Source organism: Pseudomonas sp. NY15356, assembly GCF_048068175.1.
In the GTDB taxonomy this organism is placed as follows: Bacteria; Pseudomonadota; Gammaproteobacteria; order Pseudomonadales; family Pseudomonadaceae; genus Aquipseudomonas; species Aquipseudomonas putida_K.
Genome location: NZ_JBLUPW010000006.1, coordinates 112,997 through 170,667 on the forward strand (window position 1 = coordinate 112,997; position 57,671 = coordinate 170,667).

General features: G+C 55.7%; 51 protein-coding genes and 4 pseudogenes (2 of these 55 running past the window's edge). 19 read left to right on the forward strand and 36 right to left on the reverse strand.

Annotation, left to right across the window (positions count from 1 at the left end):
• Together ACNFCI_RS07385 and ACNFCI_RS07390 are read left to right on the forward strand one after the other, a co-directional pair.
• Window positions 1-659, forward strand: partial view of an MFS transporter gene (locus ACNFCI_RS07385; protein WP_416767732.1) — the 3' portion only. 511 nt of this gene lie to the left of the window's left edge; the window shows 659 of its 1,170 coding nt (coding positions 512-1,170); the start codon falls outside the window, past its left edge; its stop codon occupies window positions 657-659.
• Window positions 660-920: 261 nt separating this feature from the next.
• Window positions 921-1,766: a lipopolysaccharide kinase InaA family protein gene (locus ACNFCI_RS07390; RefSeq protein ID WP_416767734.1), complete on the forward strand. Its 846-nt coding sequence runs from the start codon at window positions 921-923 to the stop codon at window positions 1,764-1,766.
• Window positions 1,767-1,769: 3 nt separating this feature from the next.
• On the opposite strand, the gene ACNFCI_RS07395 is transcribed toward ACNFCI_RS07390, so the two are convergent.
• A complete protein-coding gene (locus ACNFCI_RS07395; RefSeq protein ID WP_368830202.1) occupies window positions 1,770-2,531 on the reverse strand; it encodes an SDR family oxidoreductase in 762 nt (253 codons plus the stop codon).
• Window positions 2,532-2,765: 234 nt separating this feature from the next.
• On the opposite strand from ACNFCI_RS07395, the gene ACNFCI_RS07400 reads away from it, so the two are divergent.
• Complete coding sequence (locus ACNFCI_RS07400) at window positions 2,766-3,767, forward strand: NADP-dependent oxidoreductase (RefSeq protein ID WP_368830201.1); 1,002 nt, start codon at window positions 2,766-2,768, stop codon at window positions 3,765-3,767.
• Window positions 3,768-3,954: 187 nt separating this feature from the next.
• Here the strand turns inward: ACNFCI_RS07400 and pyrF are convergent, their stop codons facing one another.
• Window positions 3,955-4,656 carry an orotidine-5'-phosphate decarboxylase gene (pyrF, locus tag ACNFCI_RS07405; RefSeq protein ID WP_084854940.1) on the reverse strand — a complete coding sequence of 234 codons (702 nt, stop codon included), beginning with the start codon at window positions 4,654-4,656 and terminating at the stop codon, window positions 3,955-3,957.
• Window positions 4,657-4,838: 182 nt separating this feature from the next.
• Here pyrF and ACNFCI_RS07410 point away from each other — a divergent pair, with 182 nt between their 5' ends.
• Window positions 4,839-5,006 carry a DUF2897 family protein gene (locus ACNFCI_RS07410; protein WP_084854939.1) on the forward strand — a complete coding sequence of 56 codons (168 nt, stop codon included), beginning with the start codon at window positions 4,839-4,841 and terminating at the stop codon, window positions 5,004-5,006.
• Window positions 5,007-5,052: 46 nt separating this feature from the next.
• On the opposite strand, the gene ACNFCI_RS07415 is transcribed toward ACNFCI_RS07410, so the two are convergent.
• From ACNFCI_RS07415 to rfbC, 5 genes are all read right to left on the reverse strand, one after another.
• The gene (locus ACNFCI_RS07415) at window positions 5,053-5,400 is read right to left on the reverse strand and encodes a ComEA family DNA-binding protein (protein WP_368830200.1); all 348 of its coding nucleotides are present in this window, start codon (window positions 5,398-5,400) and stop codon (window positions 5,053-5,055) included.
• Window positions 5,401-5,587: 187 nt separating this feature from the next.
• The gene (gene rfbA, locus ACNFCI_RS07420; protein WP_368830210.1) at window positions 5,588-6,469 is read right to left on the reverse strand and encodes a glucose-1-phosphate thymidylyltransferase RfbA; all 882 of its coding nucleotides are present in this window, start codon (window positions 6,467-6,469) and stop codon (window positions 5,588-5,590) included.
• Between the two features lie 5 nt (window positions 6,470-6,474).
• Entirely contained in the window at window positions 6,475-7,371 is an 897-nt protein-coding gene (rfbD, locus tag ACNFCI_RS07425; RefSeq protein WP_368830199.1) for a dTDP-4-dehydrorhamnose reductase, read from the reverse strand.
• The gene (rfbB, locus tag ACNFCI_RS07430; RefSeq protein ID WP_368830198.1) at window positions 7,368-8,438 is read right to left on the reverse strand and encodes a dTDP-glucose 4,6-dehydratase; all 1,071 of its coding nucleotides are present in this window, start codon (window positions 8,436-8,438) and stop codon (window positions 7,368-7,370) included. Before rfbB ends, rfbD begins: the two co-directional genes overlap by 4 nt.
• A 292-nt stretch (window positions 8,439-8,730) precedes the next feature.
• Entirely contained in the window at window positions 8,731-9,276 is a 546-nt protein-coding gene (gene rfbC, locus ACNFCI_RS07435) for a dTDP-4-dehydrorhamnose 3,5-epimerase (protein ID WP_368830197.1), read from the reverse strand.
• A 134-nt stretch (window positions 9,277-9,410) separates the two neighbouring features.
• On the opposite strand from rfbC, the gene ACNFCI_RS07440 reads away from it, so the two are divergent.
• The 7 genes and pseudogenes from ACNFCI_RS07440 (at window position 9,411) to tnpB (ending at window position 15,055) form a co-directional block, all read left to right on the forward strand.
• Window positions 9,411-10,337 carry an IS5 family transposase gene (locus ACNFCI_RS07440; RefSeq protein WP_416767738.1) on the forward strand — a complete coding sequence of 309 codons (927 nt, stop codon included), beginning with the start codon at window positions 9,411-9,413 and terminating at the stop codon, window positions 10,335-10,337.
• Window positions 10,338-10,561: 224 nt separating this feature from the next.
• Window positions 10,562-11,212, forward strand: coding sequence for an acetyltransferase (locus ACNFCI_RS07445; RefSeq protein WP_368830245.1), 651 nt, complete (start codon window positions 10,562-10,564; stop codon window positions 11,210-11,212).
• A 21-nt stretch (window positions 11,213-11,233) separates the two neighbouring features.
• Window positions 11,234-12,079, forward strand: a complete 846-nt coding sequence (locus ACNFCI_RS07450; RefSeq protein WP_368830244.1) for a 3-hydroxyacyl-CoA dehydrogenase family protein — start codon at window positions 11,234-11,236, stop codon at window positions 12,077-12,079.
• 17 nt (window positions 12,080-12,096) lie between these two features.
• Window positions 12,097-13,098, forward strand: a complete 1,002-nt coding sequence (gene neuB / locus ACNFCI_RS07455) for an N-acetylneuraminate synthase (protein WP_368830243.1) — start codon at window positions 12,097-12,099, stop codon at window positions 13,096-13,098.
• On the forward strand, window positions 13,095-14,252 hold the full coding sequence (gene neuC / locus ACNFCI_RS07460) for a UDP-N-acetylglucosamine 2-epimerase (RefSeq protein WP_368830242.1): 1,158 nt from the start codon (window positions 13,095-13,097) through the stop codon (window positions 14,250-14,252). Before neuB ends, neuC begins: the two co-directional genes overlap by 4 nt.
• A gap of 354 nt (window positions 14,253-14,606) precedes the next feature.
• A pseudogene (locus ACNFCI_RS07465) lies at window positions 14,607-14,811 on the forward strand (transposase); the annotation flags it as partial.
• Window positions 14,812-14,905: 94 nt separating this feature from the next.
• Window positions 14,906-15,055 carry an IS66 family insertion sequence element accessory protein TnpB gene (tnpB, locus tag ACNFCI_RS07470; RefSeq protein ID WP_368830241.1) on the forward strand — a complete coding sequence of 50 codons (150 nt, stop codon included), beginning with the start codon at window positions 14,906-14,908 and terminating at the stop codon, window positions 15,053-15,055.
• 17 nt (window positions 15,056-15,072) lie between these two features.
• Here tnpB and ACNFCI_RS07475 read toward each other — a convergent pair.
• Window positions 15,073-15,922 (reverse strand): annotated as a pseudogene (locus tag ACNFCI_RS07475) (IS5 family transposase).
• Window positions 15,923-16,004: 82 nt separating this feature from the next.
• A pseudogene (locus ACNFCI_RS07480) lies at window positions 16,005-16,163 on the reverse strand (structural protein P5); the annotation flags it as partial.
• Between the two features lie 210 nt (window positions 16,164-16,373).
• Here ACNFCI_RS07480 and ACNFCI_RS07485 point away from each other — a divergent pair.
• Window positions 16,374-17,414 carry an acyltransferase family protein gene (locus tag ACNFCI_RS07485; RefSeq protein ID WP_368830240.1) on the forward strand — a complete coding sequence of 347 codons (1,041 nt, stop codon included), beginning with the start codon at window positions 16,374-16,376 and terminating at the stop codon, window positions 17,412-17,414.
• Between the two features lie 81 nt (window positions 17,415-17,495).
• On the opposite strand, the gene ACNFCI_RS07490 is transcribed toward ACNFCI_RS07485, so the two are convergent.
• Both ACNFCI_RS07490 and ACNFCI_RS07495 read right to left on the reverse strand, forming a co-directional pair.
• Window positions 17,496-18,002 (reverse strand): hypothetical protein, encoded by a 507-nt coding sequence (locus tag ACNFCI_RS07490; RefSeq protein WP_368830239.1) that lies wholly within the window; start codon window positions 18,000-18,002, stop codon window positions 17,496-17,498.
• 1,054 nt (window positions 18,003-19,056) lie between these two features.
• Window positions 19,057-20,163: an acyltransferase family protein gene (locus tag ACNFCI_RS07495; RefSeq protein WP_368830238.1), complete on the reverse strand. Its 1,107-nt coding sequence runs from the start codon at window positions 20,161-20,163 to the stop codon at window positions 19,057-19,059.
• 93 nt (window positions 20,164-20,256) lie between these two features.
• Between ACNFCI_RS07495 and ACNFCI_RS07500 the strand changes: the two are divergent.
• Window positions 20,257-20,508 (forward strand): annotated as a pseudogene (locus tag ACNFCI_RS07500) (transposase domain-containing protein); the annotation flags it as partial.
• A 164-nt stretch (window positions 20,509-20,672) separates the two neighbouring features.
• On the opposite strand, the gene ACNFCI_RS07505 reads toward ACNFCI_RS07500, so the two are convergent.
• The 15 genes from ACNFCI_RS07505 to ihfB form a co-directional block, all read right to left on the reverse strand.
• A complete protein-coding gene (locus ACNFCI_RS07505; RefSeq protein WP_368830237.1) occupies window positions 20,673-21,905 on the reverse strand; it encodes an O-antigen ligase family protein in 1,233 nt (410 codons plus the stop codon).
• A 1-nt stretch (window position 21,906) separates the two neighbouring features.
• Window positions 21,907-23,283 (reverse strand): undecaprenyl-phosphate glucose phosphotransferase, encoded by a 1,377-nt coding sequence (locus ACNFCI_RS07510; RefSeq protein ID WP_368830236.1) that lies wholly within the window; start codon window positions 23,281-23,283, stop codon window positions 21,907-21,909.
• A gap of 71 nt (window positions 23,284-23,354) precedes the next feature.
• Window positions 23,355-24,293 (reverse strand): glycosyltransferase family 2 protein, encoded by a 939-nt coding sequence (locus ACNFCI_RS07515; RefSeq protein ID WP_368830235.1) that lies wholly within the window; start codon window positions 24,291-24,293, stop codon window positions 23,355-23,357.
• A 35-nt stretch (window positions 24,294-24,328) separates the two neighbouring features.
• A complete protein-coding gene (locus ACNFCI_RS07520) occupies window positions 24,329-25,495 on the reverse strand; it encodes an O-antigen ligase family protein (RefSeq protein WP_368830234.1) in 1,167 nt (388 codons plus the stop codon).
• Between the two features lie 42 nt (window positions 25,496-25,537).
• On the reverse strand, window positions 25,538-26,548 hold the full coding sequence (locus ACNFCI_RS07525) for a polysialyltransferase family glycosyltransferase (RefSeq protein WP_368830233.1): 1,011 nt from the start codon (window positions 26,546-26,548) through the stop codon (window positions 25,538-25,540).
• Between the two features lie 34 nt (window positions 26,549-26,582).
• Window positions 26,583-27,284, reverse strand: a complete 702-nt coding sequence (locus tag ACNFCI_RS07530; protein ID WP_368830232.1) for a cytidylyltransferase domain-containing protein — start codon at window positions 27,282-27,284, stop codon at window positions 26,583-26,585.
• On the reverse strand, window positions 27,277-28,332 hold the full coding sequence (locus ACNFCI_RS07535) for a nucleotidyltransferase family protein (RefSeq protein ID WP_368830231.1): 1,056 nt from the start codon (window positions 28,330-28,332) through the stop codon (window positions 27,277-27,279). The genes ACNFCI_RS07530 and ACNFCI_RS07535 overlap by 8 nt, the downstream gene beginning before the upstream one ends.
• Before the next feature lie 141 nt (window positions 28,333-28,473).
• Window positions 28,474-29,625, reverse strand: coding sequence for a LegC family aminotransferase (locus tag ACNFCI_RS07540; protein ID WP_368830230.1), 1,152 nt, complete (start codon window positions 29,623-29,625; stop codon window positions 28,474-28,476).
• 11 nt (window positions 29,626-29,636) lie between these two features.
• Entirely contained in the window at window positions 29,637-30,617 is a 981-nt protein-coding gene (locus ACNFCI_RS07545; RefSeq protein ID WP_416767742.1) for an NAD-dependent 4,6-dehydratase LegB, read from the reverse strand.
• Complete coding sequence (locus ACNFCI_RS07550; RefSeq protein WP_416767743.1) at window positions 30,614-31,933, reverse strand: hypothetical protein; 1,320 nt, start codon at window positions 31,931-31,933, stop codon at window positions 30,614-30,616. The genes ACNFCI_RS07545 and ACNFCI_RS07550 overlap by 4 nt, the downstream gene beginning before the upstream one ends.
• Before the next feature lie 311 nt (window positions 31,934-32,244).
• A complete protein-coding gene (locus tag ACNFCI_RS07555; protein WP_368830227.1) occupies window positions 32,245-33,591 on the reverse strand; it encodes a Wzz/FepE/Etk N-terminal domain-containing protein in 1,347 nt (448 codons plus the stop codon).
• A 182-nt stretch (window positions 33,592-33,773) separates the two neighbouring features.
• Window positions 33,774-34,838 carry an LPS O-antigen chain length determinant protein WzzB gene (locus ACNFCI_RS07560; RefSeq protein ID WP_368830226.1) on the reverse strand — a complete coding sequence of 355 codons (1,065 nt, stop codon included), beginning with the start codon at window positions 34,836-34,838 and terminating at the stop codon, window positions 33,774-33,776.
• 224 nt (window positions 34,839-35,062) lie between these two features.
• Window positions 35,063-36,496, reverse strand: a complete 1,434-nt coding sequence (locus ACNFCI_RS07565; RefSeq protein ID WP_368830225.1) for an MBL fold metallo-hydrolase RNA specificity domain-containing protein — start codon at window positions 36,494-36,496, stop codon at window positions 35,063-35,065.
• Between the two features lie 220 nt (window positions 36,497-36,716).
• Window positions 36,717-36,980 carry a LapA family protein gene (locus tag ACNFCI_RS07570; RefSeq protein ID WP_084854920.1) on the reverse strand — a complete coding sequence of 88 codons (264 nt, stop codon included), beginning with the start codon at window positions 36,978-36,980 and terminating at the stop codon, window positions 36,717-36,719.
• Between the two features lie 20 nt (window positions 36,981-37,000).
• Window positions 37,001-37,297 (reverse strand): integration host factor subunit beta, encoded by a 297-nt coding sequence (gene ihfB, locus ACNFCI_RS07575; protein ID WP_084854919.1) that lies wholly within the window; start codon window positions 37,295-37,297, stop codon window positions 37,001-37,003.
• A gap of 536 nt (window positions 37,298-37,833) precedes the next feature.
• Between ihfB and ACNFCI_RS07580 the strand changes: the two genes are divergently transcribed.
• Entirely contained in the window at window positions 37,834-38,289 is a 456-nt protein-coding gene (locus ACNFCI_RS07580) for an REP-associated tyrosine transposase (protein ID WP_368830224.1), read from the forward strand.
• Between the two features lie 370 nt (window positions 38,290-38,659).
• Here ACNFCI_RS07580 and rpsA read toward each other — a convergent pair whose 3' ends face one another.
• The 6 genes from rpsA to gyrA all read right to left on the reverse strand — a co-directional run bounded on the left by rpsA (window position 38,660) and on the right by gyrA (window position 48,819).
• The gene (gene rpsA, locus ACNFCI_RS07585; protein WP_084854918.1) at window positions 38,660-40,336 is read right to left on the reverse strand and encodes a 30S ribosomal protein S1; all 1,677 of its coding nucleotides are present in this window, start codon (window positions 40,334-40,336) and stop codon (window positions 38,660-38,662) included.
• 124 nt (window positions 40,337-40,460) lie between these two features.
• Entirely contained in the window at window positions 40,461-41,147 is a 687-nt protein-coding gene (gene cmk / locus ACNFCI_RS07590; RefSeq protein ID WP_084854917.1) for a (d)CMP kinase, read from the reverse strand.
• On the reverse strand, window positions 41,144-43,351 hold the full coding sequence (locus tag ACNFCI_RS07595; protein WP_368830246.1) for a bifunctional prephenate dehydrogenase/3-phosphoshikimate 1-carboxyvinyltransferase: 2,208 nt from the start codon (window positions 43,349-43,351) through the stop codon (window positions 41,144-41,146). Before ACNFCI_RS07595 ends, cmk begins: the two co-directional genes overlap by 4 nt.
• A 262-nt stretch (window positions 43,352-43,613) precedes the next feature.
• Window positions 43,614-44,708, reverse strand: coding sequence for a prephenate dehydratase (gene pheA / locus ACNFCI_RS07600; protein WP_084854915.1), 1,095 nt, complete (start codon window positions 44,706-44,708; stop codon window positions 43,614-43,616).
• Window positions 44,708-45,793, reverse strand: a complete 1,086-nt coding sequence (gene serC, locus ACNFCI_RS07605; RefSeq protein WP_324819145.1) for a 3-phosphoserine/phosphohydroxythreonine transaminase — start codon at window positions 45,791-45,793, stop codon at window positions 44,708-44,710. The genes pheA and serC overlap by 1 nt, the downstream gene beginning before the upstream one ends.
• Before the next feature lie 257 nt (window positions 45,794-46,050).
• A complete protein-coding gene (gene gyrA, locus ACNFCI_RS07610) occupies window positions 46,051-48,819 on the reverse strand; it encodes a DNA gyrase subunit A (RefSeq protein WP_084854914.1) in 2,769 nt (922 codons plus the stop codon).
• 117 nt (window positions 48,820-48,936) lie between these two features.
• On the opposite strand from gyrA, the gene ACNFCI_RS07615 reads away from it, so the two are divergent.
• Complete coding sequence (locus ACNFCI_RS07615; protein WP_172402952.1) at window positions 48,937-49,074, forward strand: hypothetical protein; 138 nt, start codon at window positions 48,937-48,939, stop codon at window positions 49,072-49,074.
• A 23-nt stretch (window positions 49,075-49,097) separates the two neighbouring features.
• Here the strand turns inward: ACNFCI_RS07615 and mtnA are convergent, their stop codons facing one another.
• Complete coding sequence (mtnA, locus tag ACNFCI_RS07620; protein ID WP_084854913.1) at window positions 49,098-50,174, reverse strand: S-methyl-5-thioribose-1-phosphate isomerase; 1,077 nt, start codon at window positions 50,172-50,174, stop codon at window positions 49,098-49,100.
• Between the two features lie 109 nt (window positions 50,175-50,283).
• Between mtnA and ACNFCI_RS07625 the strand changes: the two genes are divergently transcribed.
• From ACNFCI_RS07625 to ACNFCI_RS07640, 4 genes are all read left to right on the forward strand, one after another.
• The gene (locus tag ACNFCI_RS07625) at window positions 50,284-51,606 is read left to right on the forward strand and encodes a TRZ/ATZ family hydrolase (RefSeq protein WP_084854912.1); all 1,323 of its coding nucleotides are present in this window, start codon (window positions 50,284-50,286) and stop codon (window positions 51,604-51,606) included.
• A 61-nt stretch (window positions 51,607-51,667) separates the two neighbouring features.
• Entirely contained in the window at window positions 51,668-52,366 is a 699-nt protein-coding gene (gene ubiG / locus ACNFCI_RS07630; protein ID WP_416767747.1) for a bifunctional 2-polyprenyl-6-hydroxyphenol methylase/3-demethylubiquinol 3-O-methyltransferase UbiG, read from the forward strand.
• A 2-nt stretch (window positions 52,367-52,368) separates the two neighbouring features.
• A complete protein-coding gene (mupP, locus tag ACNFCI_RS07635; protein ID WP_084854910.1) occupies window positions 52,369-53,040 on the forward strand; it encodes an N-acetylmuramic acid 6-phosphate phosphatase MupP in 672 nt (223 codons plus the stop codon).
• A gap of 81 nt (window positions 53,041-53,121) precedes the next feature.
• Window positions 53,122-53,862 carry a YciK family oxidoreductase gene (locus tag ACNFCI_RS07640; RefSeq protein ID WP_084854909.1) on the forward strand — a complete coding sequence of 247 codons (741 nt, stop codon included), beginning with the start codon at window positions 53,122-53,124 and terminating at the stop codon, window positions 53,860-53,862.
• A 110-nt stretch (window positions 53,863-53,972) separates the two neighbouring features.
• Here ACNFCI_RS07640 and ACNFCI_RS07645 read toward each other — a convergent pair whose 3' ends face one another.
• The 3 genes from ACNFCI_RS07645 to ACNFCI_RS07655 form a co-directional block, all read right to left on the reverse strand.
• Window positions 53,973-54,758 carry a TenA family transcriptional regulator gene (locus tag ACNFCI_RS07645; RefSeq protein WP_324816950.1) on the reverse strand — a complete coding sequence of 262 codons (786 nt, stop codon included), beginning with the start codon at window positions 54,756-54,758 and terminating at the stop codon, window positions 53,973-53,975.
• 44 nt (window positions 54,759-54,802) lie between these two features.
• Complete coding sequence (locus tag ACNFCI_RS07650) at window positions 54,803-57,259, reverse strand: EAL domain-containing protein (protein ID WP_324816952.1); 2,457 nt, start codon at window positions 57,257-57,259, stop codon at window positions 54,803-54,805.
• 148 nt (window positions 57,260-57,407) lie between these two features.
• Window positions 57,408-57,671: the 3' end of an ABC transporter ATP-binding protein gene (locus ACNFCI_RS07655; RefSeq protein ID WP_324816955.1), read on the reverse strand. It continues 1,569 nt past the right edge of the window; the window shows 264 of its 1,833 coding nt (coding positions 1,570-1,833); the start codon falls outside the window, past its right edge; the stop codon is at window positions 57,408-57,410.

A 57,671-nucleotide genomic window follows, 5' to 3' on the forward strand; every position in this document is an offset into this window, starting at 1 on the left:
CCGCCCTCGCCCTCGCGCTCGTCTGGCGCCTGCCCGACCCACGGCCCGCACAACGCAGCGCCATGCTGCGCCTGCCCTGCTACCCCGCCGGCAGCCTGGCCTACGGGCTGGCCATCCTGCTCGCATGGGCCTGTGTCGGGCTGGTGATCGCCCTGCTGCCCGGCATCCTGCGACAACACGGCCTGAGTGCCTGGTCGGGGTTCTCTACGTTTTGCGTGATCAGTTGCGGCTTGCTGTTCCAACCCATGGCCCGCCGCCTGCCCAGCGCCCGCGCCACCCTGCTGGGGCTGGTGATCCTGCCGTGCAGCTATGCCCTGCTGGCCTGGGGCGCCGACAGCGGGCATCTGCTGGCCGTGCTGGCCGGCGCAGTGGCGGCCAGCAGCGCCTGCTACGGGTTCATCTACCTGGGTGGGCTAGCGGCGGTGAACCAATTGGCTGGCACCGAGAAGACCCGCGCCAGCGCGGGGTTCTTCCTGCTGGCCTACCTGGGGTTCAGTTTGCCGGTGATCTTTACCGGCGTGCTCAGTGACCGGCTCGGTTCGCGGACGGCGTTGGTGGTGTTTGGGGCGGCGTTGTTGCTGGGGTGCGTGGCGGTTGGCCTGGCATTGATGATGTCGATGCGCGCTAGCGCTGTTCGTAAGGCAGCGCAGCCCTTGTAGACCCAGGGCAACGGTAATCCAATGGGCAGCAGGGCCCCTGTGGGAGCGGGCTTGCCCGCGATCACGGGCGAAGCCCGTGCCATACCACCGCGAAGGCAGGCCCGGCCCAATCGCGGGACAAGGCCGCTCCTACAACATCGAACAACGCCGAGAGGACAGCCATGGACAGGGGCGCATGTAAATTTAAATTTGCAACAAAAAGGTGAAATAACTGTAACATTCCAAGGAATGATGGCCTTTTGATACTTACAAGGATGTAGCGTGGTCCGCAATACCCCAGAATGGTCCAATGATTTTCCGCATGTCGTGAAGCACCAACGCACCACTCTGCATTTCAAAGCCCCTCTGCGTCCCCATACCCGACATGCTCTCGAGCGGTTGATCGACCAGGCCAGCCGCAGCAAACGCATCAGCACTCCTCTCGATTGCCCGGAGCGAGCATTCTTCACCAAGCGTGAAAAGCTCGACTCACTGAAGAAGAAATGGCGCGTGCAAAGAGGTCGCCCAAAACGCAATGGCATGTTCGATTGGCCGATCGAGGAACTGATCAACACACAAGAGGCTTCGCGACGCGGCGCTCGTGTCCCCCCCTTGGTAGGGTATGGCTATAGCCGCTCCAAGCTCGGGCTGGTGCAGGACCTGTTCCTGATTACCCAACACCTGGATGAATATCACGATGGGCTGGCCATACTGCGTCAGAGCCCAGAGGCGATCGACAACATAATCCGGGCTGCTTTCGAGTTGCTGCACGCTCTCCATAGCCTGGGCATTACTCATATGGACCTATGGGCTGCCAATATCATGTTGCCAACCCAACCTGACGCCCAGCCCCAAGCCATCGATCTGGAAAATAGCTTCCACGTCCCAACAGACTTCCTTGGTGAAACGCTGGGCTTCCAGTTCGGGTTCTTCTATTTCCGCGAAGTCTATCGCTACATCACCGAAGCCGATTACGACACCCAGGTGGAACAAGCCCTCTCACACTATTTTCCACATATCGACCGGGAGGCATTCGAGCGGGTATACCGGATTGCCAAGCACCAGGACATCGGACGATTGGAACGTCGCGATATCTTTCTCACAGGCACCGTCAACGCCCAGTACTGATTCTTAGATGGCCATGGCCCCACCATCCACTGCCAGGCTATGCCCGGTGGTAAACGCCGCCCCATCGCTGCACAAGTACAACACCGCACTGGCAATCTCCTCCACCTTGCCAATGCGCCCAACCGGGTGCATCGCCGCGGCGAACTCCGCCTTGCGCGGGTCGGCCTCGTAGGCGCGGCGGAACATGTCGGTGTCGATCACCGCCGGGCACACCGCATTCACCCGGATGCCCTTCTTGGCGTATTCGATCGCCGCTGACTTGGTCAGGCCGATCACCGCATGCTTGGAGGCGCTGTAGATGCTCATCTTCGGCGCCGCGCCCAGCCCCGCCACCGAGGCTGTGTTGACGATGGCCCCGCCACCGGCGGCCAGCATCAGCGGCAACTGGTACTTCATGCACAGCCACACGCCCTTGACGTTCACCCCCATGATCGCGTCGAACTCTGCCTCGCTGCCCTCGGCCAGGCGGCCCTTCTCGATCTCGATGCCGGCGTTGTTGAAGGCATAGTCCAGGCGACCATAGGCCTCGATGACCTGTTCATGCAGCGCCTGCACCTCGCGCTCGCAGGTAACGTCGCACGCCAGAAACAGCGCCTGCCCACCCGCCTCGTGGATCAGCGCCACGGTCGCTTCGCCGCCGGCCACATCACGGTCGGCCACCACCACCTTCAAGCCCTCGCCGGCGAACGCCAGCGCCGTCGCCCGGCCGATCCCCGCCCCGCCACCGGTGACCAGGGCAACCTGGCCGGAAAAGGTCATGCTCATTGCTGGCTCCTGCATGCTGGTTGTTGTGCAGGGGGAGTCTAGACAGATCACACGGCCGCTGGGCAGCAGGATCATCCAGGTGGATCAGAATGTATTTACAGCAGATGTGGTGCTTGCTCCGAAGAACCCCTTGGGGCTATCAAGTGGGTTGGATCGAAGAATCTGATAGCCCCGATCGCGGGACAACCCCGCGATTGCGCCGGCACTGCCAACCCCAAACCCAAGGGAACCCCCATGGCCCACACCAACCGCCGCTTCCTGCTGACCAGACGCCCCGTCGGCGCCGTACGCCGCGACGACTTCACCTACGAACAAGCCCCCGCCGCCGAGCCCGCCGAAGGCCAGGTGCTGGTCAAGAACCTCTACCTCTCCCTGGACCCCGCCATGCGCGGCTGGATGAACGAAGGCAAGTCCTACATCCCACCCGTGGCCCTGGGCCAGGTGATGCGCGCCCTGGGCGTAGGCGAAGTGATCGCCTCCAAGCACCCGGGCTTCCAGCCCGGCGACCATGTCAACGGCCCGCTCGGCGTGCAGGACTACTTCACCGGCGAACCCCAGGGCCTGTACAAAATCGACCCACGCCTGGCCCCCCTGCCCCGCTACCTCTCGGCCCTGGGCATGACCGGCATGACCGCCTACTTCGCCCTGCTCGACGTCGGCCAGCCCAAGGCCGGCGAAACCGTGGTCATCTCCGGCGCCGCCGGCGCGGTGGGCAGCATTGCCGGGCAGATCGCCAAGCTCAAGGGCTGCCGTGTGGTCGGTATCGCCGGTGGCGAAGCGAAGTGCCGCTACCTCAAGGAGGAGCTCGGCTTCGACGGCACCATCGACTACAAGGCCGAAGACGTGCTGGCCGGCCTCAAGCGCGAATGCCCCAAAGGCGTGGACGTGTACTTCGACAACGTTGGCGGCGACATCCTCGACGCCGTGCTCAGCCGCCTGAACTTCAAAGCCCGCGTGATCATCTGCGGGGCCATCAGCCAGTACAACAACAAGGACGCCGTCAAAGGCCCGGCCAACTACCTGTCGCTGTTGGTGAACCGCGCACGGATGGAAGGCTTCGTGGTGATGGACTACGCCAAGGAGTACGGCAAGGCCGCCCAGGAGATCGCCGGCTGGCTGGCCAGTGGCGAAGTGAAGAGCAAGGAGGATGTGGTGGAAGGGTTGGAGACCTTCCCGGAGACACTGCTCAAGCTGTTCAGCGGGGAGAACTTCGGGAAGCTTGTGCTCAAGATTTGAGGCATGTGTCCGTCGGTGCCGGCCTGATCGCGGGGCAAGCCCGCTCCTACAGAGGCCGAGTCGGCCATATGTCTATGACAGGCACCCTACCTGTGGGCTGCGCTGTCGCAGAACCCGCGGCCGGCGCTGCCCCTGTGGGAGCGGGCTTGCCCCGCGATTGGGCCGCAACGCGGCCCGCCCCGCACAATCAACCGCGAATCTCAGCCACCACCGCCGCCAGCGCCTGCGCCGGATCCGCCGCCTGGCTGATCGGTCGCCCGATCACTAGGTAGTCCGACCCCGCATCCAACGCCTGGCGCGGCGTCAGGATCCGCCGCTGGTCATCCTGCGCACTGCCCGCCGGGCGAATCCCCGGGGTCACCAGTTGCAACGAGGGGTGCGCCGCCTTCAACGCCGGTGCTTCCAGCGCCGAGCACACCAACCCGTCCATCCCCGCCTTCTCGGCCAACGCCGCCAAGCGCAGCACCTGCTCCTGCGGGTCGACATCCAGGCCGATACCGGCCAGGTCTTCACGCTCCATGCTGGTCAGCACCGTCACGCCGATCAGCAGCGGCTGCGGCCCGCTACGCTTGGCCAACTCTTCACGGCAGGCCGCCATCATGCGCAGGCCACCGGAGCAATGCACGTTGACCATCCACACCCCCATCTCGGCCGCAGCCTTGACCGCCATCGCCGTGGTGTTGGGGATATCGTGGAACTTGAGGTCGAGGAACACCTCGAAGCCCTTCTCGCACAGCGTCTCGACGATGCCCGAAGCGCTGCTGGTGAACAGCTCCTTGCCGACCTTCACCCGGCACAGGGCAGGATCGAGCTGGTCAGCCAGCTTCAGGGCGGCCTCACGGGTAGGGAAATCCAGGGCGACGATCAGGGGCGTCTGGCAGGCGGACATGGGCAGGGTCTCTTGGCAAGTCGAAAACGGCGCGCATTGTAAACGAAGTGGCACCACCTTTGGGGGCCACGGGTCACGAGAATTGGCCCGGCACCCGGTCGCTCCTATAATTGAACCAACGGATACACGGCAGGCTCGAAACTGAAGGAGCGCTGCCCTCCACGGTCTGCAAGGAGAACATCATGCCCTGGTATGCCTGGTTGATACTGATCATAGCCCTTGGCTCGATCGTGGGTGGCCTATTGCTGCTGCGCGACACGGCCAAGAAACTGCCCCTGACCGAAGAGCAGCTGAAGAAAATTCACGAACGCAATGCCGAAATGGACGCCAAGGAGGCGAAAGACCGCTGATGCTCCTTGATGGCCGACCCAGCGGACCGGCCATCACCCCTACCGGTTACTCCGCTACCACCAACTTGTCGCGGTTGCGCTCGAGCAGCGCGTTGCCGATGCCCTTGATTTCCAGCAACTCATCCACCGACGTGAACGGGCCGTGGGCCTCACGGTAGGCCACGATCGCCTCGGCCTTGGCCTTGCCGATGCCGTTGAGCTCCTTCTGCAGGGTCAGGGCGTCGGCGATGTTCAGGTCGAGCTTGGCAGGTTGAGACTCCACTACAGCCGTCACCACCTGGGTGGCGGACAGTTCGGCGACAGGCGCTGGGGTTGCGTTGGGCGCGGCGCTGAGCGAGAAGGACAGGCCGGTGAACAGCGGGAGGAGCAAGTAGGAAAGGATGGTGTTGCGCATTGAGTGGCACTCCTGTGAGGTTGAATGACGAGGCAGCATTTCCTGGCTGCCCGACACAACTTAGCCCTTCAGGAGGCGGTGGGATAGCGGTGCGTGAGGGGGAATGGTTACGAGATTTAGACGTTACGGCGTGTGTCCCACTTCCTGGGGAAAGGTCGTACAGGAAGTGGGAATGGGGCGTTCGGGATCAGTAGATTTTTTCTTGCAGCAGGCGCTTCAGATATTGGCCATAGCCGTTTTTGGCCAGCGGTGCGGCCAGAGCCTCGAGCTGCTCGGCACCGATCCAGCCCTGACGGAATGCGACCTCTTCAGGGCAGGCCACTTTCAGGCCTTGGCGGCGTTCGATGGTTGCGATGTACTGGCTCGCTTCCAGCAGCGAATCATGGGTACCGGTATCCAACCAGGCGTAGCCACGTCCCATGATTTCCACAGACAGGCTGTTGCGCTCCAGGTAGGTGCGATTCACATCGGTGATTTCCAGCTCGCCACGTGGGGATGGCTTGATGCCCTTGGCGATCTCGACCACGTCTTGGTCATAGAAATACAACCCGGTCACGGCATAGCTGGACTTCGGCTGAGCAGGCTTTTCTTCGAGGCTGATGGCCTTGCCATTGGCATCGAATTCGACCACGCCATAACGCTCCGGGTCATGCACGTGGTAAGCGAACACGCTGGCGCCGCTGGTACGCTTGCCCGCGTTACTCAGCAAATGTTGGAAATCGTGGCCGTAGTAGATGTTGTCGCCCAGCACCAGCGCCGATGGATCGTTGCCGATGAAGTCTTCACCAATGATGAACGCCTGCGCCAAGCCATCGGGTGAAGGCTGAACAGCGTAGGAAATATTCAAACCCCACTGCTCCCCGCCACCCAGCAACTGCTCGAAACGCGGCGTGTCCTGTGGAGTCGAGATGATCAGAATGTCCCGAATCCCAGCCAACATGAGCGTGGTCAAAGGGTAATAGATCATCGGCTTGTCGTAGACCGGCAGCAATTGCTTGGAAATTGCCAAGGTCGCCGGATGAAGACGAGTACCCGAACCACCCGCCAGAATGATGCCTTTACGTTTCATTGCCGTTATTTCCCTTGTATTTCCGTCAGCATCCGTGCCACGCCCTGTTGCCATTCAGGAAGCCGCAGGCCGAAAGCTTTCTCAAGTTTATGCGTATCGAGACGCGAATTGGCCGGCCGCTTCGCCGGTGTGGGGTAGGCGTCAGTGGTCAGAGCGTTGACCGCCTCAGCGGGCACCTTCAGCGCCACACCGGCCGCAGCAGCGTGCTCCAGCACAAAACGGGCATAGCCACACCAAGTCGTCTCCCCTGCTGCGGCCAAATGATAGAGCCCAGACAGTGCAGCATCGTGGCGGGCCGCGACAATAGCGTGCGCAGTTACGTCAGCGATCAGTTCCGCGCCGGTAGGTGCGCCAAACTGGTCATCGATAACGCCCAAGGTGTCGCGCTCCGTGGCCAAGCGCAGCATGGTGCGGGCAAAGTTATTGCCACGTGCCGCGTATACCCAGCAGGTACGGAAGATCAGATGCTTGCAGCCCGACGCCTGTATCGCCTGCTCACCCGCAAGCTTGCTCTCGCCGTATACGTTGAGCGGCCCTACTTCATCCGTCTCCTGCCAAGGCGTCACACCCTGCCCAGGGAAGACGTAGTCGGTGGAGTAATGCACCAACAGCGCCCCGGAAGCTGCCGCAGCCTGTGCCAACACACCAACGGCCTCGGCGTTGACCCGGAAGGCCTGTTCGCGCTCCGACTCTGCCTTGTCCACAGCTGTGTAGGCGGCGGCATTGACGATCACATCAGGAGCCCAGTCTTGAACGGTACGCCCAAGGCCTGCCAAGTCAGCGAGGTCGCCACAATAGGATTCACTGCGAGCGTTGAGCGCCAAAACCTCGCCCAGCGGCGCCAGGCTGCGTTGCAGTTCCCAGCCAACCTGACCATCTTTGCCTAGCAGCAGGATCTTCATGCATTACGCCCGCTGTAGTTCTTCTCGACCCAGTCACGGTAATTGCCGGACTGCACGTTCTCGACCCACTGCCAGTTCTCCAGGTACCACTGCACGGTTTTACGAATGCCGGTCTCGAAGGTTTCCGCTGGCTTCCAGCCCAGGTCGCGCTCCAGTTTGCGGGCATCGATGGCATAACGACGATCATGCCCTGGGCGATCGGTCACGAAGGTGATCTGCTCGCTGTAGGCCTTGCCATCCTCACGCGGGCGCAGCTCATCGAGCAAGGCGCAGACGCGATTGACGATCTCCAGGTTCGGCTTCTCGTTCCAGCCGCCGACGTTGTAAACCTCACCCACCTTGCCCGCCTCAAGCACACGGCGGATGGCGCTGCAGTGGTCTTTGACGTACAGCCAATCCCGGATCTGCTGGCCATCGCCATACACCGGCAGTGCTTTACCACCCAAGGCGTTGACGATCATCAAGGGGATGAGCTTCTCCGGGAAATGATAAGGGCCGTAGTTGTTGGAGCAGTTGGTGGTCAGCACCGGCAGGCCGTAGGTGTGGTGATAGGCACGGACCAGATGGTCGCTCGCAGCCTTGCTCGCCGAGTACGGGCTGTTGGGCTCGTACTGGTGCTTTTCAGTGAACGCTGGCTCGTCGGCGGCCAGGGAGCCATACACTTCGTCGGTGGAAACGTGCAGGAAGCGGAAGGCCTGCTGGGCGTCGCTTTCAAGACCTTTCCAGTGGCCGCGCACGGCCTCGAGCAGGCGGAAGGTGCCAACGATATTGGTCTGGATGAAATCTTCAGGACCGTGGATCGAGCGGTCCACATGGGATTCGGCGGCGAAATTGATCACCGCTCGCGGCTTGTGCTCTGCCAGCAGGCGCTGCACCAGCTCGAAATCACCGATGTCGCCCTGTACGAACTGGTGCTGGGGGTTACCTTCCAGGCTCGCGAGGTTCTGCAGGTTGCCTGCGTAGGTGAGCTTGTCCAGGTTGATCACCGGCTCATCCGATTGAGCCACCCAGTCCAGTACGAAATTTGCGCCGATGAAGCCGGCTCCGCCGGTTACCAAGATAGTCATTTTTCAGGTCTTTTCAATTGTTTCGCGAGAGGGATGACGGGACTTCCTTGTGCCCAAACGCTGGGCATAACGTCCTGCTGACGGCCGTCTTCTTATAGGCCCCGAAGAGTCTCAACATGCGTACGTTTGGTCATGATTCGCGGAGGATACAGCTCACGGGGGGCTGAACACCTCACGGGCGGGATTGTACCTTGAACGTTAGGGGTTTGCTGAGTTCGAGGTTGCTATAGACTCCGAACGCGAGCAAGGCCTGAAAACCTGACCTCGCTCGCAACCCCATCGTAAATACTGATCAGTCGAACAAGTCAGCTTCAGTGAGAAGCTTTCCGAGCTTGTCCTTGTCGGACAACAACGGCTCGCTCTGTTGTGGCCATTGAATGGCGACTTGCGGATCATTCCAAGCCAGGCAACGCTCATGGGCTGGCGCGTAGTAGTCCGTGGTCTTGTAGAGAAATTCGGCCGTCTCGGAGAGAACGACGAAACCGTGTGCGAAGCCTTCCGGGACCCAAAGTTGGTGTTTATTCTCTGCGGACAGGTAAGCGCCTACCCAACGACCGAAGGTTGGAGAGGAGCGGCGCAGGTCGACAGCGACATCGAAAACCTCGCCGTCCACTACGCGTACGAGCTTTCCTTGTGGATTCTGTATCTGATAGTGCAAGCCCCGTAGAACGCCTTTAGCGGAGCGGGAGTGGTTGTCTTGGACGAAGGTGATGGGTTTGCCGACGACGCTTTCGAAGGCACGCTGATTGAAGCTTTCAAAAAAGAAGCCTCGAGCATCGCCAAAGACACGCGGCTCGAAGAGTATGACATCGGGAATGGCTAAGGGTCGTGCGTTCAACAAAAATACTCCTGAATAGTCCCTGCTTTCCTGCGGGCTGGATAATCCTTAAGCTACCATGCCCATTAGGGAAAACTGAAAAAGACTCCCTGACTTTGGCAAAATTGCCCGGACGCTACCCGCCGAGATTTCCGATGAGACACATGACCTTTTCCGACGCCGAGTACGCCGGCAAGCGCAAGCAGACCCGTAAGATCGAGATGGATCAGGTGGCGCCGCGAAAGGGTTTGATTGCTTTGATCGAGCCACACTGCCCCAAGGGTGAAGGTGGGCGCCCGGCATCCCTATTGATGGCGATGCTGCGGATTCATCTGCTGCAAAACTGGTTCGGCTACAACGATCCGGCGGTGAAGGAGTCGCTATACGAGACAACCATTCTACGTCAGTTCGTGGGACTGAGCCTGGAGCGTATCCCTGATGAAACCACGATCCTCAACTTCCGTCGCCTGCCGGAGAAACACGAATTGGCGGTCGGGACTCTGGCGGTGATCAATGCTTACCTGGGAAATCGGGGGCTGAGGCCGCGCCAAGGCACCATCGTCGATGCCCCGCTGATCAATGCGCCGAGTGCAGCCAAGAATCAGGACGGTAAGCTTGACCCGCTAGTGCATCAGACTAGGAGGGAAAACCAGTATAACTTCGGCATGGAGCCACACATCGGCGCCGATACCGAGTCCGGCCTGGTGCTAATGGGGACGGCAGCCGACGTTGCAGACGTTACCCTTGTCGACAAACTGTTGCACCGCGAGGAGAACCTGGTGAGTGCCGACGCAGGTTACACCGGCGTAGAGAAGCGCCCGCAACATGCAAGCCGGGTGGTAGTCTGGCAGATCGCGGCCCACCGCAATACATATAAGAAGCTGAGTAAGCGCAGCGTGCTGTACAAAGCCAAGCGCAAGATCGAAAAGGCCAAAGCTCGGGGGCACACGAAGGGGGAGCATCCGGTTCGGTTGGTCAAGTGCCTGCTCGGCTATGTAAAGACGCGCTTCCGCGATCTAGCCAAAAACACCGCGCAACTGATGACGCTGTTCGCGTTGTCGAACCTGTGGGTAGCGCGCTGATATTCACTAGCGAGTGTAGGATAGGTGCGTTTGTAATGTGGGAAATGGACGCTGCGGATACGCGCGGCGGCTAAAACTGCGAAATGAGCGGCGATCGCTTTTGATTGGCTTGCAGCTTTCAAAATCGGCGGAGGCTGAAATCGACCAGAAATGCTGCGGTACTTCCGCGCTTCCCTAAAGAGTGGCGCCATTTAATTTATCAACTTAAGGCTGCGGGAAACATTATGAATATATATGCAGTAGTTGGAACCGGAGGTTTTGCTCGAGAAGTAATGCCTATAGCGATAAGCATGCTGGGCACACAGAAACAAAACTACAAATTGGTTTTTGTTGCCGAGGACACTACGCTCAATGAAATTAATGGAATACCAGTTTTAAGCGAAAGCGATTTTTTTTCTATCTCGGGCGCTGAGAAGTATTTTAGCGTAGCTATTGGAGATTCCACACTTAGGAAGAAAATTTCCGATAGATATATAGAAAAAAACATATCCCCTTTTTCAATTTACGCAAGTAATTCCGTAGTTTTGAGTTCTAACCATATTGGCGAAGGAGCCATTTTTTGTCCCTTCACCACTGTAACGAGCAACGCTCGGATCGGAAAATTTTTTCATTCTAATCTGTATTCATATGTAGCCCACGATTGTGTTATCGGTGATTATGTTACATTTGCCCCCGGCGTCAAATGTAATGGAGGCGTAATAATCGAGGACAATGTATATGTTGGCGCGGGGGCTGTAATCAAACAAGGTACAGTGAAACGCCCCATCATTATCGGAAAAAACTCTGTAGTTGGAATGGGAGCGGTAGTCACCAAAAGTGTGCCACCAGATACGACTGTTTTAGGAAATCCTGCGAAGCCGCTTCGTGCAGTTTAACTTTTCACTTTAAGGATATTCATGAAAATTGGAGTTATAGGCAAAGGTACAATGGGTAGAGGGATAGTTCAATTACTTTCCCAATCTGAGACGGTCAATTCTGTTCTGTGGCTAGGGCGCTCAGGGAATATTGATGAACAACCGCTGCTTGAGCTTAAACGACAATGGGAGCGTTTAGCTGCGAAGCAAAGAATTACCCCTGAATCCGCCAAGAACTTTGTAAATAAAATTGAATTAGTAAATGATTTCGAGAGCTTGAAAAATTGCACCGCAATTATAGAAGCCGTTTCAGAGGACAAAAACGCCAAAAAGTCTATTTTCACTGAATTAGGAAAAATCGTTAGCTCTGATACAATTTTAGCATCAAACACCTCTTCGTTCTCAATTACGGAGCTTGCGTCTTATACACCTTTCCCAGGCAATGTGATTGGCTTGCATTTTTTTAACCCTGCACCGGTAATGAAGTTGACAGAAGTTATTTCTGGCATCGTCACCTCTCAATCAACAGTTGAATGGTCTATTGATTTTGCTTCGAAAATGGGAAAAGAGCCCGTACTAGTAAATGAAGCCCCCGGCTTTATTGTAAACCGAATGCTCATCCCAATGATTAACGAAGGTATTGGAATCTTGGCTGAAGGTGTTGCATCTGCACTCGAAATTGATAAAGCAATGAAATACGGTGCCAATCACCCTATAGGCCCGTTAGCCCTTGCTGATTTAATAGGCAATGATGTTTGCTTATCGATCATGGAAACTTTACATGATGAAACGGGAGATCCTAAGTACCGTGCTCATCCGTTACTTAGAAAAATGGTCCGAGCTAATCGGCTAGGACGCAAAACCGGTTTCGGCTTTTTTAAATATTAGATTTTTCGGAGAGTATTATGGGCACGCTAATTATTGCTGAGGCAGGAGTCAACCATAATGGCGACATTGAGCTTGCGAAGCGACTGATTCAGGAAGCGGCAATTGCGGGAGCCGATCTGATAAAATTTCAGACATTCGTTACCGACAAAAATATTTCAGTTACTGCGCCTAAAGCGGACTATCAATTGAAAACCACCTCGATTGATGAAAGTCAATATGAGATGGTTCGCAAACTCGAATTATCAAAATCAGACCACGAAGTATTGATCAAAGAGTGTAAGCGTTGTGGTATTAGCTTTTTCTCTACGGCTTTCGACTTCGACAGCTTTGATTTATTAGTTAAGCTTGGTGTTGATCGAGTTAAAATTCCTTCAGGAGAAATAACTAATCTGCCATTTCTCCAATATGTCACCCGCCTAGGTTTACCGGTTATACTTTCAACTGGAATGGCGACTCTCGGTGAAGTGGAGGCTGCAATTGAGATCATAGAAGCTAACGGCACGTCTCGTGAGAGAATCACTGTTCTTCATTGCACTACAGAGTATCCCGCACCCTACAGCGAAGTTAATTTACATGCAATGGTGACGATGGGCAGCGCATTCAATGTTGATATCGGCTACTCTGATCACACACAAGGGATTGAAGTTGCAATTGCAGCAGTAGCGATGGGGGCTAAAGTTATCGAAAAACATTTTACTTTAAATAGAGATCTTCCCGGCCCTGATCACAAAGCGAGCTTGGAACCACATCAATTTAGAGCGATGGTTGATGCGATTCGTAATGTAGAGTTATCGCTGGGCGACGGTATTAAACGGCCTACGCCAAGCGAAGTAAGAAATAAACTTATTGCACGTAAGTCGCTTGTTGCCAGTAAGCAGATCCGCATCGGTGAAATTTTCACGGAAGAAAATATTACTACTAAGCGCCCTGGAACCGGAATTTCTCCAATGAGGTGGTCTGAAGTTATGGGCAAGGCGGCAACGCGAGATTACGAAGTTGATGAGTTGATTCTACTATGAAGCGTAAAATTTGCGTGGTAACAGGGACGCGAGCTGAATTTGGTTTGCTCCGCTGGCTTATCAACGATCTCCAAGATGACCCACAAGTTGAGCTTCAAATTGTCGCTACTGGAATGCACTTGTCAACCGAGTTCGGTATGACCTTTCGCGAGATTGAGCAGGCTGGATTTGCGATAACAGAGAAAGTGGAAATTCTGCTCAGCTCAGATTCAGCTATTGGTGTTTCTAAGTCCATGGGGTTAGGGCTTATCAGCTTTGCCGAGGTCTATGAGCGATTGGGTCCTGATATTGTCGTGGTGTTAGGCGATCGTTTCGAAATTTTTGCCGCCTCAGCTGCGGCGTTGATCGCAGGCTTGCCTATCGCTCATATCCATGGTGGCGAAACAACAGAAGGTGCATTCGACGAGGCAATTCGTCATTCGATTACAAAAATGTCTCACTTGCATTTTGTAGGCGCCGAAGAATATAAGCGCCGTGTAATACAGTTAGGCGAGGATCCTAATCGGGTGTTTTTAGTTGGCGGTTTAGGAATTGATGCCATTAAGAGAATAAAATTGCTCTCGAGAGAGGAGCTTGAGTCTTCTCTCGAAATGCAGTTAGGCGTAAAGAATCTTTTAATCACCTTTCACCCTACTACATTGGATCGCGGCGTTACTTCAACCGCTCAAATGAATGAGCTGTTTATGGCTCTTTCCGAACTACCTGATACTACATTTATATTCACTCTTCCGAATGCTGATACCGGCGGAAGGGAATTAGCAGATATGGTGCGGAGCTATTCTGAAGGACGGCCAAACGTTCATGTGTACTCTTCGCTAGGACAGTTGAGATATCTGTCGTGTATGAGTTTTGTAGATGGAGTCGTCGGAAACTCTTCTAGTGGTCTCGCAGAAGCTCCTAGCTTCAATATTGGCACAGTAAATATTGGCGATCGGCAGAAAGGCAGGTTAGCAGCTAAAAGTGTGATCCACTGCTTGCCCCAAAAAGACGATATTTTAAATGCCATTAAGAAATTGTATTCTGATGAGTTTAGGCTTGAGCTTAACTCATCAATTAACCCTTATGGCGAAGGCGGGGCTAGTAAAAAAATAGCAAAGATTCTTACCAACTATGATTTAGATGGTATTTTAAAGAAACGCTTTCATGACCTATGAATATTTTTTCTATACTGGGATAATCGCTGTGCTCTAGTGAGCGCGACACATAAATTTTATAAATAATTAAAATCATAGCTTGTAGGGAGGCGCTGAACGATTAACCGCTCGCGCCGTCCTCTATTATAAAACCGCTTTTTCACCCCGTCGGCCTTATTCTTTGTTTCTGATTCTGATTTCTGTAAGCTAACTATCAAGCCACATTCCAAGCAAGCACAGCCAATCGACTTAGCGCATAACCTGAACCTCCGTGTACGGAACTTTTGGCTCTGTATGAACACCTTTTAAACGCCGCCAGAGCCTCTAGAATCCTGATTCTCCGTAGACTTTTACCTTTTAGGCGCAGGATTATTCCTTGCCGACCAATACGAACTTTCCGCCGCAGACAGGGAACTAGATCGCTGATCTTTGTACTGCCCATCAGCGCACCGGACGCCCAAGAGCTGATGATCGCTTAATGCTCAATGGCGTGCTGTGGGTGCTTTGCTCTGACGCCGCGTGGCGAGACATGCCGGAGCGATTCGGGCCTTGGTCCATAGTCAATCAGCGCTTCCGAGATTAACGAAGCCAGGGCACTTTCAACACCCCACCTTCAAGGTACTCGTCTGATCCCCCGATGCTGTGCTCCAATTTCTCTGTGGAGCCCGCTCACCATGCAACCCGACGCCGAAGTCGAAAAAGTCTACCTATACCCCAAGCCCGTCGACTTCCGGAAATCCATCGATGGCCTGAGCGCGCTGGTCGAGCTGGATATCAAGGTGGCCGTGTTTGACCCGGTGCTTTCGTCTTTCTCAACAAACTGAGCAACCGCGTTAAGATCCTAAGCACTGTACGAAAAGTGCTGTCGTAGACACCGTCGCCAGCAGGCTAACGTGACCATGGCGGCATAACTTTTCGCGAGCTTGCAATAGCGTGTCGCCAAGCGGCGATGCTCCTTTAGCCAGCCGAACAGTCGCTCGATAACGTTGCGTTCCCGGTACTTGGGTTTGTCGAACAGACCCGGCAAACCAGGCTTCGGTTTGCGCTTCATGCTTCGGTAGGGAATCACGGGCTGCATGCGATACCGGTCGCAGTACTGCCGCAGCGATTCTGCATTAGCCTTTATCCGCTATCAGCTTGCGGCATCGCTTACGGGTCTGCTTTTTTCGGTGGGAATGTGAACACCATCCAGCAAGGGGTTGAGCATGGGAAATATCGCTGGCTTGGCCACCGGAGAGGATGAAATGCAATGGCACACCTCGGGTGTCACAGACCATGTGAATTTTCGTTGTCAGCCCAGCCCGGCTTTTTCCGAGTGCGTGGTCTGTTGGTTCTTCCGCCACCTTTTTTGCCTGCTCCAGATGAGGCCCGGGGCGCTTTGACTGCCGTTGAATCAATACACCATGTGTCCAAGTCGATCAGGCCTTGAGCGTTGAGTTTGACGTGTAGGCGCTTGAGCATTTTGTTGAAGGTGCCCTGGTTTCGCCAATCTCGGAAGCGCTGATAAACCGTGAACCAAGGCCCGAACCGCTCCGGCATGTCTCGCCATGCGGGCCGGAGTAAAGCACCCACAGCACGCCATCGAGCATCAGGCGATCATTATCCCTTGGACGTCCAGTACGCCGATGGGCAGTAAAAAGATTGGAGACTATTTTCCAGTCCACATCAGAAAGTTCGTATCGCTTGGGAATGGCAGAATCCTTCGCCTAAAAAGCTAGAACTCTACCAAAAATCATGCTTTCAGCGGCTTTGACGGCGTTTCAAAGGTTTTCATACAGAGCCTAGGACGCGGATGCCGTTCTCCGGCGTATCGAAGCGTGCGAAGCGCGGTTTAGCGGCGCGCACCTCCAGGCCCAGTTGGCCCACCCAGTCGCTCCGTGGGTTGAAGTCGATGTTGCCGGGGTTGTTGTTGCGTACACCACGTGCGGTCATGGGTTTTCCCCAGGCAAAAAAATACCGCCAGGCGGCGGTCGTTTCGTTCGGTTGGATCAGGCTGCCCTGGTAGGAAGCAGCTATCCGCATCAAACCTTAGCTACATTATATTTTTTGATGTGGAGGGAGGTCATATTAGGCAAAAAATCAGTCATAATCCCGGGTCTATCCATATGACTGCAATCTGCGCACCACAAACAGGGATGCTGTATGCTTAGCACAGGCCACAGATCAAACTGCTTCGACATAATCCGACACTTCGCGGCGTTATGTGTACTTTTCAGCCACCACTATGCGCTTAGCAAAATTGCCGGACCAAAGGTAATAGGAAGTCTTAGCTTCGGCGGATTTGCTGTAATGATATTTTTCAGCATTTCGGGCTTCCTAATAACAAAAAGCTTCCACAATAGCGAAAGCTCTTGGTCATATCTAGAAAAAAGGCTTCGCAGACTTATCCCAGGCTTAGTTGGGTGCAGTATTTTTCTAGTAGTCCTCTCAGGTATGCTTGGGTCCTCTCGGTTTATCGACTTTGTATTTAGCGCAAGAGGATATAATGCGTTCATAGAAACCGTAACCATGGGGTTACTCAAGGATACAAACGGACTAACACAGAAATTCATTGTTCCGGCTATCAACGGAAGCCTTTGGACTCTAGCATATGAACTAAAATGCTATCTCATTATACCAGCAGTGCTAATCCTGTTCAGAAGAAGCACTAAATCCCTTATTGTTCTTCTAGTGCTGTGTATTTGGCACCAGGCAATTTACCAGATCAATGGCTACAACAACAATCAGCTTAGCGTATTAACCTCCTTGTTGATACCCTTCACCATTGGAGCCCTGATGCATTTTTATGAAGGAATGTGGTCAGGCACTAAACCTAAAATCCTAATTGCAGCGGCATGTTTATTAGTATTGCTGATCACTCCCAAAACCGGAATGATTCAAAGCGCATACTATCCTGCGCTATCAATTCTAACCATCATCATCGGCACTTCATTTAGCGACAAACTGATAAGCGGTAAATTCGACTACTCATATGGTATTTATATATATGCATTCCCAGCGCAGCAAATATGCATAAATCTTATTGATATCGGGTTCTGGCCGTCAATGCTGTTGTCTGTATTCGTTACAGTAGTCTTGGCTGCAGTATCTTGGCATCTGATTGAAAAGCCGTTTCTGCGTAGGCCAAAAAAACTTAATGCAAATGCCAAGACTGCAGCCATTCCAGAGGGGAGCGGAGTATAATTCCTTGTCGACACCATCACCCGCCTCTGCGAGCGTAAGATTCAACAGATATGTAAAAGATCAAATCGACGCGTACGATCCTTAACTCTTATTAGCAGGCGCTCTCAGGGTAAGCACGTAGTGGCTGCTTGCGGTAGTGCCGAATGAAAGCTGCAAATATTGGTTCTCTAATGATCCGACAAAGCCAGCTACATTAGCGCCTGTAGGGTCATCCATTGTTTGGTCGTATGAGCGCTTGACGAATTGCGCCGCTGTTGGGATGAGCGCATCGCCGGTGACATCACCTGCAATTTTGGTGACAGTCAACCCTATTCCGCTAGTTGTGCGGCGCAGCATAACTTTCGTGAATCCAGTCGTACCACTTACAGTCAGCTCGGCGGGAATGCAGTCGAAGAAGCTACTCGCCGGGCTCTTTGTTGGTAGCAAGCCGACCGGGCATGGAAGATAGATGGTCGGCGGTAACGGAGCGGCAGGCGGAATAGGCACTGGGTCAGCAGCTCCCCGCACGCATGGGTGCTGATAAACGATTATGTCATGTGCTCCGGCCACCTCGCCCAGATCGCCAGAATATGCCGCCGAACGAATCAAGTCCTCCTGATCACGCTCCTTCAGAATAGTCCCGGCAAGGAATCGAGTAGCGCTCGGAGTTGTCGGCGCCCAGATAGTGACATTTTTTCACCCTCGCCCAACTAGAAGGTCGATGAGCAGTTGGTTACCGACATGCTCTGGATGGTTTGCATTCATTGTGAACCCAGTCGTTTCGACAACCGACCGGTTTCTCTGCTGCGGATAACCGGTCGATTCCTACTGGCTGGCCCGCGCGTATCACCTTCATACTGAGGGAGCGCAGTAAAGCTGCATGTCATGCTTAGCCCGGCAAGACTTCCCACCGCGTACACTTCCATATACTCAGTATCCATGAAGAACGAATATGTGATTCGGTCTTCGGCAGCTGTGAACAGAGACGTAACCCGGTTGACGTAATAAGAGCCTGTCGTAGCTGCTCCCACTACAAGGTTTCCCTGGGGAAACCGATTCCCTCAAGAATGTTACCCACAGAGAGCTGCATCTCTCCGCTGACCATGCGAGGTGCAGAGACCCAGCCACCCGCTAGATAGTACTTTTCGGACAATGCCTAAAGTTCGAAGGCTTCCGTTTCTAGCTGGTAGGATGAATTTCTGCGTTAGGCCGTTTGTATCCTTAAGAAGCCTCAATGGTTACGGTTTCAACGAACGCGTTATATCCTCTGGCACCAAATACAAATCGATGAAACAAGAAGCCCCAAGTCCCCCTGATAGGACGACTAAAAGTATACTGCATCCGGCTAGATCTGGACGAAGTGTGCGCAGCTTTTTCCTAGAGCTTTCGCTATTGTAGAAGCTTTTTGTTATTAGGCAATCTGAAATACTGAAAAACATTTACAGCGATTCCACCGAAGCTAAGGCTTCCTATTACCTTGGGTCTGGCAATATTGCTAAGCGCATAGTAGTGGCTGAAAAGTAGGCATAATGCCGCAAATCAGCAGACTATGTCGAAGCAATTTTCTCTGTGACTTTCACTAAGCATACAGTATCTAGTTTCTTGATGCGCATATAGCGCATCAGCAAAAGTAATTATAAAGAGTTGCGTTTAGCGAGCTCTTTTATTGTGGCTGTGGAAAAAGAGCAGGCCTGGTTCTTTTAAATGCTTTTGTGATGGGTGACTCTATTAGCATAAATGAGGCCACAGATATAATAAGCAAAAATGCAGCGTAGACAAAAAAACGTGCGTCCGGGCTTAGGGTGGACACAACATCTATCGAGTTGAATGCCACAAAAACTGGCTTTTGCAATATATACATGCCGTAACTTGCCTCACCAAGCAATACCATTATTGGCAAGGCTAGGTATTTTTTGATTATAGAGTCGCCAATCGCGCAAAAATAAATCATTGGCATGAAGAGAAGAGCAAGGAAACTACTCCCAAAGGCAAGATTCACGCCGAAAGTAGATTGTACTGATGCTAGATTTTGAATTACGTATCCTGCCGCGAGGAGCGACACTACAAATAAAATCGAAGCCGTACTCGGGCTTACAAAATGGTTGCCTTTGTTTTGGTGGAATGCCACACCAGCCGAAAACCCAAGCACGAAACTTGTTAGGTGTGATACCGGGAAGTAATAAATTAGGTCGTGAGAGAAGGTCTTATATCCTTTATAGAACGTGGGGTCGAGCAAAGCACTTAGCACGGACTGAGTTACTATCCATATTAAAATAGATGCTGCAACCCAGCTCTTCCAAGACGGTTTGTTGGCACTATTTGCAATTATTAGCAAAGCTGGGCTTAAGGCATAGAAAAAGGCCTCTACCGAGATTGACCATCCTGGGAAATTGATTGATATAGCGTGTCCTGGTATCCAAGATTGAAGAAATGTTGCAGATAAAATAAGCGAGGTAGAGTTCGCGGCGGATGGCTGGAGGGCGGCAGTAGCAAACAATGCAATTAGATATATTGGGGCTATCCGAAAGAATCTATTTTTATAAAAACTGGATGTGGCAAAGTCCCTTCCGTAATATGCCGTTGATATTACAAATCCAGATAGAACGAAGAAGAAGGTCACCATGATTGGTCCGGAAGTTAGGGCGGACGGTAAAATATCATGGAGTGTGGTATTTTTTCCGAAGTGGTAAATGACAACAACTAATGCGGCAATAAATCTTAAAAAGGTAAGTGATTCAAGCCTCGTACCATTCGTGCTTGGATTATTCATGTTCCTATTCTTCATGGAGGGTGTGAATCCGGCATTTTGACATCAAACTGCCATTTTTGCTAGGGCATAAAATTCAGGACGCCTTACGTTGGCGAAGCCGCTGCCGAAGAGGGCTATTTGTACATCGACAACAACGTTCCGAACGTGCGATGCGCCCTTCGTGATTGGCCGAAAACTGGTTGTTCAGCGCCACACCTAAACAGTGCGCAGCTTTACAGCCTAGTTGAAACGGCCAAGAATCCCATGCGTGGCTGCGCCACGTACTGGAACGCTTCGCAGACGTCCTCCTTGGAAGATTACGAAGCGCTCCTGCCGTGGAATTGCACACCTCATATATACAGCTAAGTGCGCTCCTCATCGTTGGTTAGGTGGGACTTATGGAATTCGCTTCGGTGTCAAAACCCAAGGCAGGAGCTGTATGGGGTAATTTCTATGCAATAACTACCTTGAAAAACGCGGCAAACCAGAGCCTCACATTGCGTCAATACGATTTATGGATCGGTTATATTTTATCTACGAATCGACAACAGAACACCTAGGGGTAGCCAAAATACAACCCAGTAATCACCTGGCCGCGTAAAGATACGCTCTACATCAGTCAACATTGCCACCAAAGAAAAAACAAGTGCAGGGAAAGCGAGTCGAACCCAAGGATGCCCTCTGAGCTGCCAAGCCTTTTTAACCACACACCCCAACCCTGCGAGTAACAATGCTAACGCAATTAAACCGCTATCATAGACTTGCTGAAGATAAAGACTATGCGCATGAGGAGAAACGGACTTGCCATTGGGCCAAAGATACTCAAATGGCGTGCCGAGCCCGAACCCAAACAACCAGTGGCCTGACATAACTTGTAAGTAGTATCTCCAAATTCCACCTCGCCCAGAAAGCTGACGATCTTGAATTTCGAATAATACTTTATCCCACATACAGTACAACACAATTACAGAGACAATAGCAAAAACACTAATAATAATTTTTGCAATGCGTGGCCGCTGCATCATAACAACTACTATTATACTAACAAACAAAGCGCTCCAGGCACCCCTAGTCCCAGTCATGACAACATAAGCTACCAGGACGATAAAAACCAGGAATCCAACGACCGCCCAGTTCCATCGGGTATCCTTACTTAGAGAATAACTCAACACCCAAGTTGCGATAGCTCCATGAAATATTCCTGCCGCAACCGGCCATCCATAGTTAGCAACTTCCCCAAGCCCCATACGATCAATTCTAAAGCCACGATATGCTAAAGGCTTTCCAAGTACTCCGTACTGATAAACAAGACTTGCTGCTGCCCCAAGGGCGACCACTAGAACGCCAGCTAACAGTGCACGATGAAAAAATACGCCTCCCTTAGCTAACATTATATAAATAGCTGACAAATATAAAAAAATAAATATCCCACGCTTAGCTAGCGAAAAATCCCCAACCTCTGAATTGACGTTCCAAAAAGTACTCACTCCTACCCATACCAAAAAAATAACCCATACTCCAATCTCGGGAGAATGCTTTAATGAGGGCCAAGACCTAAAATTTGAAACTGCATAAATAAGCGCCGGAGCCAACAACCAAATATAAACCTGACTATTGCGAGCACTGCTCGAAAAAAGCCAAACCTTACCGCTAATCAGTATAAAAAGCCCAATAGCCATTGCCCACAACATAAGAGCATTGGCTTGAGCACCCAGTGAATCCGAAAATTTAGCCTGAAAATTTCTAAGAAAACTATTTATCATATCAATATGCGTTCTTGTTGATAAAACCTTTAAATATAGTCATAAAAATAATTTTCAAATCAAGCCATATTGACCAGTTATCTATATACCACAGGTCATGTTCTACGCGTTTCTGCATTTTATCAAGTGTATCAGTCTCACCCCGATAACCGCTAACTTGGGCCCATCCCGTTATTCCCGGCTTGACTTTATGCCGCTGCATATAGGACTCTACCAAATCTTTATAATATTCATTATGCGAAAGCGCGTGCGGTCTAGGCCCTACTATAGACATTCGACCTTGGAGTACATTAAAAAACTGCGGGAGTTCATCCAAACTAGTTCTTCGAAGAAACGCACCAACACGAGTAATCCGCATATCATTTTTTGTCGCTTGCGTTACAGAGCCAGAGCTTTCTTGATGGACCACCATTGAGCGAAACTTATAAACCTTGAACCTCCTACCATTTATGCCAGTCCTGTATTGCTTAAATAGTATTGGACCAGGCGAGGTAAACTTTATCGCAACTGCAATTAGCAAACAAATCGGAAAAATAACTAAAGATATTACAATCCCTAAAACGAGGTCTTCCAGTCTTTTGAAAAAGCGAGCAGAACCATCCATCGGACTGCAACTTAAATCTAACGAGTACAAACCAGCAATATGGCTTACCTTATGATTTATCAGACGAATATCACCTAGATCTGGAATAAACCTCACAGCAACGGTGTGATGTCTGAGTGCATACATAATAGAGCGCACAGCCCCACCTTGCCCCAAAGACAAACATAACCAGACCTCGTGAACTCCCAGCGCTTCAACTTCTGTCAAAAGTTTATTCTGCCACCCATCCTCTTCCTCAAAAGGCATAGCATGTAGCACTCTGAACCCGTGCTCTTCCAGTGTTCGCCCGTCGCCCAGCTGCCCTGTAGAATCATTACTCGATTTTATTAGCAATACCGTTTTCAAATTCATTCCAGAGGCACGCAGTTTTCTGAGAATGAAGAAAACTGTTAAGCGCAACACCAGACTAAGCCCGCCCCCCATTGCAAGCATTGTTGTGTACCAAATACGGGAATAATTTCCCGAAACTTTTAGAAAAAAAGATAACGACAACATGACTCCAGCAGCAGCACACCAGCCAACCAGTAATACACTGAATTGCCGAAGAAATGCGTAGCCTCGCTGCGAACCATAAACGCCACCGGCTCCTAGACAAACCACAACCATGATGGCAGTTAAAAGTGTAGCCATATTATAGCGACCGGTCATTTCAATATGACCAAATCGATAAAAATGCGCAAAAAATCCTGCAGAAATTACAATTAGAAAATCAAGCATCGCCACCATAAATGGAACAGGGTAGCGCTCGGCAAAAGTTGGCTGGTATCGCGACATAGGCTGCATATCCTTTACAGAAACCTCCTAGCTCAAAAATTAAATAGACCTGGCTGAACCACCTCAGTTTGTCATGAATGATCCCAAAAACGTTTATGCATACTCAACCATCTCTTTAGCTTAGGCGGCATAATATGCTCTTTCTGCCCAAGTTTATATCCTAGCAATTTACATCCATTTCTGAAAAGCGAAGCGGGCCATAAGTACACTCTAGCCCCCCCCAAAAATCTTAGCTCCGACATTACGTACTTCAACCCTTCTCCGCCAGCCCCGCCAAAGCTCTGTCTTATCCAATTTTCACGAGCGTGGAAAACCCCCTGATCATAATAACGGCGAAATTCTTCTAGCACAGAATAATTGTGCGAATGCCGACAGCATGCGTTTCCAGAATAGGCAACCAACCAACCAGCTAACAACATTTTTGCAGCGACGTACATATCTTCAGACAAAATGACATGACGCGGAAACCCACCGACTGCCAGGAGTGCAGTCCCTCGATAAGCAGAAAACGAATTAGACATGAAAGGAGTTTTAATGCCCAGCCTCGCGGAATCACTTTGTGACTTAATTGAGGAAGACGTCGGATAATTGAAAGCCCTAGCATGCTGAGCTAACAAATTTGCGTCAAGATGCGGCAATTGCCGCCCACAAACAGCACCTACCTTTTCATTAGCGAAGGGCAGCAACAAATTTCTAATCGAGTCTACATCATGAAGATATGAATCTTGAGTAAGAAAAATATAAATATCATATTCGGGATGGCGATCAATCATCAACTGCCGAGTGCCACCGTGGTTAAAATCAGCGCTTGGAATGCTTATGAATTTGTTGGAGTATTGTTGCCCAACCTCGGCAGTCCCATCCGAAGAGCTTGAATCAACTATAATAATATCAAATTTAGCGTTTTGTTTCTGCAGCGACCCCAAAAGGCGTTGTAGATCCGAAACACCATTGTAAGTAGGAATGACACATGCAACTTTTAGGGCGTCAACTTCGCGCTCGCTGCTCATTGGCTTCTCCATATACCTTTAGTATCGACCACTAATCACTTAGTATAATTAGATCTGAAAAGTAAAGACAAAAACAAAACATGCATAATAAAGAACTGACTCGACAAAACATGGGTATCCATCATAAATATTAATGAATAGAATAGAAACAACGAAAAGTTAAACCGCTGCCCACTCATGAAATAGTTGACCGAGCGCCAACATACTCGCCCCCATACAAAAATAAACACTAAAAAGAAAATTATTCCGTAGGATAAAAGGAGGAAAATATAGAAATTATGTGGATGGTCGACATAAAATCCATATTGCGCCACCGTAATAGTTCTACCAACACCTTCACCAAACAGGAATGTAATAGGATCAGATGCAAAACGCTCCAGAGCCAGCCCCCAAATTAATGTTCTATAACTTCCTCCCGTTTCTTCCAGGTCATTTGCAACATCTCCTTTCTGCCAAACCCAATCTGGAATAAAGGGGTAGATAGAATCAATAGCTACCAAACCTACAAAAAATATTATGCCCACAAACAAAAATGACAAAGCACCACGAAAGCGAAAAATGAAAAATAAAGACAGCGCCAACCCAATTATTGCTGCCCTCGAAAAACCAAGACCAAGAACTGTAAGATAAAAACAAAATAGCGAACAAAGCGCCAGAATAGAAAAATCTTTTCGATAACCCACTAGATAAATAATGGCAAGCGCACAAAAGACCCCAACGACATTAGGAGACCCAAATAAAGGACTATACAGCCTTCCCGAATAAGCAAACATATTCCCATCAAACACAAATAAAAAATATCCAATAAAAACAAACGGGAACAATATTATTATTTTTCTCAGCATTGAAGAACAAAAATCATTTGAGAAAAAATTCACCACAAAAAATAGGCTTCCAAAAAATAGAGCCAACTTTACTGAATCCTGAACAAATCTACCTTCCGTTCCTCCTCTTAAAGCCAGCGCGAAATTAATCAGTAATAGAATCGTAAGAAAGAGAAAACCAAGTAACCACCGAGACCGACGAACACCCGTTGTAAAACCGATAAAAAACACAAAGGCCAAGAATAGCACGTGTGAATAAAAGAAATTCCAACCTTCCATGAGCGGGACCATAGCGAGAAAAGCCCCTGCCAGAAGCCACTCACTGAGATTACTATCCATCTTATAGAGATGGCATTTTCCGTCTTCTATATAAGCCATCATACCCCCTTAAATATTTTCGATGTCCGAGAAAATACAATCTCAAACAAATACACAACCGAAATATTCTAATGATCGCTTCAATTCGTCCCTATCCTTGGTCTTCATGTATGCAGCAGCAACACGATCAAAGTTAATTGAGTATATATGGGACTTCTTCGAAAGCAGCATCCTGGTAGTTATAAGTGCGGTACTAAAATAGGATGCAACCGCTTGGCCATTCCACTCTTTTGACACCCACTCCTCAAACATCCCAACATCATCAATTACTGTAAAGCCGTTTGATTCAAATATAGTTCTCGCCAATGGGCCTTCGAATTGATGCGGCTTGTAATATAGCTCGTTATAGCTCATCTTTTTTATTTTTTCGATGGTAGACATAACAATACTACTCAGCTCGCCTTCTGTTTTGATTTTTTGCTCTAAGGGCTGCCCCAAAAATAGCAATGCGTTATGCAAAGGTGCCTTATTTATTTCAGACTCTACTAATACTTCAATTTTTCGTAGACGTGTATTAATCCTATCAACACAAGGGGCATATAAACAATCTACGTCCTTCCTTTCGTAACCTAAGTTGTCCCCCCAGAAGGGTCTATAAGGCGCACTCAAATGGAAAATAGAAAGCGCATACTTTGCCATGGATTTAAAGGCCAAAGAAAATCTGTCACTTCGATTAATATAACTAGCAAGTCCTTCTGCAAAATAGCAAATTTTCAGTCTAGGCAAAGACCTTAATTCAAAATACAATTTATTATTTGTTGGCCATCGAATATCCGTTAAATAAAGCGCGACGCCCCCAGAACACTGTTGGATTTTTTTAATTATTTTCCCAATATTGTTGCTGGCTTGACACCATCCACCCCTACTGCCCGAGTAACCTTCAAGCTGAATAATCTCTATTTCACCTGAGGAACGCATTATATTAGGAATATTCGCGGACTCGACAAATATCACTACTTTTTCCGCGGGAGATATGAAACCTTCGACAATTTTATTTGCTATAAAGCAATGAAATGGAGATCGGCATACAAAATAATGCGTTACGCTCTGCATTGCTTAGCTCCGCGTCGTATCAAAACTAGAAAAATCATTCTTCAATTTCTAACCGAGACGCAAAAAACTCGCACATCTCAAAATCGATTTTGTTATCTATGTCAAAAGATCGCTCTTTGGGCATGACATAAGCAAACACACTAGGTGTATAAAAGCTGCGTTCACTTACCAAGTATGAAGATGAAACAAAATAAACAGCACCATTTATTCGGTATGACTGTTTAAAATCCTGACTCCTAGATGAAGAAGAAAAATCAACCCCCTCAAGAGCACTGGCGTCATTCAAATATCCATACCATTGAGGGGGATGATCGGCTTCACAAACCGTTATCACTGAATTTCCCTCTTTGGACCGATACAACTCCCATGCTCCTGCTATATCTTTTTCATTCCTAAGTGGTGAGGTGGGTTGCAAAAGCAAAATGGCATCATACAGATATCCTTGCTCTGCTTCCTGCTCTACGCACTCCATAACAACATCAATAGTCTTCGCTTCGTCAGTGGCGAAATTTGAATCACGCTTAAATGGAGTAGCACCATATTGGGCTGCCACCTCTAAAATTTCATCATCATCACTACTGACAATTATTTTTTCAGCAATGCACGACTTGAGTGCAGCTTCAATCGTCCATGCAATTAAAGGTTTTCCGCATAAACTAAGAATATTCTTCCCTGGCAGGCGTTTACTTCCTCCACGAGCAGGGATTATTACCAACACACCACTTGACCTAGCCACGAAATACTCCGGATACTTCGGCTTGAGCGCGATAAAAATCTTCCATTCGACCAATATCTAGCCAATACTCATGAATTGGAAACATATTCACGACACTTCCGTCTTTCATAGCATTCTCTAATACTGAAGGCATATCTATTTTTGTACCCGGCTTAATTCTTTTCACTAATTCCGGCGAAAGCAGATAGATACCAGCATTAATAAAAAAGCGATGTGTAGGTTTCTCTACCATTGATAAAATTCTATGCCCTTCACTCTGGATCACCCCATATGGTATCTGTTGTTCATACTCACGCACGCACATAGTAGCCAACCCATCATGTGCTTCATGGAAACTGAGAAGATTTTGGAAATCCAAATTCGTCAACAGATCACCATTCATCATAAATAGAGGCAAGTCGATTTCATCATGGGGCAGTAATCCCAACGCTCCACCGGTACCTAGCGGTTCACTTTCATGAACATAGCGGATAGTTACCCCCCAATTACTACCATCACCAAAATAATCACGTATCATTTCTGGCATGTAATGGGTTGAGATAAAGAAACGATGAAAACCTGCATTTATAAAGCCTTGCATGATTAGCTCTAAGATGGGTTTCTCGCCAACTTTGAGAAGGGGCTTCGGACAAGTATGAGTAAGAGGATGCAGGCGAGTACCAAATCCACCAGCCATAAGAAAAACGGGGTTATCTCTATGACGCTTGTTCAGTAGGCCATGTAGGGTCTCAAGCCCTACAACTTTTCGAGTCTCATCAACCACCGGCAGTTGAAGTAATTGGTATTTCTCCATTACCGACAGCATACGCTCTTTACTCCAGCTGAGCTCGGCTACTTGCGGATTTGAGTGCATAACTTCAAACAAAGGAGTCGTCAGCGGAAGATGTCGCAACAATGCCCGTCGGACATCCCCATCTGTTAGAGTACCTAGCAAACGACGCTGATCATCCGTAACGATTACTATCCTCAGCGCTTCTCGATCAAGCACAGCGACCGCATCCTCAAGGGCTACATTAGGGCCAAGAAGCACCGATTGCCATTGTTTCATGATCATAGTTCCTTACAATTTATTCGAGCGATGCTGTCTTGATTTGAGATTTCGCCCCAAGCAAGACATGTTGAGCAGCCAAATCCCGAAAAGAAGACCGTTTTTCAGCCCTGGTAACAGTAAAAACGGCAACCGTGCGGTTCATACCTGAAACTCCGGTAACACGCTGCTTGGCAAATTTACGACCCTGGCGGACAGCCACTCAGCCGTACTTAAGTCACCTTTCATACAGTGTGAATACATTGAAAGATGATTCATAAGCTGCCAGATGGGACGCGTCATCACTCCTTTATCATTGGTAGCCTTCAAGAGCGCCTGGCGCTGCTCCAAACTTTCACAGATTACACCATTGAGCCAGTAATTTGATCGGCATCCGTCTGGTTCTTTTATAAATTGCAAAGGCCCATTCTTTAATTGGGCCGAATAACGATCGGCGAGTTCGCGCTTAGCGACGACAAATTTATCTAGCTGTTCAAGCTGAGCACAACCAAGAGCAGCATTTAGGTTAGGTAGTCGATAGTTGTAGCCGATTTCATCGTGTACATATTCATACGGGTGCGGCTTCTTCGCGGTGGTAGTTAAGTGTTTGGCATGCGCCCCCAACTCCTCACCCGCGAGGATCATGCCGCCACCGCCGGTCGTTATGATTTTATTACCGTTAAAACTGAGAATACCCAGCGCCCCAAACGTACCAGTGTGCTTTCCTTTATATAAACTTCCTAGCGACTCGGCCGCATCCTCGACCAAAGCAATGTTCCAACGGGCACAAATAGAAACCAGCTCGTCTAGAGCGACTGGATGCCCGAACGTATGCATAGGAACACTTGCACGGATAATTTTATTATCGGCTCGAGCACGACATAGCCCGTCATCGCAAATAAATGCATGCTCTTCAAGCCAAGCTTCCATCGCCGAGGGTGAAAGCCCCAGTGTTTGACGGTCTACATCGATAAATAAGGCTTCAGCACCACAGTATGCAATAGCGTTGCAGGTGGCGATGAAAGTGAGCGGTTGAGTGATAACCAGATCTCCAGGACCAACACCCGCCAGCTTCAACGCGATATGCAGTGCCGCAGTGCCATTGACAGTTGCCACCGCACGAGTGCTACCTGTATAGGCGGCCATGTCACGCTCAAAGCGATCAACAAAGGCTCCAACGCTCGACACAAAGGTTGATTCAATGGTGTCGACCACATAATCCCGTTCATGCCCCCCAAAAACAGGGGCATGGAGTGGTATGAACTCTTGGGTACGGTACTGTTCGCGAATAAAGCTGATCAGGTTGTCGAACATGAGTTGATGCCTCAAACGTTATAAATATCAGCTTTGTACTTTGCCAGATTTTCCGGCTGGGTAAACCAATCGATCGTAGCCTGTAGGCCTTCACGAATCGAGTACTGCGGCTCGAATCCCGTAAGTCCTTTGATCTTGGTGTTATCGCACCACAACCGGAATACTTCGGACTTTTCAGGACGAATACGTTGATCGTCGGTTAAAAACTCGACATCACTCCCCATCAGTTCTTTGATGAGATTTAGCGTATCACCTACGGAAATTTCATAATTCGAACCAATATTGACCGTATCACCAATGGCTTTATCACAACGAGCCAAATCAAGGAATCCTCGGCAAGTATCAGCTACGTAGTTAAAATCGCGCGTTGGAGATACATCGCCTAGCTTAATCTGTTTTTTTCCACTTGCGATTTGACTGATTATAGTAGGAATTACTGCGCGAGCCGATTGACGAGGACCAAACGTATTGAACGGACGCGCAATTGTCAATGGCAGATCGAAGGCGTTAAAAAAGCTCATCGCCATAGCATCCGCTCCAATTTTTGAAGCACTATATGGCGACTGTGGTTGCAGGGGGTGCTTCTCATCGATAGGCACATATTGCGCCGTACCGTATACCTCACTCGTCGAGGTATGAATTACTCGCTGCACACCATTATCCAGCGCGGCCTGGCATATATTAAGCGTACCCTTAACGTTAGTATCTACATAGCTATCGGGCGCAACATATGAATAAGGAATCGCGATCAGGGCCGCAAGATGAAAGACCACATCGACATCTTTAGTTATATATTTACAGTAGTGTGGGTCACGTACATCGCCGTTCAGGACTTGAATATCCGCCAAACAATCTACATCCTCGAGCCATCCCCAATAGTTGAACGAATTATATTGCGAGAGCGCTTTGACCTGATACCCCTCACGAACCAGTAACTCAGTGAGATGAGAACCAATAAATCCATCCGCGCCTGTCACAAGAGCTCTTTTCATAATTCCTCACACACCTGTCTTTTATAAAACAAATAAACCGATGGACTCAGCAAATGGAAGGCGATCGCCTTCCATACAGTACTAACTCCAAACCCAACAACCAAGCCTGCAAGCACCGAAGCGCTAGCTGAATCTTTGGAAAATGCAGCCACAACCAATACAAAGACTGAGAATCCTGCTATATGACTCACAATAATATGTTTATCTTTTCCTTGGGCATACAGTCCAAACTGGGGGATCATCCCCAAACTGAATATCACAGTCGCCAACATTATCCAAGCAAACATCCACGATTGCTCAATGTAAATACCCTTATCAAGAGCCGATAGCACAAAAGGCATTAAGCATACTGCAAAAACACCAAACGAAATACTTATAGCTAAACACTGAATAGCGAGCTTACGCATATGATAACGATATATGTCGAACTGACCGGAATTATGAGCAGCAATCAACGCTGGATAACTATATACAAAAACGCCTGCATCGAGAAATGAAACCAAGGCATTCGAAACACTCATGAACAGCACATATGCCCCTACGACTTCAAGACTAGTCAAATGCTCAAGCCAGTACCTGTCCAGCGTGAAAATGCCGCGAGTAGCCAACGTAGAGACTAAGAAAGGTATTGCGGTATATACGCCAACCTTAATCCAGCGCCAATCTACCGCCCTACTCCAGCCCCGCGATTTCTTTTGAGCCAGATAGACGAGGGAAACCGTACACGCACATATCCCTCCAGTTACCCAGCACAACAAAACAAAATCCAAGTTCTGCTTCTTAATGTCGAAAAACATTAGACCTACAGCAATGATTGCCCATAGACCTGAACGCAGGAAAAGAACTAAACTCGCCACAAGCTGGGCCGACAAAGCAACCAATACCCTGTTTAACTCTTGCGCTAGATGCTCAAGAACCAACAAAGAAAAAAACCAGTACATCAACGAGACCGGAAGAACCCCCTTCCAAAAAACGACGCTTATAACAGGCACAAATACAACATACAAACAAAAGCTCAGGACGACTTGGGACTTTATAATGTCCCCCCAGTCATCCGAATTACGTTTTATGATTTCCCGCGTAGTATAGGTATAAAAATCCAAGCCAACCAAATATAGTGCATAGCCGACACTAGCGACAATAAGACCATATAGACCTAGCTCAGCAGGCTCTAAAAATTTTGCAAGAAATAGAACCAGCAAGAATTTACTGGCTAAAGTTACGCCGCGAAGGCCTACATTTATAAGCTTTTCTATATTTTTCCTTTGCCGCAACCTAATCAACGGCTGCCGATTTTCCCGCCGCTCAGCGTGCATCCACCTGCTCCTTTCGGAAATGCTGAAGCATGAGTGAGGTTTTATTTAGCTCGAACACGTTTTCCCCGTATCCAGACTTTCAGATTGACCCTAACGGCAAGTGATCGACTAACATTAAATTGCCATCACCTTGGCGCTACCCAAGCTGAGTATTATCGCCCACCTTCACCCGCTTTGTTACCTAAAAATTCAACACAAATGCTTATTATGCCCTCGTCACAGGGCCGGCGGTCCAGCTTTGGTCCCTTAATTCAATTAAGACCCCCCTCATCCCTGATGACAAGGCCCCCTTTCAAGCTCAGAGTCAAAGCTTATCTCAGAGCGATTGGCGTCTTCGCGTCATGCTCTTGAATTTGTGACATTGCGGAAATCTCCAACTGATGCATCTCATAGGGGCGCATCTGCATCATGTACCGTAATACAGCCACCGCCAGCCCGAGCCCACAGCCCAACACCAAGCCAATCACCAACACCAACCCCTTCTTTGGCCACACCGCGTTGACGGGGTCCACCGCTACGCGATCAACAGTAACTAACTGCAGAGTGCTCATGTCGGTGCTGATTGTTGCGAGGCGAGCGCGTTCCGCCCGCAGCCCCTCAATCCCCTTCAGGAAAAGCTCTTCATTTTGCCGAGAACGCAAGATTTGAACTTTTCGGTTGTTTTCTAGCAGTAATAATTCCTTGCGAATTTCCGCGACTCGTGGATCAGCAAAATCGTCAGAGGTACGATTACGCAAGGCACGCTTTTCTGCCTCAAGAGCGTCTGTACCCATAAAGTAAAGGGGTATTTGTTGATTAATGACCTCGGTACGAATTACATTACCTACCGACTCAGAAGCCGCTTGTCCAAAACTAGAAGGGGTAGAAGGTCGCTTCAGCCCTAGCGATTGCGCAATATTAATAGCTTCATTGAGTTGAGCAATACGGTTTTCACGGCGCAACTTCAATTGCAAACGCAGAGCTCGCAGTTCATCATTTAACTTTGCTCGCTTTAGCGCATCTGCCTCAAGTAACTCCGCAACCCTACTACTCTTGTTAGCCGAATAATCCACGCGCGCAACAGCCAACTTCGCATCAACTTCTTTGATACGATTTTGAATTATAACTTGTAAATCCCTAGATATCTGTTGCTGTTCGCTCACTATAGCGTATTGAACGAGGCCGTTGAGGACAGACTTTCCGTCCAATCCTTCTGGATAGCGCATTTCTAAACCGATGAATTTTTTTAGTAAATCTGTTTTCTTAGGGTCTGGCTGAATAAGCTTCAACGCTTTGAAGTTAAAGTCTTCGAATGCTTGCTCCAACGTACGGCCGTCTTTCATGAAGGCAGCTTGCAACGCCGAACTAGAGCGGAAATAACCTAAGCGAGTGTCATAAGAGTCAAGCGCCGAGCCTACGCGCTCCAAGGCAGCCTCTGGCGGCAGTGAGTAAACTTGGCTGCGGTTCAGCTCATCTAGATCATTCAGCGCTGCGGGACGCAAGACTGTGCTGACCTCATACTCTGGCGTTACGCTAAATGTATACACTACGGCCATTACAGTGCATAAGCCGGCGACAGCTCCAATCAGAAGCTTCTGCCTCCAGACAGATCGAAGCATCGCCAGAAGGTCTATTTCGTCACGAGAAACCGCATGTGGGGTTGGGATAATGCTGGTCACGGCATGGCCTGTTAGTCAGTGGAAAATTATCCCACCTGACAGGAACAGTCATTTCGCCATCATCGCGCCTAGCCGAAGCCAGCATAAACTATCCCTGTCCAGTGCGGACGAATGGCGGCCATTCTGACAGTTCGGATCCCAAGATGCCAGCATCATGCTATTGGATAGCCATCGTAACCCTGTCAGCTTTCTCGAACCCTACGCGCATTAATTTCGGCCCGGAGGTTTCGCAAGAGTGCAAGCAGCACTCCCAAAATACCTCCCAGCACAACGCCCAGCGCAACGATAAGCAATTTTTTAGGTTTTACCGGCTTATCCGGAGACTCAACAGCACCGTCCTGCCTGTAGACCTGGATCACGCCCGGATCAATCTGCAACGTACGGTAAAACGCCAGGGCCTCTTGCCGTTGGCGCAGATTCTTCACGAACGCATCATCCGACGTACGCTTGCGCAGATTATCGATTTCAGCTTCCAGCGCCTTGCTACCACGCATGTACATCAACGAGCCGTCCATGCCAGCCGAAACCTCGCTTGACAAGGTATTCGAGATGATCGGTGGCTTCTCGAGGCCAATCGACTTGGCCACGCGCAGCGCCTCAGTCAGTTGTACGATCTGGTCTTCACGCTGCTTGCGGGCGCTTTCCAGCGCCGCGTTGATCTGCTGCTCAAGGTTATTCGCTTTGATCGTAGCATCAGCTTTCACATCCCTGACGACTTCCGTACGTCCGCGACGCCCCGCCATTTCGAGATAACGGACGACCCACTCGGCAGCTTGCTGAGGGTCAGATACGTTGGCTTTTACGAAGAAACGATTGGGGGTTTCCTTGGCAGCGATACCGAGCGTCAGCACATCCTGAAAGCGACCATAGAGCTCATCCTGCGATCCACCACGCTCATCCTCAGGCAGACTCGGCAGGTATACGTTGCGGAAGAACTCCCTACGCAGCGACTCAGACTGAAGATTCCGCAGATAAATGTCATAGACATCCTTCACCGCCAGCATGCTCAAACCCGTACTCCCACCGCGGCCGTAATTCAATGGTGAGATATCGTTCTGAGTGGGCGGCTGAACAAAAACCTTCGCCTCATACACAGGCTTGGCCAGAAACGCATACGCCACCGCAATCGCCGTCACGACTACAGTCGTCACGATGATCAACACCTTCTGCTTCCACAGTCCCTCGATCAGCTCGAAAAGGTCAATCTCGTCACCAGTACTACTCAGGCGCTCAGGTTCGTTGCGCATCTATTCTGTTTTTCCTTGGGTCACGTCTATCCGCATGCTCCGGTAGCCCATCAACCAACCGACCGTCCGTCGGTGGCGCAAGCCACTCAATTGAAGCGTAGCGTCATTTTGCCAACACGCTCAAGAACCGCCTTACGCCTTAAGCATTAATCAGCAGTAGAGGGAAGCCGACCAAAGAAGTTCCCTGCTTTCCGACCAAAATTTACCTTGCCGCCAAACGGCACTCACGGAATTGTGACGTCCACCTCATACCCCAGCTCCTCGTAACGTAGCCGCAAGGCTCGGGCCAGGGCCTGCTTCGCCCTCCCCTCTCCATGCACCAGCACCACTCGCCTCACCGGCTGGCCCTGGCCGAGGGCAAACCGTACCAACCCTGCCTGGTCCGCATGCGCGGAATACCCTTCGAGTGTCATTACCTTCGCACGTATCTCATAACGCACTTGATCCAACTCGACCCATGCCGTCCTGTCCGCACCACTGCTCGCCTGGATCACCGCACCCGGCGTACCTCTGTCCTGATAGCCCACGAACATCACTTCATGCCGTGGATCTTCGAGCATGGCCTTGAGGTAATTGACGATCCGCCCACCCGAGCACATACCGTTGCCGGCGATAACGATGGCGGGTCGGCCGGTGCTCTTGAGGTAGTTGACCACCTGCTGGTGCTTGGCATGGGTATCGATGCAGATCAGTTGGCGGAAACCCAATGGCTTGCGGCCTTCGCCCAGGCGTTGCCTGGCTTCGGTGTTCCAGTACTCGTGCAGTTCGCGGTAGGCCTGGGTCACGCGCTGGGCCAAGGGGGAGTCGAGGATGATGGGGAGTTGGGACCAATCCAGCGGGTCGGTACCGGGCTTTTCTTCATCGCTCAGCAGCGCCTTGCGGTGGAGGATGTCTTCCAGCTCGTAGAGCAGCTCTTGTGTTCGGCCCAGGCTGAATGCTGGGATGAGGATGGTGCCTTGGTCCGCAAGGGCGCGGTCGATGGCGGATTCCAGGCGTTGTTGGCGCTCGCTGCGGTCTGGGTGCAGGCGGTCGCCGTAGGTACTTTCGAGCACCAGGATGTCGGCGCGCTCGGGTGGCTGCAGCGGACGTAGCAGTGGGCTGTCGGGGGCGCCGAGGTCGCCTGAGAAGACGACGCGGGTATCGGTTGCCTGTTTGGGGTAGCGGACATCGCACTCGACATAGGCAGAGCCCAGCAGGTGCCCGGCGCGCTGGAGGCGTATGCGGCATTCGAGGCTGGGGGTTTGGGTGATGGTGTGCCACTGGTCGAAGGGGAGCGGGACGACCAGGCGGTTCAGCAGGTCCAGGTAGCGGGCGATCTGTGCGGGTTCGCTGGAGATGCCGAGGCGGTAGGCGTCTTCGAGGATCAGCGGCAGGAGTTTCGCGGAGGGCTCGCTGCACAGGATCGGGCCTCGGTAGCCGGCGGCCAGGAGTGTGGGGATGCGGCCGACGTGGTCGAGGTGGACGTGGGTGATGACCAGGGCCTGGATGCCGGTGATGGCGAAATCGAGGGGGATGGTTTGGCTGTTGGGGGTGGCGTCGGTGCCTTGTTCCAGGCCGCAGTCGATCAATAGGCTGTTGGTGGTGTCGAGGTGGAGTTGGTGGCAGGAACCGGTGACGCCGCGGGTGGCGCCGTGGTGTGAGAGGTTGGGGTAATCCATGCCGGTAGGCCTTCCCTGTGCGGATTGGAATTGGGTATTAGTCCATGCGGCTTGGAGGGAGTTACAGGGTGGGCTTCCTACATGAGTGTAGGAAATATCTGGTTGGTGAGTGGGTTGTGAGGTTTGGGAGAATGCTGGGGGCGCTTTGCGCGCCTTTCGCGGCGCAAGGCCGCTCCTACCGGATCGCGGGGGCTTGGTTGGGCCGCGCGGAGAAATGGTGTCAGTTACCGGAGAGCGCAGCCTGGCGGGCGGAGGCGCGGATCTTGCGCTTGCTGCGCAGCACGCCGTAGGCACCGAGCAAGGGGCCGACGGCGAGGCCGATGACCAGGGCGGCGATGACCAGCACGGCTACCGGCACGGCGGGGGCGGCCCAGCCGAACAGGACCAGGGAGACGCTTTGCTGGTTCTCCAGCACGAAGAACAGCACCACGGCTGCCAGCAGCAGCACGAACAACGCCGCCACGGCGCGCTTGAGGTTACGCATCAGACTGCTCCTTCTGCCCTTCAGGTGTGGGCGTGTTCTTCTTCGTTGACCCGGTCGCGCAATTCCTTGCCGGGCTTGAAGTGCGGGACGTATTTGCCTTCAAGGCTCACCGATTGGCCGGTCTTCGGGTTGCGGCCTACGCGGGGTGAGCGGTAGTGCAAGGAAAAGCTGCCAAAGCCGCGGATCTCGATGCGATCACCGGTAGCCAGGCACTGGGACATCTGTTCAAGCATGGTCTTGATGGCCAACTCCACGTCTTTGGACGAGAGCAGCCCTTGATGGGTGACAATACGTTCGATCAGCTCCGACTTCGTCATATTTTTCCCTTCGTTATCAAGCAGCTAGATCATTGCTTAACCAGTTTGTAGCACGCTCTGAAAGATTTGAACAGGGTGCATCTTGACTTAATAAAAAAATTCAAGAATGGAGGGTATGGCTTAAGGCGGGTGTGGGGGATTTGGAATCGAGCGCCGCCCGCGCGGCGCATCGCGAGCTGCGCTCGCTCCTACGTTTGTTTCGAGCCAGTTCATCCTGAAGGATTTTCGCGCGGACGCCTTGGGGCCTGACGCAAGATCGTGTCGTACGAACCAGGCGGTCGCGCGCGTCTGCCACAGGCGTTACTGGCCCGAAACAAACGTAGGAGCGAGCGCAGCTCGCGATGCGCCGCGCGGGCGGCGCTCGATTTACGCAACACCGCAAAACCCACGCCAGCCACCCCGGCCCACCCCGCAACCTCATGCCAAGCATGCGTTGTTGCATCCGACCTTATTTACAAGCAGCAACCCTTTATCGGATCGAGCGCAGCACGGGCTGACTACGCTAATCGAGCACAGACTCACCCAAGGATGAACCAATGCCCAACCCTCACGGCTGCAGGCTACGCCGCGCAAGATGCTCGGTACCAGGTAGGCTCTACATGCTAACTACAGTCACCCACCACCGTCGGCCTTTATTTCACAACCTCCGTTTTGCTCGATTGGTCATTCAGCACCTTCGTTACGCGGAAGAACAGCACCACTGCCGCTCGCTGACCTGGGTCGTGATGCCAGACCATGTGCATTGGTTGATTGAATTGAAAGACGTGACGCTTGGAACACTCATGCAACGCTTCAAATGCCAGTCCAGCAATGCACTGCACAAGGCCGGGGCAAAAGGGGGGCCGATCTGGCAGGCAGGCTATTACGACCGGGCATTGCGCCGGGACGAGGATGTTTGCAAGGTCGCAAGGTACATTGTTGCCAATCCGGTAAGGGCGGGGCCGGTGGCTACGGTTGGGGAGTATCCACATTGGGATGCGGTGTGGCTTTAGGGTATGGCGGTAGAGGGGCGGCGCCTGGGAGATCGCGCGCCGCCCGCGCGGCGCATCGCGAGCTGCGCTCGCTCCTACGTTTGTTTCGGGCCAGTTACGCCTGTGACAGGCGCGCGCGACCGCCTGGTTCGTACAACACGATCTTGCGTCAGGCGCTAAAACGTCCGCGCGAAAATTCCACAGGAATACTTCACCCGAAACAAACGTAGGAGCGAGCGCAGCTCGCGATGCGCCGCGCGGGCGGCGCTCGATCTCACCGCAACCAATCCCTCACGGCGAACACCTCTCCGCCATCACGCCATCTCGCCACCCACACCAATAAAAAAAGGGGCGACCCGAAGGTCGCCCCTTTTTACCGATCAAACAGAACTCAGTTCTGCTTGGCCATAGCTTCGCGCAGCAGCGCGGCCATGGTGGTGTCGGCAGCAGCTTCCGGAGCGTTTTTCAGGCTCTGGATAGCTTCGCGCTCTTCAGCGTCGTCCTTCGACTTGATGGACAGGCTGATGACGCGGGACTTGCGGTCAACGCTGATGATCTTGGCTTCGATCTCGTCGCCTTCCTTCAGGACGTTACGCGCGTCTTCAACGCGGTCACGGCTGATTTCGGAAGCCTTCAGAGTAGCTTCGATGTCGTCGGCCAGGGTGACGATGGCGCCTTTGGCGTCAACTTCCTTGACGGTACCCTTGACGATAGCGCCCTTGTCGTTCAGAGCAACGAAGTTGGAGAACGGATCGTCTTCCAGTTGCTTGATACCCAGGGAGATACGCTCGCGCTCTGGGTCGACCGACAGGATGACGGTTTCCAGCTCGTCGCCCTTCTTGAAGCGACGTACGGCTTCTTCGCCGGACTCGTTCCAGGAGATGTCGGACAGGTGAACCAGGCCGTCGATGCCGCCGTCCAGGCCAATGAAGATACCGAAGTCGGTGATCGACTTGATGGTACCGGTGATCTTGTCACCCTTGTTGAACTGGCTGGAGAAGTCTTCCCATGGGTTGGACTTGCACTGCTTGATGCCCAGGGAGATACGACGACGCTCTTCGTCGATGTCCAGAACCATGACTTCCACTTCGTCGCCAACCTGAACGACTTTCGACGGGTGGATGTTCTTGTTGGTCCAGTCCATTTCGGAAACGTGTACCAGACCTTCAACGCCTTCTTCCAGCTCAGCGAAGCAGCCGTAGTCGGTCAGGTTGGTCACGCGAGCCTGTACGCGGGTACCTTCTGGGTAGCGGGCAGTGATAGCTACCCACGGATCTTCGCCCATCTGCTTCAGACCCAGGGAAACGCGGTTGCGCTCACGGTCGAACTTCAGGACGCGAACGTCGACTTCGTCACCAACGTTGACGATTTCCGACGGGTGCTTGATGCGCTTCCAAGCCATGTCGGTGATGTGCAGCAGGCCGTCGATGCCGCCCAGGTCCACGAAGGCGCCGTAGTCGGTGAGGTTCTTGACGATACCCTTGACCTGTTGGCCTTCCTGCAGGGTTTCCAGCAGGGCTTCGCGCTCGGCGCTGTTCTCGGCTTCCAGCACGCTGCGACGGGAAACGACAACGTTGTTGCGCTTCTGGTCCAGCTTGATGACCTTGAACTCCAGCTCTTTGCCTTCCAGGTGGGTGGTGTCGCGCACAGGGCGGACATCGACCAGGGAGCCCGGCAGGAACGCACGGATGCCGTTAACGTCGACAGTGAAGCCGCCCTTAACCTTACCGTTGATAACGCCCTTGACCACTTCTTCGGCGGCGAAAGCTGCTTCCAGAACAATCCAGCACTCGGCGCGCTTGGCTTTTTCACGGGACAGCTTGGTTTCGCCAAAGCCGTCTTCGACCGCGTCCAGCGCAACGTGAACTTCGTCACCGACCTTGATGGTCAGCTCGCCAGCTTCGTTGATGAACTGCTCGAGCGGGATGACGCCCTCGGACTTCAGGCCAGCGTGAACGGTAACCCAGTCGCCGTCGATGTCGACAACGATACCGGTGATGATCGCGCCCGGCTGAAGATTGAGGGTTTTCAGGCTTTCTTCAAAGAGTTCTGCAAAGCTTTCGCTCATTTTAATTCCTGTAGATTCGGGCGAAACAGACGCCCATAGCCACATTCCAGACAATGTGGGTTTCGTTCATATAAAGGAAAGCCGGCAGGACGTTGACTGGTGACCCTGCCTGCTTCCCTGGTTATCAGAGCAGATCGCGCTGGGCGAGCTCGCTCCTGATACGTTGCAACACCTGCTCGATGGACAACTCGGTGGAGTCCAGCTGGATGGCATCGGCCGCTGGTTTCAACGGGGCCACCGCACGCTGGGTGTCGCGTTCATCGCGCGCACGGATCTCATCCAGCAGACTCGCCAGACTAACATCATCGCCCTTGCCCTTCAACTGCAAATAACGACGTCGTGCGCGTTCCTCCGCACTGGCGGTGAGGAACACTTTCAAGGGCGCGTCCGGGAACACCACGGTGCCCATGTCGCGACCATCGGCGATCAGCCCGGGGGCTTCGCGGAAGGCGCGCTGGCGCTGCAGCAGCGCTTCGCGCACCGCCGGCAGGGAGGCGACCATGGAGGCGCCGGCGCCGACTGTTTCGGTGCGGATCACGTTGCTGACATCCTCACCCTCGAGGATGATCTGTTGAAGCTTACCCGGTTCGGCAGCGATGAACTGCACATCCAGATGGGCGGCCAGGGCCTTGAGCAGCTCCTCGTTGGTCAGGTCGACGCCGTGGTTGGTGGCGTTGAAGGCCAGCAGGCGGTACAGGGCGCCGGAGTCCAGCAGCCTCCAGCCCAGTTCGCGGGCGAGGATGCCAGCGACGGTGCCCTTGCCCGAGCCGCTTGGCCCATCGATGGTGATGACCGGCGCTTGGGAATTCACGGCTTGCCCTCTTCTGCGACGCGGATACCGACTTCGGCGCACAGCGCCAGGAAGTTGGGGAACGAGGTGGCGACGTTGGCGCAGTCATGGATGCGGATCGGTGCGCTGGCACGCAGCGAAGCGACGCTGAAGGCCATGGCGATGCGGTGGTCGCCGTGGCCATGCACTTCGCCGCCGCCGATCTGGCCGCCGTCGATGATGATACCGTCCGGGGTCGGCTGACACTTCACACCCAGGGTCAGCAGGCCATCGGCCATGACCTGGATGCGGTCCGATTCCTTGACCCGCAGTTCCTCGGCGCCACGCAGCACGGTGCGCCCCTCGGCGCAGGCCGCGGCGACGAACAGCACCGGGAACTCGTCGATGGCCAGCGGCACGAGCGCTTCGGGAATGTCGATACCCTTGAGCTTGGCACCGCGCACGCGCAGGTCGGCCACCGGCTCGCCGCCGACTTCACGCTGGTTTTCCAGGGTGATGTCGCCGCCCATCAGGCGCAGGATGTCGATCACGCCGGTACGGGTCGGGTTGATGCCCACGTGCTCGAGCACCAGCTCCGAGCCTTCGGCGATGGAGGCCGCGACCAGGAAGAAGGCGGCCGAGGAAATGTCGGCCGGTACTTCGATGCGGGTGGCGCTGAGCTTGCCGCCGGCCTTGAGCGAGGCCACCGGGCCATTGGTCTGCACGTCGTAGCCAAAACCACGCAGCATGCGCTCGGTGTGGTCGCGGGTCGGCGCCGGCTCGGTGACGGTGGTGGTGCCTTCGGCATACAGGCCGGCCAGCAGCAGGCAGGATTTGACCTGGGCACTGGCCATCGGCAGGGTGTAGTCCAGGGCCTTGAGCTTATGGCCACCGCGGATGGTCAGCGGCGGGCGACCTTCAGGGCCGGTCTCGACCACGGCCCCCATTTCACGCAGCGGGTTGGCCACGCGGTTCATCGGGCGCTTGGACAGCGACGCGTCGCCGGTCATGGTCACGTCGAACGGCTGGCCGGCCAGCAGGCCCGAGAGCAGGCGCATGGAGGTGCCGGAGTTGCCGAGGTAGATCGGCCCGGGTGGCGGCTTGAGGCCGTGCAGGCCAACGCCGTGGATGGTCACGCGGCCATGGTGCGGGCCTTCGATGACCACGCCCATGTCGCGGAAGGCTTGCAGGGTCGCCAGGGCATCCTCGCCTTCGAGGAAGCCTTCGACCTCGGTGGTGCCTTCGGCCAGCGAGCCAAGCATGATCGAGCGGTGGGAAATCGACTTGTCGCCCGGAACGCGGATCCGTCCGGACAGGCGGCCACCAGGTTGGGCCAGGAAAATCAGATCGTTGGCGTTCATAGCGTCCACATAGGCCCGGCGGGCCAGGATTTTACTGAAATGCTCGCGGGCAACCCGGGCGCGGGTGAACACACCCAGCAGCTGGTGCCCGTCCCCTGCATCGACCGCGTCGCGCAAGGCGTCGAGGTCGCTGCGAAATGTATCCAGGGTGCGCAGGACAGCCTCGCGGTTGGCGAGGAAGATGTCGTGCCACATGATCGGGTCGCTGCCGGCGATTCTCGTGAAATCGCGGAAGCCTCCCGCAGCGTACCGGAAGATCTCCAGGTTTTCATTGCGCTTGGCCAGGGAATCGACCAAACCGAACGCCAGCAGGTGCGGCAGGTGGCTGGTGGCGGCCAGGACTTCGTCGTGGCGCTCCACCGGCATGTGCTCCACATCGGCGTCCAGCGCGCGCCACAGGCGGTCGACCAGGGCCAGGGCGGCGGGGTCGGTTTCCGGCAGCGGCGTGAGGATGACCTTGTGGCGGCGGAACAGGGTGGCGTTGGAGGCCTCTACCCCGCTCTGCTCGGAACCGGCGATCGGGTGGCCAGGGACGAAGCGCGGCAGGCGCTCGGCGAAGGCTTCGCGGGCGGCACGCACGACATTGCCCTTGGCGCTGCCGACATCGGTGATGATGGCGTCGCCCAGGTCCAGGCGGGCCAGGTGGGCGAGCACCTTTTCCATGGCCAGGATGGGCACGGCCAGTTGAATGACGTCGGCGCCGACGCAGGCGGCGGCCAGGTCCGCTTCGCAGCGGTCGACCACGCCCAGGGACACGGCCAGCTTGCGCGACTGGGCATCCAGGTCGACGCCGACCACTTCCCGGCACAGGCCGCTTTCGCGCAGGCCCTTGGCGAAGGAACCGCCGATCAGGCCGAGGCCCACGACCACCAGACGGCCGATGATGGGGCCGGATTTGCTTGCTGTTACATCAACCACTAGCGCGAATCCTCAGTACGGCGATTGTTGGGGCTGCTTTGCAGCCCATCGCGGGGCAAGCCCGCTCCTACAGAGGGCGTGTGCGCCCTGTGGGAGGCGGGGCTGCTTTGCAGCCCTTCGCGGCGCAAGGCCGCTCCTACCGGAGGTGTGCGGGCCGGGTGGGCACCGCGTGGCCTGTAGGAGCGGGCTTGCCCCGCGATGGGGCGCGAAGCGGCCCCGGCGATCTCGATCAAAGCACCGCCTTCGGATAGGACCCCAGCACCTTGAGCGCCACGGCTTCCTGGCTGATCTGCTCCAGCACCGCCTTGATCAACGGGTCGCGGTGGTGGCCGACGAAGTCGATGAAGAACACGTACGTCCACTTGCCGCTGCGCGACGGGCGGGTCTCGATGCGGGTCAGGTCGATGCCGTTCTCGTGGAACGGCACCAGCAGCTCGTGCAGCGCACCTGGCTTGTTGCTCATCGAGACGATGATCGAGGTCTTGTCGTCGCCGGTCGGCGGCACTTCCTGGTTGCCGATCATCAGGAAGCGCGTGGAGTTGTCCGGGCGGTCCTCGATCTTCTCGGCCAGACGGGTCAGGCCGTACAGGTTCGCCGCCATGTCGCCGGCGATGGCCGCCGAATTCCACTCACCCTTGACCCGCTTGGCCGCCTCGGCGTTGCTGGACACCGCCACGCGCTCGACATTCGGGTAATGGGCGTCCAGCCATTTGCGGCACTGGGCCAGGGACTGGGCGTGGGAGTAGATGCGGGTGATGCTGTTGGTCTTGGTGTTCTCGCCCACCAGCAGGTGGTGGTGGATGCGCAGCTCGACTTCGCCGCAGATCACCATGTCATGCTCGAGGAAGCTGTCCAGGGTGTGGCTGACCGCACCTTCGGTGGAGTTTTCCACAGGCACCACGCCAAAGTTGACGGCACCGGCGGCCACTTCACGGAACACTTCGTCGATGGCCGCCATCGGGCGGCTGACCACGGCATGGCCGAAGTGCTTCATGGCGGCAGCCTGGGTGAAGGTGCCCTCAGGGCCGAGGTAGGCGACCTTGAGTGGCTCTTCCAGGGCCAGGCAGGACGACATGATCTCGCGGAACAACCGCGCCATCTCTTCGTTGTCCAGCGGGCCCTTGTTGCGCTCCATGACGCGCTTGAGCACCGCAGCCTCGCGCTCGGGGCGGTAGAACACCGGCTTCTCGCCTTCGGCCAGGGAGGCGGTCTTGACCTTGGCCACTTCCTGGGCGCAACGGGCGCGTTCGCTGATCAGCTCGAGGATCTTCTCGTCGAGGCTGTCGATGCGCACGCGCAGCGCCTTGAGCTCCTGTTCGGACATCAGGCGTGCTCCTTCTCGAATTCAGCCATGTAGGCCACCAGGGCGTCGACCGCCTCCAGGCCCAGGGCGTTGTAGATGGAGGCGCGCATGCCGCCGACCGAGCGATGGCCCTTGAGGTTGAGCAGGCCACGGGCGTCAGCGCCGGCCAGGAAGGCTTTGTCCAGGCGCTCGTCGGCCAGGCGGAACGGCACGTTCATCCACGAACGGGCGTTGTGGCTGATCGGGTTGGTGTAGAACTCGCTGGCATCGATGAAGCTGTACAGGCGGTCTTTCTTGGCGCGGTTGCGCTGCTCCATGGCCTCGACGCCGCCCTGCTCCTTCAGCCATTCGAACACCAGGCCCGAGAGGTACCAGGAATAGGTGGCAGGGGTGTTGTACATCGAGCCATTGTCGGCGGCGACCTTGTAGTCGAGCATGGTCGGGCAGCTGCTGCGGGCGTGGCCGAGCAGATCTTCGCGCACGATCACCACCACCAGGCCGCTGGGGCCGATGTTCTTCTGGGCGCCGGCGTAGATCAGGCCGTACTGGGACACATCGATCGGGCGCGAGAGGATGTCGGAGGACATGTCGACCACCAGGGGCACGTCGCCGGTTTCCGGTACCCAGTCGAACTGCAGGCCACCGATGGTCTCGTTGGATGCATAGTGGACGTAGGCCGCATTCTTGGTCAGGTTCCACTCGTTCTGGCCTGGGATGGCCAGGTAGTCGTAGGGCTTGGCGCTGGCGGCGACGTTGACGTGGCCGAAACGACGTGCTTCCTCGATGGCCTTCTTCGACCAGATCCCGGTCTCGATGTAGTCGGCAGTGCCGCTTTCAGGCAGCAGGTTCAACGGGATCTCGGCGAACTGCTGGCTCGCGCCGCCCTGGAGGAACAGCACCTTGTAGTTGGAGGGGATGGACAGCAGGTCGCGCAGGTCCTGCTCGGCCTTTTCGGCGATGGCCACGTAGTCGTCGCTGCGATGGCTCATCTCCATCACCGACAAGCCCTTGCCACGCCAGTCCAGCATCTCGGCCTGGGCACGCTGCAGGACAGCGTCTGGAAGCGCGGCAGGGCCTGCGCAGAAGTTAAAGGCTCGTTTGCTCACATCCACTCTCGCTCTGCCAAATAGTACAAATCGTTCTTGCAGACCACGCACGGGTCCCTGTAGGAGCGGCCTTGTGCCGCGAAAGGGCCGCAAAGCGGCCCCAGCGTGTTGCAGCGCCGCTGGAACCCTGGGGCTGCCCTGCAGCCCTTTCGCGGCACAAGGCCGCTCCTACAACGAGACGCGCCGCTACAGCGCAGCCTGCTGTAATCAGTCAAACGGGGCGACCTTGGTCGCCCCGCTCGGGGTGTTGCGTTGGTTTATTCCTGTGGCGCCTCTTCGGCGCCGGCCAGGTCGTCATCCGGTGCGTCGACCTCGACGCCCTCCTCGTCCCCGTCGAGCAGCTCGTCGAGTTCTTCCTCGGAAGGCTCCTGGATACGCTCCAGGCCCACCAGCGTCTCGTCGCTGGCCAGCTTGATCAGCGTCACACCCTGGGTGTTACGGCCCAAGCTGGACACCTCGCCAACGCGGGTCCGCACCAGGGTGCCCTGGTCGGAGATCAGCATGATCTCCTCGCCTTCCTGCACCTGGATGGCGCCGATCAGCAGGCCGTTGCGCCCCTTGGTGCCCATGGCGATGACGCCCTGGCCACCCCGGCCGCGACGCGGGAACTTGGACAGCGGGGTCCGCTTGCCGAAGCCGCGCTCGGAGGCGGTGAGGATCTGCGCGCCGGACTCCGGGATCAGCATGGAGATCACCTGCTGGCCCTTGCCCAGCTTCATGCCGCGTACGCCACGGGCGGTACGGCCCATTTCACGCACCACGCTCTCGGCGAAGCGGATCACCTTGCCGGCGTCGGAGAACATCATGACTTCCTTGGCGCCGTCGGTGATGGCCGCGGCGATCAGGGTGTCACCTTCCTTGAGCTTCAGCGCGATCAGGCCGCTGGTACGCGGACGGGCGAACTGGGCCAGCGGGGTCTTCTTGACGGTACCGAAGGCGGTGGCCATGAAGATGTACGCACCGGTCGGCTCGGCCACCCACTCAGGGGTGTCGCCGTCTTCCTCGTCGACTTCCTCGGCCTCGACCACTTCCCCTTCGAGCACGGTGTCGTCGGCGTCCTCCAGCTCTTCGTCGCCGTCGGCGTTCTGCTGCAGGGCTTCCAGGTCGATCTGCAGCATGGCGGTGATGCGCTCACCTTCCTCCAGCGGCAACAGGTTGACCAGCGGGCGACCACGGGCGGCACGGGACGCCTCGGGGATTTCGTAGGTCTTGAGCCAGTACACCTTGCCCTTGCTGGAGAACAGCAACAGGGTGGCGTGGCTGTTGGCGACCAGCAGGTGCTCGATGTAGTCCTCGTCCTTCACGCCGGTGGCCGACTTGCCCTTGCCGCCGCGGCGCTGGGCCTGGTAGGCGGACAGCGGCTGAGTCTTGGCATAGCCGCCGTGGGAAATGGTCACCACGCGCTCTTCTTCGGGGATCATGTCGCCGTAGCTGAGGTCGTGGGTGGCGTTGAGGATCTCGGTGCGACGGGCATCGCCGTATTCGGCGCGGACCGCTTCGAGCTCCTCGCGGATCACTTCCATCAGGCGCTCGGCGCTGCTCAGGATGCGGATCAGCTCGCCGATCTGTTCGAGGATCTCCTGGTACTCGGCCAGCAGCTTCTCGTGCTCCAGGCCGGTCAGGCGGTGCAGGCGCAGGTCCAGGATGGCCTGGGCCTGTTCCGGCGACAGGTAGTACTTGCCGTCACGCAGGCCGTACTGCTCTGGCAGGTCTTCCGGGCGGCAGGAGTCGGCGCCGGCGCGCTCGACCATGACCTGCACGGCACTGGACTCCCAGGCGGTGCTGACCAGGGCTTCCTTCGCCTCGGACGGGGTCGGCGAAGCCTTGATCAGGGCGATCACCGGGTCGATGTTGGACAGCGCGACCGCCTGGCCTTCGAGGATATGGCCACGCTCGCGGGCCTTGCGCAGCTCGAACACGGTACGGCGGGTCACCACTTCGCGGCGGTGACGGACGAACGCTTCGAGCAGGTCCTTGAGGTTGAGCAGGCGTGGGCGGCCGTCGATCAGGGCGACCATGTTGATGCCGAACACGCTCTGCAGCTGGGTCTGCGCATAAAGGTTGTTGAGCACCACCTCCGGCACCTCGCCGCGACGCAGCTCGATGACGATGCGCATGCCGTCCTTGTCGGACTCGTCGCGCAGCTCGGTGATGCCTTCGATCTTCTTCTCTTTGACCAGCTCGGCGATCTTCTCGATCAGCCGCGCCTTGTTCAGCTGGTACGGCAGCTCGGTGACGACGATCTGCTGGCGACCGCCGGTCTTGTCCTTGTCGATGTCCTCGATTTCGGAGCGGGCACGCATATAGATGCGGCCACGGCCGGTGCGGTAGGCCTCGATGATGCCCTGGCGACCGTTGATCAGGCCGGCGGTGGGGAAGTCGGGGCCGGGAATGAACTGCATCAGCTCATCGACCGACACCTCGGGGTTGTCGATCAGTGCCAGGCAGCCGTCGATGACCTCGCCCAGGTTGTGGGGCGGGATGTTGGTCGCCATGCCCACGGCGATACCGCTGGAACCGTTGACCAGCAGGTTGGGGATCTTGGTCGGCATGACCGCCGGGATCTGTTCGGTGCCGTCGTAGTTGGGCACCCAGTCGACGGTTTCCTTGTGCAGGTCGGCCAGCAGCTCGTGGGCCAGCTTGGCCATGCGCACTTCGGTGTATCGCATGGCCGCGGCGTTGTCGCCGTCCACCGAACCGAAGTTGCCCTGGCCATCGACCAGCAGGTAGCGCAGCGAGAACGGCTGCGCCATGCGCACGATGGTGTCATAGACCGCGATGTCGCCGTGGGGGTGGTACTTACCGATGACGTCACCGACCACACGGGCGGACTTCTTGTACGGCTTGTTCCAGTCGTTGCCCAGTTCGCTCATCGCGTAGAGAACGCGGCGATGCACGGGCTTCAAGCCGTCACGCGCATCGGGCAGTGCACGCCCGACAATCACGCTCATCGCGTAGTCGAGGTAAGACTGTCTCAGTTCGTCTTCGATATTGACCGGGAGGATTTCTTTGGCCAGTTCGCCCATGAGAAGCCTGATTCCTTTTTCTGGTGAAACTTCGTCGTTTCCCTCGTAGGACGAACGAAGCTCGCCGCCGCAACGCACAGTGGTGCGACGACTTACGACAAATCAATGAGTTGAGCCATGGATCTGCGCAATGAAGGCCGCTTCAACGAGCGGGCCTGGAAACTGCCGGATGGTATCACAAAGGCGTGGGGCGTGGGAGATATGGCAGGTTGCCGCTGCGCCCGTAAAAACGCCGTTTTTCCTGCCCCACGATGAGGCCATCGTAAAGTCCTGAGCGGTCAGTGCAAACGCTTGCGACAAATCAACTGCGCAATCTTGGCCGTATCGGGCCGTTCGACCACGCCCCGCTCGGTCACGATCACATCGACCAGGTCCGCTGGCGTCACATCGAATACCGGGTTGTACACCTCGACCTCGGCAGCGACCCGATTGCCGCCCACATCCAGCAACTCGTCGGCCTCACGCTCTTCCAGCGGGATATCCTCGCCGGTGGCCAGGTTGAGGTCGATGGTGGTACTCGGCGCCACCACCATGAAACGCACGCCATGGTGCATGGCAGCCACCGCCAGCTGGTAGGTGCCGATCTTGCCGGCCACATCGCCGTTGGCGGCGATGCAGTCCGCGCCCACCACCACCCAGGTGATGCCCTTGGTCTTCATCAGGTGCGTCATGGCCGAGTCGGCGCACAGCGTCGCCGGGATGCCTTCATGGGCCAGCTCCCAGGCGGTCAGGCGCGAGCCGTGCAGCCAGGGGCGGGTCTCGCCGGCGTACACCCGTTCGACCATACCCTCCAGGTAGGCCGCCCGGATCACCCCCAGCGCGCTGCCGAAACCGCCGCTGGCCAGGGCACCGGCATTGCCGTAGGTGAGCAGGGCCTGGGCGTTGCCCTGCTGCCGGCGGATCAGCTCGATGCCATGCTGGGCCATGGTCAGGTTGGCTTCGCGGTCACTTTCGTGGATGGCCATCGCCTCGGCCTCCATCGCCGCCAGCACGTCTTCGTCGGCGCGCAGCCGCTGCAGGCGTTCGCGCATGCGGTTGAGCGACCAGAACAGGTTGGCGGCGGTGGGGCGGGCCTCGGCCAGGGCGAGGAAGTCTTCTTCCAGCGCATGCTCCCAGTCCTCGCCCTCGGCCAGGCGCTGGCGCACGGCGAGCACCAGGCCGTAGGCGGCGCTGATGCCGATGGCCGAGGCCCCGCGCACGACCATCTGGCGGATCGCCTGCACTACCGAAGCCACGTCGGTGCAGGCCAGCCAGTGCTCACGCGCAGGCAGCAGGCGCTGGTCGAGCAGATGCAAGGTGCCATCCCGCCACTGGATGCCGGTCACCTTCTCCGCCGCCAAAAGTCGCTCGCGCATCGCCTCTCCCCGTCGTTCGCTGATCAAAAGCGGCCGATTATAGCGAGCCTCTGTCACGGGCGCTCGGGTATACTGCGCGTTCTATTTATCAGAACCAGGTGCCCCACGCATGCCCACAGCCCCCTCCCCCCTCGACCTGCTGCTCGTGCCGGGCTGGCTGGTCCCCGTGGAGCCGGCCGGGGTGGTGCTCGTGGAACACGCGCTGGGCATCCGCGACGGGCTGATCGCCTGGCTCGGCCCACGCGACCGGGCGCCCGCGGCGCATGAGGTGCGCGAGTTGCCCGATTGCCTGCTGTGTCCGGGGCTGATCAACGCCCACGGCCATGCGGCCATGACCCTGCTGCGCGGCCTGGCCGACGACCTGCCGCTGATGACCTGGCTCAAGGCGCACATCTGGCCGGCCGAGGGCCGCTGGGTCGATGAAGCCTTCGTGCGCGACGGCACGGACCTGGCCATCGCCGAAATGCTCAAGGGCGGCATCACCTGCTTCGCCGACATGTATTTCTTCCCCCGGGAGGCCTGCGACCGAGTGCACCGCAGCGGTATCCGCGCGCAAATCGCCGTGCCGTTGCTGGACGTCTCCATCCCCGGCGCCCGCACGCCGGACGAAGGCCTGCACCAGGCCATCGAGCTGTTCGATGACCTGCGCCACCACCCGCGCATCAGCATCGCCCTCGGGCCGCACGCGCCCTACACGGTCAGCGACGAGAACCTGGAGAAGATCCGCGTCATCGCCGACCAGCTGGACGCGCCGCTGCACATGCACATCCACGAGACCGCCGGCGAAGTCGAACAGGCCGTGGCCGACAGCGGCGAGCGGCCGCTGGCGCGCCTGGCCCGCCTGGGCCTGCTGGGCCCGCGCCTGCAGGCGGTGCACATGACCCAGGTCAGCGACGACGACCTGGCCCTGCTGGTAGAAAGCGACACCAGCGTGGTGCACTGCCCCGAATCCAACCTCAAGCTGGCCAGCGGCTTCTGCCCGGTGGAACGCCTGTGGCAGGCCGGCGTCAATGTGGCAGTGGGCACCGATGGCGCAGCCAGCAACAACGACCTGGACCTGCTCGGCGAAACCCGCACCGCAGCCCTGCTGGCCAAGGCGGTGGCAGGTTCGGCCACGGCACTGGATGCCCACCGAGCGCTGCGCATGGCCACGCTCAACGGCGCCCGCGCCCTGGGTCTTGAGGCCGTCACCGGTTCGCTGGAGCTGGGCAAAGCGGCCGACCTGGTGGCCTTCGACCTGTCGGGGCTGGCCCAGCAGCCGGTCCACGACCCGGTTTCACAACTGATCTACGCCACCGGCCGCGACTGCGCGCGGCACGTCTGGGTCGCCGGCCGGCAACTGCTCGACGAGCGCCGCCTGGTGCAGATGGACGAACAGGCCCTGACGGCCACCGCCCGCGCCTGGGGCGCGCGCATCGCAGGCAACGAATGACCGGCTGCCAGCCAAGGCTTGCGCCAGTAACACTTTTATCGAAGATTCAGAGGATTGTTCCATGAGCAACGTCGACCACGCCGAAATCGCCAAGTTCGAAGCCCTGGCCCACCGTTGGTGGGACCGCGAGAGCGAGTTCAAGCCGCTGCACGACATCAACCCGCTGCGGGTCAACTGGATCGACGAGCGCGTGGGCCTGGCCGGCAAGAAGATACTGGACGTCGGCTGCGGCGGCGGCATCCTCAGTGAGGCCATGGCCCTGCGTGGCGCCAGCGTCACCGGCATCGACATGGGCGAGGCGCCGCTGGCGGTGGCCCAACTGCACCAGCTGGAGTCAGGTGTCGAAGTGCAATACCGGCGCATCACCGCCGAGGACATGGCCGAGGAAATGGCCGGCCAGTTCGACGTGGTCACCTGCCTCGAGATGCTCGAACACGTGCCGGATCCATCCTCGGTGATCCGCGCCTGCCACCGCCTGGTCAAACCCGGCGGCCAGGTGTTCTTCTCCACCATCAACCGCAACCCCAAGGCCTACCTGCTGGCCATCGTCGGCGCCGAGTACATCCTCAAGATGCTGCCGCGCGGCACCCACGACTTCAAGAAATTCATCCGCCCGTCCGAGCTGGGGGCCTGGAGCCGCACCGCAGGCCTGGAGGTCAAGGACATCATCGGCCTGACCTACAACCCGCTGACCAAGCACTACAAGCTCAGCAGCGACGTGGACGTCAACTACATGATCCAGACCCTGCGCGAGGAATAAGCATGCGTTTGCGAGCCGTACTCTTCGACATGGATGGCACCCTGCTGGACACCGCGCCGGACTTCATCGCCATCTGCCAGGGCATGCTGGCCGACCGGGGCCTGCCGGCCATCGACGATCAGCGCATCCGCGACGTGATCTCCGGCGGCGCCCGCGCCATGGTCGCGGCCACCTTCGCCCTGGACCCGGACGCCGAAGGCTTCGAGGCCCTGCGCCTGGAGTTCCTGGAGCGCTACCAGCGCGACTGCGCCGTGCACAGCAAGCTGTTCGACGGCATGGCCGAGCTGCTCGAGGACATCGAGAAAGGCAACCTGCTGTGGGGCGTGGTGACCAACAAGCCGGTGCGTTTCGCCGAACCCATCATGCAGCGCCTGGGCCTGGCCGAGCGCTCGGCCCTGCTGATCTGCCCGGACCACGTCAAGAACAGCAAGCCCGACCCCGAGCCGCTGATCCTGGCCTGCAAGACCCTCGACCTGGACCCGGCCAGCGTCCTGTTCGTGGGCGACGACCTGCGCGACATCGAGTCCGGCCGCGACGCCGGCACCCGCACGGCGGCGGTGCGTTATGGCTATATTCATCCTCAGGACAACCCCAACAACTGGGGGGCCGATGTGGTGGTGGACCACCCGTTGGACCTGCGCAAGGTGATCGACAGCGCGCTGTGCGGCTGCTGAACATCTGGCACCGCAATTCCTGTGGGAGCGGGTTTGCCCCCACAAGGGTTCGCGCAAGATTTATGAACAAGGACACCTGACATGTTCGACTACACCGCCCGCCCCGACCTGCTCAAAGGCCGGATCATCCTGGTCACCGGCGCCGGCCGTGGCATCGGTGCCGCCGCCGCCAAGGCCTATGCCGCCCTGGGCGCCACGGTGCTGCTGCTGGGCAAGACCGAGGCCAACCTCAACGAGGTCTACGACCAGATCGAGGCCGCCGGCCACCCGCAGCCGGTGGTGATCCCGTTCAACCTGGAAACCGCCCTGCCCCACCAGTACAACGAGCTGGCGGTGATGATCGAGGACCAGTTCGGGCGCCTCGACGGGCTGCTCAACAACGCCTCGATCATCGGCCCGCGCACGCCGCTGGAGCAGCTCTCGGGCGACAACTTCATGCGGGTGATGCACATCAACGTCAACGCCACCTTCATGTTGACCAGCACCCTGCTGCCGCTGCTCAAGCTGTCCGAGGACGCCTCGGTGGTGTTCACCTCCAGCAGCGTCGGGCGCAAGGGCCGGGCGTACTGGGGTGCCTATGGGGTGTCGAAGTTCGCCACCGAGGGCCTGATGCAGACCCTGGCCGACGAGCTGGAAGGCGTAGCACCGGTGCGTGCCAACAGCATCAACCCGGGCGCGACCCGCACCGCCATGCGCGCCCAGGCCTACCCGAGCGAAAATCCGCAGAACAACCCGCTGCCCGAAGAGATCATGCCGGTGTACCTGTACCTGATGGGGCCGGACAGCGCTGGGGTGAACGGGCAGGCGTTCAACGCTCAATAAGAGCTGCCTGGGCTGACGTAATCGCCGGCAAGCCGGCTCCCACAGGTATTGCGGTGTCTCTGAAAACAGCGCAGGACAAGTGGGAGCCGGCTTGCCGGCGATAGGGCCTGTCAGCCGGCCGCCAGTGCCGGCCTCATCCGCTCTTGCTGGCGATTCTCCAGCTGCATGCACCGCTCCAGGAACAGGAACATGCAGTCATAGCTCTTGCAGATGGTCCTGCGCAGTTCGCTCCTGAGCCCCTGGGTCGGGTTCTCCCCGGCCAGCGTACAGATGATCTCCAGCGCCTCCCAGGGGTGCGCATCATCGTACTGCGCATGCAACTTCAGCCACTTCATCGCCCGCTTGCGAATCGCGTCAGGGAAGCCCTGGGCATAGGTATCGGTCGAGCACACCAGCGCCGCCCACTCACCGGTGGCGCCTTCGATGGCATAGTTGGTGGCAGCCATCGACAGCGCCAACGACTCGGTGGCGCATACCCGCCAGCACCAGTCGTTGAGGCCATTGAGCTCCGGTGGCACCTCCTGGGCCTGCAGGTCGGCCAGGCTCACGCCATGGGCCTGGCACCAGTGCAACCAGTAGTCGGCATGGTTGAGCTCGACGCGGATGTTGCGCATCAGCCAGCGCCGCGCCATGTCCTCGCCGGGGTGGCGGGCGTAGCGGGTCTTGGTGATGTTGTGGGCCATGTACAGCGAGAACTGCTCGACCACCGGCCAGCCACCGATCAGGTACTGGCGGATGGTTTGCTGCTTGAGCTCGCCATCGCGCAGGCGCTGGTAGAACTCATGCTCCACCACCCGCCGCTTGCTTTCACGGCAGTCTTCGAGCAGTTGCTGGGCCCAGGTGGGGTAGCTTGCAGGGTCCATCAGAGGACCGATCCGAACGAATGTATCAATCACTTTCCAGCTCCTTGAATCATGTGATCATCCGGACGGCTCCTTTTTTAACGAAAGGTCCCAGGCGCCCGGTGCAACAGGGGCCTTGCGGCTATTCGTTGGCGTTGCAGGCTGTCGCAGGTGAATACCTGCGGCCGCTCGATGAGGTAACCCTGGGCATAATCCACGCCGATTTCCTGCAACGCCTGCTCGATCAACGGCGTCTCGACGAACTCGGCGATGGTCCGCTTGCCCATGACATGGCCGATGTGATTGATCACCTCGACCATGGCACGGTTGATGGGGTCATCGAGCATGTCTTTGACGAAACTTCCGTCGATCTTCAGGAAGTCTACAGGCAGATGTTTCAAGTACGCGAATGACGACATCCCGGCACAGAAGTCGTCCAGGGAGAACTTGCAGCCCAGGCCTTTCAATTCATTGATGAAGCGAATGGCACTGCCGAGATTGGCGATAGCGCTGGTCTCGGTAATTTCGAAACAGACCAGCCGCGGCGGTATGCGGAACTCCTCGAACAAGCGGTGCAGGTACTCCAGGAACTTGTCATCGCCGATGCTCGAGCCCGACAGGTTGATGGCGCACATGGCCAGCGGGCCATCCCGGCCTTCGTCCAGGCTTTGGCGGATGACCTGGAACACGTTGCGCACCACCCAGCGATCCAGGGCAGTCATCATGCCGTAGCGTTCGGCGGCAGGAATGAAGGTGCTGGGCAGGATGGTGCGGCCGCTTTCGTCATGCAGGCGCAGCAGGATCTCCAGATGCCCCGGCCCCTCGATAGCAGTCAGCGGGGCGATTTCCTGGGCATACAGGCAGAAGCGGTTTTCCTCCAGGGCCACATGCAGGCGCTGGATCCAGGCCATTTCGCCGAAGCGCAGCGACAGTTCGCTGTCGTCGGGGTGGTACACCTGCACCCGGTTGCGCCCCTTTTCCTTGGCCATGTAGCAGGCCATGTCGGCGGCGCGTAGAGATGCCTCCAGGGTGCCGGCCGGCTGGGCGATGTGCACAAGGCCGATGCTCACGGTGGTGACGAAGGGTCGCCCCTTCCACACGAAGTGCAGGGTCTGCACGGCCTGGCGCAGCTGCTCGGCGATGCGCTCGGCCTGCTCCGGCGGGCAGTTTTCCAGCAACACACCGAATTCGTCGCCGCCCAGGCGCGCCAGGGTATCGCCTTCACGCAGGCCCGCCTGCAGCACCGCACAGATATGCCGCAACAGCTCATCGCCTGCGGCATGGCCACTGGTGTCATTGACCAGCTTGAACTGGTCCAGGTCCAGGAACATCAATGAATGTCGCCCGGCCTGACGGGTCAGGCCGTTGAGCGCCTGTTCCAGGCGATATTCGAACTCGCGACGGTTGGCGAGGCCGGTCAAGGCATCGTGAGTCGCCTGCCAGGACAGGTTGGCGATGTACTGGCGTTCCTGGGTCATGTCGTGTAGCGCCAGCACCAGGCCGGTCACCTGGTTGTCGCTGTAGATCGGCGAACCCACCAGGCTGATCGACACCGTGCTGCCATCCAGGCGCTGGATCAGCCGGGCATGCTCGGAGCCCCCCTTGAGGCTGCCGCTGAGCACCTGCTCGACCAAGGTGCGGTTGTCATGCTCGGCATGCTCGTCCACCAGGCTGAACAACGCCGCCAGGGGCATCCCCTGGGCCTGGCCGGCCGGCCAGTGGGTGAGCAGTTCGGCAGCGGGGTTCATGTAGACGATGAGGCCGTCGACGTCGGTGGTGATCACCGCATCGCCGATCGACTGCAAGGTGATCTGCGCGCGCTCGCGCTCGGCCTGCAAGGCCTGGGCGAAGGCCTGGCGCTGGCCCAGCAGCTTGCTCGAACGGCGCCAGGCGATGGTGATCAGGAACAAGGCCGTGGCCAGGTTGGTGATCAGCAGCACGCGCAACAGCATGCGCGAACCTTCCCCCAGGGCATCGCTGAAGGCCCTGGCGGCCGGCGTCACGCCTTCATTGATGGCAACGATGCGGGCCCGCCAGGCGTTGACTTGCGCCGGGGTGACCTGGCCCTGGGTGAAACCTGCACGCATTTCGTTGGCCACCACGTCCAGTTGACGCAGGTAGTCGTCGCCGATGTCCCAGTAGGCGATGGCCGTTTCCATGTAGCTGATATGGCGAAAGTTGCGATAGAACCAGATGATCCGGGCGACGTCGTCGGGGTGGTTGCCGCCTTGCAGGATGCCCTTGCGCGCGGCCTCCACATCCGGGTTGGACTGGTCCAGCGCCAGGCGCAACTCGCGGTCGCCCTTGGGCACCTCGGTGGCCTGCAGGTAGCGCTGGTAGGTGCGCTCGTCGCGGGTGTCGGCATACAGGCTGAGGTAGTAGATGGCGTCCTTCTGGGCTTTGGACCACAGGCTTTCGCCCGCGACATAGGCGCGCACGGCGGACATGGCATAAAGGCTCATGCTGCCCAGCAGCACCTGGAAAATCACAACAGCGACGAACGGCCAGGTGATGCCCAGCAACTTCGGCGCTTCGAGAGTCCGATTTCCCTTCATGTAATCCTTGTCACCGAACAGGTAGGCGCATGTCGACCCAGACAAGCACAGCGTAGGCCATTTGCCAGGGATTCGACGGGTATTTTAGAGCCTGGAAGGGGCCGCTGCCCGGCCCAATCGCGGGGCAAGCCCGCTCCCACAGGGGTGTTCAAGTCTGCTGCAAATGCCCATACAGTTTGGCATACAGGCCACCCTCGGCGATCAACTGCTGGTGATCGCCATCCTCGGCCACGTGCCCACCGTCGAACACCAGTACCCGGTCCGCCTGCTTAACCGCAGACAAGCGGTGGGCGATGATCAAGGTGGTACGTCCGCTCAGGAAACACGCCATGGCCTGGTGCAGGTTGTACTCGGTGGCGGCGTCCAGGGCCGAGGTGGCTTCGTCGAGGATCACCACCTTGGGCTCGGCCAG

Excerpts from the sequence above, each read along its gene's own strand:
- pheA (WP_084854915.1), bottom strand. The coding sequence starts at position 44,708 with ATGTCCGAACAGGAGCTCAAGGCGCTGCGCGTGCGCATCGACAGCCTC.
- ACNFCI_RS07505 (WP_368830237.1), bottom strand. The coding sequence starts at position 21,905 with ATGATAAATAGTTTTCTTAGAAATTTTCAGGCTAAATTTTCGGATTCA.
- ACNFCI_RS07445 (WP_368830245.1), top strand. The coding sequence starts at position 10,562 with ATGAATATATATGCAGTAGTTGGAACCGGAGGTTTTGCTCGAGAAGTA.
- gyrA (WP_084854914.1), bottom strand. The coding sequence starts at position 48,819 with ATGGGCGAACTGGCCAAAGAAATCCTCCCGGTCAATATCGAAGACGAA.
- ACNFCI_RS07450 (WP_368830244.1), top strand. The coding sequence starts at position 11,234 with ATGAAAATTGGAGTTATAGGCAAAGGTACAATGGGTAGAGGGATAGTT.
- ACNFCI_RS07510 (WP_368830236.1), bottom strand. The coding sequence starts at position 23,283 with ATGTCGCGATACCAGCCAACTTTTGCCGAGCGCTACCCTGTTCCATTT.
- rpsA (WP_084854918.1), bottom strand. The coding sequence starts at position 40,336 with ATGAGCGAAAGCTTTGCAGAACTCTTTGAAGAAAGCCTGAAAACCCTC.
- tnpB (WP_368830241.1), top strand. The coding sequence starts at position 14,906 with ATGCAACCCGACGCCGAAGTCGAAAAAGTCTACCTATACCCCAAGCCC.
- ACNFCI_RS07550 (WP_416767743.1), bottom strand. The coding sequence starts at position 31,933 with ATGCACGCTGAGCGGCGGGAAAATCGGCAGCCGTTGATTAGGTTGCGG.
- ACNFCI_RS07565 (WP_368830225.1), bottom strand. The coding sequence starts at position 36,496 with ATGGATTACCCCAACCTCTCACACCACGGCGCCACCCGCGGCGTCACC.
- ACNFCI_RS07485 (WP_368830240.1), top strand. The coding sequence starts at position 16,374 with ATGCTTAGCACAGGCCACAGATCAAACTGCTTCGACATAATCCGACAC.
- ACNFCI_RS07615 (WP_172402952.1), top strand. The coding sequence starts at position 48,937 with ATGGATCTGCGCAATGAAGGCCGCTTCAACGAGCGGGCCTGGAAACTG.
- ACNFCI_RS07400 (WP_368830201.1), top strand. The coding sequence starts at position 2,766 with ATGGCCCACACCAACCGCCGCTTCCTGCTGACCAGACGCCCCGTCGGC.
- ACNFCI_RS07650 (WP_324816952.1), bottom strand. The coding sequence starts at position 57,259 with ATGAAGGGAAATCGGACTCTCGAAGCGCCGAAGTTGCTGGGCATCACC.
- ACNFCI_RS07495 (WP_368830238.1), bottom strand. The coding sequence starts at position 20,163 with ATGAATAATCCAAGCACGAATGGTACGAGGCTTGAATCACTTACCTTT.
- ACNFCI_RS07515 (WP_368830235.1), bottom strand. The coding sequence starts at position 24,293 with ATGAGCAGCGAGCGCGAAGTTGACGCCCTAAAAGTTGCATGTGTCATT.
- neuB (WP_368830243.1), top strand. The coding sequence starts at position 12,097 with ATGGGCACGCTAATTATTGCTGAGGCAGGAGTCAACCATAATGGCGAC.
- ACNFCI_RS07415 (WP_368830200.1), bottom strand. The coding sequence starts at position 5,400 with ATGCGCAACACCATCCTTTCCTACTTGCTCCTCCCGCTGTTCACCGGC.
- ACNFCI_RS07540 (WP_368830230.1), bottom strand. The coding sequence starts at position 29,625 with ATGTTCGACAACCTGATCAGCTTTATTCGCGAACAGTACCGTACCCAA.
- rfbA (WP_368830210.1), bottom strand. The coding sequence starts at position 6,469 with ATGAAACGTAAAGGCATCATTCTGGCGGGTGGTTCGGGTACTCGTCTT.
- ACNFCI_RS07395 (WP_368830202.1), bottom strand. The coding sequence starts at position 2,531 with ATGAGCATGACCTTTTCCGGCCAGGTTGCCCTGGTCACCGGTGGCGGG.
- ACNFCI_RS07545 (WP_416767742.1), bottom strand. The coding sequence starts at position 30,617 with ATGAAAAGAGCTCTTGTGACAGGCGCGGATGGATTTATTGGTTCTCAT.
- ACNFCI_RS07535 (WP_368830231.1), bottom strand. The coding sequence starts at position 28,332 with ATGAAACAATGGCAATCGGTGCTTCTTGGCCCTAATGTAGCCCTTGAG.
- ACNFCI_RS07525 (WP_368830233.1), bottom strand. The coding sequence starts at position 26,548 with ATGCAGAGCGTAACGCATTATTTTGTATGCCGATCTCCATTTCATTGC.
- ACNFCI_RS07440 (WP_416767738.1), top strand. The coding sequence starts at position 9,411 with ATGAGACACATGACCTTTTCCGACGCCGAGTACGCCGGCAAGCGCAAG.
- ACNFCI_RS07570 (WP_084854920.1), bottom strand. The coding sequence starts at position 36,980 with ATGCGTAACCTCAAGCGCGCCGTGGCGGCGTTGTTCGTGCTGCTGCTG.
- ihfB (WP_084854919.1), bottom strand. The coding sequence starts at position 37,297 with ATGACGAAGTCGGAGCTGATCGAACGTATTGTCACCCATCAAGGGCTG.
- ACNFCI_RS07520 (WP_368830234.1), bottom strand. The coding sequence starts at position 25,495 with ATGGCTTATATAGAAGACGGAAAATGCCATCTCTATAAGATGGATAGT.
- ACNFCI_RS07410 (WP_084854939.1), top strand. The coding sequence starts at position 4,839 with ATGCCCTGGTATGCCTGGTTGATACTGATCATAGCCCTTGGCTCGATC.
- ACNFCI_RS07560 (WP_368830226.1), bottom strand. The coding sequence starts at position 34,838 with ATGCGCAACGAACCTGAGCGCCTGAGTAGTACTGGTGACGAGATTGAC.
- rfbB (WP_368830198.1), bottom strand. The coding sequence starts at position 8,438 with ATGACTATCTTGGTAACCGGCGGAGCCGGCTTCATCGGCGCAAATTTC.
- mtnA (WP_084854913.1), bottom strand. The coding sequence starts at position 50,174 with ATGCGCGAGCGACTTTTGGCGGCGGAGAAGGTGACCGGCATCCAGTGG.
- neuC (WP_368830242.1), top strand. The coding sequence starts at position 13,095 with ATGAAGCGTAAAATTTGCGTGGTAACAGGGACGCGAGCTGAATTTGGT.
- rfbD (WP_368830199.1), bottom strand. The coding sequence starts at position 7,371 with ATGAAGATCCTGCTGCTAGGCAAAGATGGTCAGGTTGGCTGGGAACTG.
- ACNFCI_RS07640 (WP_084854909.1), top strand. The coding sequence starts at position 53,122 with ATGTTCGACTACACCGCCCGCCCCGACCTGCTCAAAGGCCGGATCATC.
- ubiG (WP_416767747.1), top strand. The coding sequence starts at position 51,668 with ATGAGCAACGTCGACCACGCCGAAATCGCCAAGTTCGAAGCCCTGGCC.
- pyrF (WP_084854940.1), bottom strand. The coding sequence starts at position 4,656 with ATGTCCGCCTGCCAGACGCCCCTGATCGTCGCCCTGGATTTCCCTACC.
- ACNFCI_RS07625 (WP_084854912.1), top strand. The coding sequence starts at position 50,284 with ATGCCCACAGCCCCCTCCCCCCTCGACCTGCTGCTCGTGCCGGGCTGG.
- ACNFCI_RS07580 (WP_368830224.1), top strand. The coding sequence starts at position 37,834 with ATGCCCAACCCTCACGGCTGCAGGCTACGCCGCGCAAGATGCTCGGTA.
- mupP (WP_084854910.1), top strand. The coding sequence starts at position 52,369 with ATGCGTTTGCGAGCCGTACTCTTCGACATGGATGGCACCCTGCTGGAC.